Here is a 57,671-nt window from a genome sequence, read left to right on the forward strand (position 1 = left end):
TTTTGATACTGAATTTTGCCCCCCTAGCCCCCCAATTATGCGGTGCGCACCGGTGGGGAAGAATCAATTTGCTGCTAAAAGTCCCCCAAGCGAGGGATCCCTCGCTTGGGGGACCAACGGGGGCTTGGATGTAGCAAATGAGACTTCTCAGACAACCTCTTAGGTAGCTAGTCCTTTAATTCTGTGTCAAAAACCGATGAAAGCTAACCAAGTTAAACAACTTAACTTTTCCGGTGCCTACATAGATGGGAAGTACGTTGAAAATGTGGAAAATTATCCCATTAACAGTCGTACTATCACCGTTAATCCTGAAGAGACAGATGCTTACCTGAGCGAAACGAACACCAGCATTATTCCGGCTTTTTCATCTACCATCCTAAAAGATACTACTGTCCAAAAAGCCAAATCCTTACTTTTGCTGGAGGTAGTAGAGAGCAAAAACATCGGCAAGATTGTCTTTGAGCCAGGGTGGGATCTCTTAGGGAATTTGATCGACTTCCCCAAAGATGTACCCCTGTGGAAATCTCCTCAAGATGAGGCTGGAATTATAGACGTCGATCCCTATTTTATGGCAAGGCAATCGAGTACACCCCATCAACAAGAAAAGTTCTCTGTTAAAGTTAACCTCTGGTATGCCCCTTCTCGTACCGATTGTGCCATCCATAACCAACATGACTTTCTTGAGCTTCACACCCAAGTCTTGGGACAGGGACGAATGCAGAAGTTCAAAGAAAAGGATTTTGGGACTCTCTATGAAGATCTCTTGATGACTGAGGGATACACCCAGATCGTTCCTTTTTGTGAAGTACACCAAAACCAGCAATATACCTATCCGTGGCATCAGTATTATTCAGATACGGATTGTATCTGGATGGCGATCGAATATCACCCGATTAAAAGTTCTAACTGAATCCTGAGATATTAATGTCTTACCTTCTTGACGGATATATATCCCAACCTTAAACCTACCCTAAACTGAACACCAAAGGCGAACAACAAAATAACCTTCAACCTTCAACCAACCTTCAACCTTCAACCTTCAACCTTCAACAAAATAACCTTCAACCTTCAACAAAATAACCTTCAACCTTCAACCAACCAACCTTAAACCTTAATTTTACTCCTTAACTTATTTAAAATGGCTGCAAAAATTCCTGTTACTGTTGTTACCGGATTCCTCGGTAGTGGCAAAACTACTCTCGTGCGTCACCTGCTCCAAAATAATCAGGGCAGGCGCATTGCTGTAATTGTTAATGAATTTGGTGAAGTAGGAATTGATGGGGAACTATTGCGTTCCTGTCAGATTTGTGATGAAGACGATGATGCGAATAATAATATTTTAGAACTAGCGAATGGTTGTCTGTGTTGCACGGTTCAGGAAGAATTTTTACCGACAATCCAAGAATTGCTGAAGCGTCGTGACAAGATTGATAATATCCTGATTGAAACCTCGGGATTAGCGTTGCCTAAACCTCTAGTTCAAGCCTTTCGTTGGCCAGAAATTCGCACGGGCGCTACCGTGGATGGGGTGGTTACTGTCGTAGATTGCGATGCCTTAGCCGCTGGTACTTTAGTGAGCGATATCAATGCTTTAGAAGCCCAACGTCAGGCTGACCCAACCTTGGAACATGAAACTCCCATCGAGGAATTGTTTGAAGACCAGCTAGCTTGTGCTGATATGGTGCTGTTGACTAAAGTGGATTTAGTGGATAGTCCTACTCAAACCAAAGTAAACAATTGGTTGCAACACCAGTTACCAACTAGTGTGAAGGTAGTTCCTTGTCACGAGGGAGAAATTAGTCCTGATTTACTGCTAGGATTTAATGCCGGAGTGGAAGATAATTTAGAATCACGTCCTAGCCATCATGATCATGAAGAAGACCATGACCATGATGATGATATTAATTCAGTTAACTTGATTTTAGATCAGGCATTTGAGCCACAGGTAATCAAGACAAAATTACGACAATTGGTGCAACAGCAAGAGATTTATCGCATTAAGGGATTTGTGAATGTTGCTAATAAACCCATGCGGATGGTGATCCAAGGAGTAGGCGATCGCATTGAGAGTTTCTTTGACCGTCCTTGGCAAGCTGATGAAAAGCGTCAGACTCGCTTGGTGTTGATTGGGCAAGGCTTGGAGCAGTTAGGAATTCAGGAGGTATTTGGGTAATCAAGGGAATAGGGAATCGGGAATCGGGAATCGGGAATCGGGAATCGGGAATCGGGAATCGGGCAAAAATCCGGCATTGCTGAGGGGCGGGATGAACATCAGTGGGGTGGGCATCCTGCCTGCCGGGGAATTGTAACAGGCAAGATGCCTGTTCCACCGATCAGATTACGGTGCAGTTTCCATGTGAGGTATGTACAATATTATTGTACAAGTCAGCTTCAGTGAAACGATGTTAAGTCGGGAAACTACCTATTCTCAAGCAAGAGCTAACCTAGCTAGCATACTAGATCAGGTTTACGATGAACGCCAAATTATGGTAATCAAGCGTCGTAACCAGAAAAATGTCGCGTTAATTGCTGAAGATGAATTGTCCAGCATCTTAGAAACCATTTATTTGTTGCGATCGCCAGAAAATGCCAAGCGCCTGTTTAGGGCTTTGGAATGGGCAGAGTCACAAGAAGCTACTCCTCAAAGTTTGGAAGAATTAAAAGAGGAATTGGGTATTGAGTCGTGACAAAGGTAAGAAAGACCGTGGTGTTTCCAATCCTGCTAACCAGAACCAATTAGCTGGGTATGTTCCGGTTTTCAGTCCTGATTTCAAAGCAGATCTTCGTTGGTGGTATCGCAACGATTTCAAAAAAGGAGATAAGATCCTGGATTTAGTAGCGGATAGTCTAGATGGTAATCCGTTCACAGGACTAGGAAAACCTGAACCGCTTAAGTATATGGGTTCAGATATTTGGTCACGTCGTATTGACTTGGAACATCGGTTGGTTTATAAAGTTAGTGGAAATCGAGTTTACTTTTTGCAGGCTCGGTATCATTATCAATCAGGGTAAAAGCATCTAATTTTCTGAATCCTATATATAGTGTTTTTTGAATTTAACAAACACTATATGTAGATAATGCATGGTCAACAAGCACGCGGATCGATGCAGCGCGGTCTTGGAGAGCTAGTGCTGTCTTGCTGTTTTGGGGTTTCCCTTATGAGCAACTGCATCAAGACAATCCATTGTCAACAAGTGCATTAAGGCAGGGTTTATTGAGAACTATTCCCGGTCACTCAACAACATGGGTTTACCCTGCATTATCAACCTGATTAGTGTCCGTTTTTAACTGAATATCGACTGATCTAAACAATGCTAAGTGACATCAGAGAAGTTGCTAGGATACTGTACGAACTAAGCGATCGCATCCAGCAAGCTCAAGAGGAAAAAAGTCAAAATATTGCCAATTACTTTCAACAAATTGAGCAATGTCTTCGAGACAGTATAGATGCCCTGGAAAATCAACAAGAACCTGTTGCTGAATGGGGTGAGCTTGCAGTCTATGCTAATAATTTCTCTAAAATTCTAGGTGATGAGATAGGTGACGATGAAGCCAATAGGCTATCTGGCAGTAGCCTTCTTCTGGCTGGATCACAGAGTTTACATTCAGTCAATCTATTACGAATCTAGCTACAATACAGCCAATACTCCCATTTTTAGTGCATTGAGGGTACTCATGGCTGAAAAGGGATAGAGGATTGGCTTTACCGTGAGGGGCTAAGGAGAAATTAGTTATGAGTGGCGATCGCAATATTCAAGCAGGTAGAAACTACTATGAAACAGGTAGAGATTACCGAGAAACCAACTTCAGGGACCAAGGTAATTACAAAGAGAAGCATGACAACAATAACCCAGAGCAAAAACAAAACCTCGCGGAAGCTGCAGCAGAGATTCAACAATTACTAGAGACCTTAGACAAAACTTACCCTACCGATACTACCACTGGAAAGATGAATGTGGCAGCAGCAGCAGTTGAGCAGATTGAAACTAACCCTGTTTTGAGAAATAGAGTAATCAGTGCCTTGAAAGCTGGTGGTGTCAGTGCTTTTGAGCAACTGCTGAACCATCCGGCTGCTAGTTTTATTATCGGTGCGCTGGAAGATTGGCAGGAAACTCAGCAGTCTTAACACCAGACTAAACTTCGATCACCCTAGCTTAATCAACAGTCGTGACTGAAGAACGAAAGCGGCCAGAGCGTCAAATTAAGACAGGACGTAATTACCGGGAGACTGATTTTGGTGACCACGGTTCGTATTCCGAAACTAATTACTACTATAATTCGGAGCAGCCAAGACATTTGCCAGCTCCCCTTTGGAAAGAATTACAACGCAAGCTAATTGGATGGCTCGACCGTGATCAGTATGCTGCTAGTCGCATTCGCAAAAAGTTACTAGAAGCAGTCAAGCGGGAGGTAACAACTCGACTCCAGGATTCTCTGCACCAAGACCAGTTAGAGATGAATCTCTATCTGGAATTACCCATGGAGGAGAGCAAGGGGGCGGTAGAACGTGCCGAGCGACAGAAAGTAATTCCCCTACCGCCTCAAACCTCAGCAATGGAGGTATTTGAACGGCCAGATGTGAAAGGTCGGTTACTAATTTTAGGGGAACCGGGGTCTGGAAAAACTACCACTTTACTAAGACTAGCCGAGGCTTTAGTTAGGCAAGCAGAACAGAATCATGTTGCACCTATCCCGATCATCTTCGAGCTTTCTGCCTGGAAAAATGATCAGCAACCCCTTGATCAATGGTTAGTAGCTCAACTCAAGGACAAATACAGCATTGACGAAAAAATCAGTCAACAATGGTTTAAAAACCATCAACTACTGCCCCTTCTCGATGGTTTAGACGAGTTAGGCATACCCCGTCAACGGCTGTGCGTCACCAAAATTAATCAGTTTTTCAAGCAAAACATCGAACGCCGTGGGGTGGTTTGCTGTCGCCTGGAAGAATATCAGCAGGGAAGAGTCAAACTACGTAAACTTAATGGGGCTTATTGCTTGCAGTCCCCTAATAAAGTCCAAATTCAAGATTATCTCCAGCGCCTGGGTAAACCGGAGTTTTGGCAAGTGCTATCCAGTGATACCCAGATGAGAGAACTGGCAGATAAACCCCTGTTTTTAAACGTAATGGTGACGGCATATCAGAGGCAGCCGATTACCAATAAAGCACAACTGTGGTCAGCCTATGTGGAGCAGCGCTTAAAGTTACCCCTTGATGAGCAAAAATATCCCAAGGGAGTTCCTTATGGAGATGAGGAGACTAGACATTGGTTGACTTATCTAGCTCGGCAATTAGTAGCCGATTCAACCACTGAATTTTTAATTGAAAATATGCAGTCATATTGGTTAAAAAAAGGTTTTCAAAGAAGTCTTTTTCGATTAATTTCTGGACTGATTATTGGTCTGCTTTATGGTTTGATATTTGGTCTGCTTTCTGATTTGATATTTGGTCTGCTTTATGGGCTGATATTTGGGCTAATTTTAGGGCTAAATTTCACGGATTTTAAAGACTACGAAAGACAAGCTAAAGCTTTTTCTGTAAGTTGGTATGGGCTGACTTCTTGTCTGATTTTTGGGCTGACTTCTTGTCTGATTTTTGGGCTGACTTCTTGTCTGATTTTTGGGCTGAATTTTTTGCTTATTTTTGGGCTGAATTTTTTGCTTATTTTATTTTTGGGATGGATAATTTTTGGGCGTTTTTTTTGCTTAAAAACAGAACTTGCTAAGGAAAACCCTAATCAAAGTATAAAAGAATCTTTTAAAAAAACGTTTATTATTCCCCTGTTTGCTTTTCCGGCTGGGGCATTAATTTTTCCCTTTGTCTCCATCTTTACCCCAACTAACTTTGATTTGACTAGCTCTTTAAGAATGGGTTTACTTGTAGGATTGGTTTCGGCAATAGCAAGTGGGGGTCAAGACTGGATACCGCACTTGACCCTGAGGCTAATTTTGTGGCAAAGGGGAGCAATTCCTTGGAACTATGCCAGGTTCCTCAGTTATGCCGCAGAACGGCGGTTGATTCAGCAAGTGGGAGGCCGTTACCGTTTTATTCATGATTCCCTGCGTCAGTATTTTGTGGGCAATGAACCTGTTCCAGCCCCCCTGATTGAAGGTTATAAAAACCCTGGGCTGGGCTATATTCTGTTGGGATTTTCTCTGTTTGTTTTTCTAATTCTTAGTAGCAGCATCTATAGGGTTGACAGTGGGCTAGAATCAACGGTAGTACCAGTAGTCCAGAGCGGTGATGTGGTTCTCAGGGATATTGTGACCCGTCATTGGCGCAAATTCCACCACGGAGATGTGATTGACTTTTGGGTTAAAAAAAATTTGGCGCAGCAAGGCTTTAATGGTAAGAAGTACATTATGCGGATTGTGGCGTTACCTGGGGAAACGTTTGCGATTAAGCAAGGAGAAGTTTATATCAATGGTCAACGGCTGCAAACTGACTACATTCAAGCAATTCTCATCCAAGATGATGACGAAGTAGACAGAGAAATCCCCTCTTGTTGCTATTTAGTTTTGGGTAAAAATCCAGATGATCAGGATAAGTTGTTGATGCGCTTGGTGCATAGGAAGCAAATTTATGGTAAAGTCTTATTCCGTCTTTTTCCCTTTGGGCGATTTGGTAGGGTGGATTAATATCATGTCCGGTTGAATACTTATACTAAGGGCAAAAGCAAGGCAGAAGGCAGAAGGCAGAAGGCAGAAGTAAACAAGTAAGCTTTGTCCTCACTCGTGATGAGAATTGCTATATCTGTTTTCAAGAGCACTTTGGCAAGCAGACTCTAATTCTTCTATCTCAGGATGTGTAGCTAAGTAATCATCAAGCCAGTTGCAACCTAGCTGCATCAAATTATCAAGATCTAGCTCCAAATTCCACAACTTTACCGTGTTATCAGACCCAGCGGAAGCGAGAAATTTACCATCAGGGCTGAAACTCACACTGTTAACCCAATGACGGTGACCAATTAAGGTTTGCAGTTCTTTTCCTGTGGTGGCATCCCATAGCTTTATCCTACTGTCAAGACTAGCAGAAGCTAAGAGCTTGCCATCAGAGCTAAATTTGATACTGGTAAGCTGGTTGTTGTGACCACGTAGAGTTTGCAGCATAGTGCCATCCTCTACACGCCACAGTTTGACCGTATGATCTGTACTAGCAGAGGCGATCATCTTACTATCAGGACTGAAATTGATACTCTTGACATATTTGCGATGACCAGCAAGAGTTTCCTCTAAGGTGCCATTCTCTAAATTCCATAGCTTTACTGTGCGATCATGACCCGTAGAAGCAAGAAGTTTGCCGTTGGGACTGAAACTCACAGTTGTTTCCACACCACTTCTAATTTGATTGGGATGAGCGGCAATAGTTTGCACCAGTATGCCTTGCTTAAGATTCCATAGCTTTACTAAGCCGTCCTTACTCGCAGAAGCAAGCATCTTGTCATCAGGACTAAAATCCACACTGGTTACCATGTGGTTATGACCGACAAAAACATGCACAAGTTGACTATTCTCTAGATTCCATACCCTGACTCTACGGTCGTCACTACCAGAGGCCATAAATTTGCCATCATGACTGAAACTCACACTGTTGACAGACTCAGCATGATCTCCCAGAGTCTGTAATAGATTGCCATCTTTGACACCCCATAGTTTCACGGTGCGGTCTGCACTGCCAGAAGCTATAGTGCTACCATCAGGACTAAAAGCAACACTCCGGACCTGATCATGATGACCAAAAAGGGTTTGTGGTTCAATCCCTTGTATTTCCCAAAGCCTCACGCTTTGGTCAGTACTAGCAGAGGCGAGCATTTTGCCATCGGGACTGAAACTGACATCCCGAACTTGACGGCGATGACCCCTGAAAGTTTCCGGCTCAAGTTCCTTGGTCTCTAAATTCCACAGTTTGATCGTGCCATCTTCACTAGCAGAAGCCAAGAGCTGAGCCTGAGCATAGGTGGGAGTAAAACTAACGCTCCGCACAGGAGTTCGATGACCCTCAAAGGTATGCACTAGACTACCATCCTCAATACTCCACAACTTCACTGTGTGGTCAAAACTACCAGAAGCGAGGAGTTTGCCATCTGGACTAAAGCTGACACTACTGAGCTTATTGCGATGACCTTTAAAGGTATGAATAAGGGTACCATCCTCAACATTCCAGAGTTTGAGTGTGTCGTCAAAGCTAGCAGAAGCAAGCAGCTTACCATTGGGACTGAACTGGACACTTAAAACTGGTTCAGTACCGTGATTGAGGATTCTAATCCGGGTGCCATTTTCCACCTTCAGCAGTGCTACCGTGCCATTAAAAGCTGCCGCCGCCAGGATTTTGCTATCTGGGCTAAAACTAATGCTAGCAATCTTAGGATTATGAGCAATAAACGTTTTGAGCAGGGTACCCTTCAAAGCATCCCACAGTTTTATCGTTCCATCCCAACCAGCAGAGGCAAGGAGTTTGCCGTCTGGACTAAAGGTGATGCTCAAAACATTATCACTATGCCCTTCGAGGGTTTTTAGTAACTTGCCCTTGAGATCCCACAGCTTGACGGTCTGATCTGCACTAGCAGAGGCAATCCTTTGACCATCAGGACTGAAGCTCACACTTATCACCGCAGCTTGATGTCCCTCAAGGCGATTGCGTTCTGTAGTAAGGTAAATTGCCTGACGGAGGGTATCAATTACCTGCTTACCTGTCTCTGGTTCCACTGGCTGCCACTTTTCCATGCCTCGTAGTTTTTGTCCTGCTTGCAGGGCTTTCGACAGAGACTCAAAGGGACTGGAGTCCAACGCTTTTTGGGAGTTGACACTAAGCAGTGATAGCTTTAATTCTGCAAGCTCTCGTTTAGCTTGTCTAACTTGCAATCCGACGACGGTGGCAACTAACAACAAAATTGCCAGAATGCCAGAACCAATACCAACGATCATCTTGGCTGTTTGTTTCGCTTTGGTTAATTCGGCTTTAGCTTGCTGTTGCGCTTTGGTTAAAGTTTGATTGGCCTTGGCTAAGAGCCGACTTTCTCCTTGTTGAATAACTAGATTAATTTCAACTTTTCGCTTCTCAAAATCCTGACTCGCCCCTAAAAAACGATAATCAATGGGACTTAAACTTTTATCACTCGCCCATTGCAAGGCATCTTGCAATGCTTGACCGTGCAATAGACGGGATTCATCTTGATAATCGGAAGCAACCCAAGCCGTGAAATTTTCAGAGTAAGGACGCAGCTTTTCTAATTGCTTCTCTACCCATTCTTGATTGAAAACTTGCTGGTAAATTCGGTTATAAACCCTTAATTTACCCTGCTGTTGTACCACTAATCCTGCTAAACGCAACTCTGTTTGTTCCACAGAAGAGTCAGCAATGATTTCTCCTTCCAGTAGAATCTGTTGATAGATACCGAGGAGCCTACTTACACCTTGAGGATTACGGAAGATGCGATCGCGGATTGTCCGCAAGTGTTCGGGTTCGTCTTGTGCTTCCCAATTCTCGATGATCTGCTTGCGTACTATCTCCTCAAGGGATTGGGAACTCACAATTCTATCTTTGTCTGCTTCTCGAACTACAAGCTGACATAGTTTTTGGGTCAGAAATGGCTGTCCTCCCGTCCAAGCGAGGATGTCTGCTAAAATCCCTTGCGGCTTGTCTACTTTTCCTGCTAAACCTTTAGCTAAAGGTTGGGATTCCTGTAGTTTAAATCCTTGTAGTTCTATGGCCTGACCAATATTAAAAGTAGTTTGGGTTTTATCTTTAATCAAATCGCTTGGGGTTGCCACTCCCAAAAGGGCAAAAGTCAGACGACGATAGGCAGGATTATCTACTCGCCGATTGTAAAAGAAGCGGATTAAGGCAAAAAAGTCATCTAACGAAAAATTTAGACTTAAAACGCGGTCGATTTCATCAACAAAAACGACAATAGTTTCTTGTGTTGCTGTTAAAAAAATATCCTCGATAAAGGAATGCAAGCGCTGTATGGGCGAAAGTAAATCTCTGCGTTCCCGCCACCAATAACGCCAATTAAAGTTTTCTTTGAGCGGGTGGCTACTAACAAGAGAATAGATAATTCCAGCATACCATTTTTCAGGAGTAATACCCTCTTTGCCAATCCCGGTCAAATCAACAAAAGCACAAACGATACCGTCTGCTTGTAGCTTTTGCATCACCCGCACGCGCAGGCTAGATTTACCCATTTGTCGGGAATTGAGAACATAGCAAAGTTGTCCGGCTTTTAAGTTGTGATAAAGTTCCCAGTCGGCTTGTCGCGTCACATAACTCGGTGCATCAGCCGGAAGACTACCACCAATATGATATTCGTAATCAGAGTTTGAATTGTCAGTCATGGCAGCACAGCACATCTACTGCGGGATATAGCTATGATGGCATAAATTTGCCAGCCCAGATCAATCTACCTGACTTTTTCCTATTTTAATTTTATTTGACCTGATTTAATCCTATTTTTATCGCTCAACTATCCTTGGAATTACCTGATTTTATTCCCATGGTTGTTTTTTATATATATCAAGATAATGATTGATATCAAGCTTATTTCAGGTTTGGGCTTGAGCAATGTACTAATTAATCACAGGTAAAAATCATGGCTAGAATTTCAGACTATAGCATTATACGAGACAGCAAGTTCACTTTGCAAGTTGGCGCAGATATCGATCAAGATTTTTCATTTTCTCTTCCCGGTGATGCCCATTTAGGTTCGAGATCTATTCTTGCCTTCATGGTTTATCCCACTAGCGAGCGAGTTAGCTTCAATATTTCTGTCAATAATTCTAATCAGGTCAGTTTTACTTTAGGGAATTCTGGCTTAAACACCATCCACGAAGTGATTAGTGCCAATTTACTCAAACATGGCAACAATCGGATCAAATTTGTGGTTACCCAGGGTCGTATGACCTTTGCTGATGTGGTTCTGTGGTGGCAGCGTGATGTGTAGCAGGTAGTGTAGACATTGCCTACACTGAGTCACCAAAAACTCATTACTACATTTATCGCAGTACGCACTAAGGTTAGGACAACTCTTATTTCTAAAACCTTGTTAGAGTCAACTTCTGCCTTCTGCCCTCAGCATAGCTGCCTTGCGCGTAGCGCTATACAACCTAAATCAAGAATAAATCCAAATGGTTTATCAATCCACTGAATGTATGAAAGAACAGTCATCTCCTGAAATATCCTGGATGCAGGAAACAGTGCAGATGCTCTGTAAGGAATGGAAAAGAAACATTTTTCGCTCTCGTCGTCCTCAAAGAGTTCTAGCAAACTTTACCAATCGAGGTAACAGCAATCTTGAGGTAAAAATTACCACGAAAAAGCAAACTGAACCTCTTACCCGGAAAATCAACGCTGGAGCGCCTTTTGTTGAAGAATTAGATCAGGTAACAAGCATTGAATTAATCCCTTCTCGTATAGATAATCAACCAGAAACTGCTGTTTTAATTCTTGATTCTATTCTTTTTTACGCAGAAGAACAAACTCAACCTTTTCCAACCCTTGTCGGGTTTTTACCAACCGCTTGCGTAGAAAATGAAGTATCTCGCCAACCGGATAGCTCTACTGATTGCCTTTGGGTACCCGACTTAATTTGGCAATCAGGAATTCGTCGCAATATTAGCCTAGAAATAGAAGCTACTGGCAACCACGATCTCAGGGTCGAACTTGAAGGCCCAGTGGGGATATTTCAAGTCTTTAATGTATCGGCTGCACCAGCTCTTCCTCAATTCCGAAAGTTAACAGGAGACTTTGAAGGCATTGTTTCTGTGCGCGTGCAATGTGAGAAATCACCTGTTAATTCTTGTTCGGCTTGTACATACAAATACAAGATTTGCTACCCCAGACAGTTTGGTTTTGTTTCTCCTAACTAAGGATTGTTGTAGGAACTTAATGACTGGATTTTCGTCAACTCGAATCTAGAGTGCATCTACCATTAGCCGCAACTAGCACGCAGAAGAGAGCAAATTGGCTAGTTGGACATTCACTCAACATTACATCTATGCATTCAGGTGAACAAAGATTATGAAACGAAATGCGATCGCATTCTTCCTAACACTCGGATTCACTTTACCACTATTGAGTTTAAATGCTACTGCATCGAGTCCAGTTTTCCCCGAATCTACTCCTCAATTGCAGCCTCTTTCCTCAGAAGCTAATCAACTAGAAACCACTACCAATACACAGATTGCTCTGACGGAAACCTCAGACACTACGCCTACCCAGTTTTGGTGGTTGCAAGGTGTGTCTGTTAACCAAATCAAAGCCAAGCTTAAGGAAGGTTATCGAATTATTGACCTGGAAGTAGAATCTACCTCTCCCTATCGCTTTAGCGCCGCAATGGTGAAAAACCAAGGTGCATATGCCAAGAAATGGTGGTGGTACTACGGTATAACGTCTGAGACCCTCAAAGAAAAACTCTCGCAAAATCGGGCTCGGATTATCGACTTGCAAGTTTATCGGGTCAATGGTAAAAAACGCTATGCAGTCGTTCTCGTTTCCAATACAGCTTCTGAAGCTAAGGCTTGGTGGTACTATACTGACCTTTCCTTTAATGACATCATGGCAAAAGCCAAGGATAATCAAGCACGCATTGTTGACCTCGATACCTATGTTGTCGGTGGTAAGCGCCTGTTTAGTGCTGTAATGATTAAAAATACAGGTGCAGACCGCAAGGCGTGGTGGGTTTATTCCAACAAATCACCCAGCTTTATTAGCTCGAAACTCAAAGAAAACAAAGCCAGATTAATCGATATCGAAAGGCGCGGCAACAATACTTTTACTGTCGTCATGGAACGCTCTCAAGGTCAACGCTGGTGGTGGTACTACGGTAAAACCGCAGCGCAAGTTAATCAACTGTGGCAACAAAATGGGGCGAGAATTTTTGATGTTGAGCCTTACACCGTCAATGGCAACAAACGCTTTGCAGTGCTGATGCTAGACAACTAAAGGGCGCTCACAGGTCGGATGCCGAGACTACTGGCAACTATAGCGCTAGCCGCAAGGCAAGAGGCAAGAGGCAAGAGGCAAAAGTTAACTACATGCATCGCAGGTGCGCTTTCCGTTGGCGAATTTAATTCGCCACGGGTCGCACTTTTTCAGCTTTTATCAATGTCCTAAGCTTAATCCGTACTGCTATAACCGGAAGGGTGGGACATAAGGTCTTTATCTCAAGGGAGTGAACGGTAACATTCTGGCATCGTCACAACGTGATTGTACTCATTATCCATCCACAGGATAAGTGACTGTGAAAAGGATGCATCTACCTCCACCACAGTAATAATCACAAGGAATTCAGACATGAAATCTCAAAATCCTCAATTTGAGCTAGGAACGAATGTAACGAATTTGGGATACTGACGAATATGACATTACCCTTAATAAAAATTTCCCCCATCTCCCTATCTCCCTATCTCCCTATCTCCCTATCTCCCCACCCTACCCACCCTCCCCACACTTCCCACGCTCCCCCTTCTTTTTTACAAATATGAGATACACCCGGTTAACTCTCTAACTGTGATGTCTCCCAGATTACCCTGTTGTGGCTCCTTGATTCACCCTTAACTTGCCAAGTCGTGTAATATAGAAAATAGAATCCAGACTGGTATCTGTGTCAGGGGAAACGCGAGAATCAATAAGGCGGCATTCTTATCAACAATATTGATATAAATATGCAATAGTGCTGAGAATCAAGGCTTAATATGGTCATAATTCTTGCCCTATATCGCATTTTGGCTCAATTTGTCTTGCGCTTACCCTGGTATCTGTGTCTTCATCCGAAACGACTCAGAATGAGTAACTTAGAATCAGGACTGACTTGGCAGCAGGCAAAAGAAATAGCAGAACAACTGCTTTTCCAAAAGACCCAAAAGCACCTTAATGATATAGAAATACTTGTACTTGAAGGTTCTTGGGCAGGACTAACCTATGAAGAAATTGGCAAACGAGCTGGCTATAGTACAGAGTACCTTAACAAAGATATTGGCAATCAGTTATGGAAAAAGCTGTCTGAAGCTTTAGGGGAAAAGTTAACTAAAAAGAATTTTAAAGTCGCTTTAGAGAGAGCTAAAACACAACTACAAACTAGTATCAACTTGCCCTCATATCTCCGTGTTTCAGCAACAGAATTCCCTTTTCCTGAAGGTGCAGTGGCACCGTCTTCTCCCTTTTACATTGAACGAGATGGGATTGAATCTCTTGGCTATAAAACAGTAGTTAAACCGGCGGCGTTAATTCGGATTAAAGCCCCAAAGTTAATGGGTAAGACCTCTTTGATCATGAAGCTGTTAGACCATGCTGCTTCGGAAAATGCTCAAACAGTGTATCTGAGTTTGAATAGCGTCAATAAGTCGATTTTGACTAATTTGGAGCTGTTTCTACGCTCGCTTTGCCTACAGGTTAGTCGGGAGTTAAAGTTAGCTAATCAGCTAGATAATTATTGGGATACGGAAATTTTCGGTAGCAACGATAACTGTACACTGTACTTTGAAGAGTATTTATTGCCCCAAATTAATTGTCCTTTGGTATTAGGATTAGATGATATAGATCGTCTATTTTCCTATAGGGAGGTCATTGAAGATTTTTTGGGTATGCTACGCAGCTGGCATGAAAAAGGAAAAATTGCTGATATCTGGAGACAACTGCGATTAGTCGTCGCCCATTCAACGGAAGTTTATATCCCCTTAGATATCAATCAATCTCCTTTCAATGCGGGAGTACCATTAGAACTAACAGAATTTGACCCAATTCAAGTAAAAAGTTTAGCTTGTTTCCATGGGCTTAATTGGAACAATAGTGAGGTTGAAAAGCTCATGAAAATGGTATGCGGACATCCTTATCTAGTACGTTTAGGAATATATGAAATTGCATGTGGAAAGATAACATTAGAGGAGTTGTTACAAGCAGCAGCCACAGAAGCAGGTATTTACAGCAACCATTTACGACGACATTTGCAAGCACTACGACAAGCACCAGAATTAGCTAAAGCATTGCAGCAAGTTGTCACTTCATGGGAGCCAGTCGAATTAGATTCACTCCAGATTTACAAGCTACATAGTATGGGATTAGTAGAGCAGCAGGGTAATCGAGTCGTACCTCGATGCCATTTGTATCGTGAGTATTTTAGTCGAGTTTTGGTTTGAAACCATGAACCTAGACATTATCGAGTATCCTAGTTTTTCACTTAGGCAAGTTGCTGTAGAGTGGTTAGCCCAACATTTTCCCTATTCCCTACGGGAGCAGGTCTTGCAATGCTTAAACATTAGTACTATTTTCCAGTAGAGCAAGCAATTACCCATGAGGGGGCTATAGATAATGTACAAATATTCATCCAGGACTAGCTCCCCTTCAGACCTATTACCTATTACCTATTACCCATTACCTATTACCTTAGTACAAATGTTCGGCAAAAGTGACATGCTCCCATTCCCTACTCCCTACTCCCGTCTTGATGCAGTCGCTCATGGGGGAAACCACGGCAGTTGCTCATGGGGGGAACCCCCAAGACCGCACTGCCTCCCCAAGACCGCGCTGCATCGCTACTCCCTACTCCCTACTTTCTCCGAGTTTGCGGATCCAAAGCATCCCTCAATCCATCCCCAATATAATTAATACTAAGCACTGTTAAAAAAATCGCTAATCCCGGAAAAAGTGCCATATGAGGGGCTATTTCAATATAATTTTGGGCATCAAATAGCATCCGTCCCCAGGTAGGAACATCAGGGGGAAAGCCTAAGCCTAAAAAACTCAAGGTAGACTCAGTAATAATCGCATTTCCCACCGCCAAGGTAGCCGCAACAATTACCGGACTAAACACATTAGGAAGAATATGAGCCAAAATCAATCGACTAGGTTTAGCACCAATAGAGCGAGCTGCGGTCACAAAATCCATCTCCCGCACTGTCAAGAAACTAGCTCGTACTAATCGCGCCACCGACATCCAATTCAAGCAACCAATTACTAGCACTATTAAAATAAAAATACCCAACTCTGGCCCAGCCACCTGCCGCATGACATCGCGGAATAAATAAATCACTAACAGTAACAACGGTAGCTGAGGTAATGCTAAAAATAAATCCGTCAGACGCATCAGGAAGGTATCAATTACTCCTCCATAGAAACCGGATACCGCTCCAATTAACGTTCCCAAAGAAATCGCCACTACCATAGCCGCAATCCCCACCGTTAAAGAGATGCGTCCCCCCCACAATACCCGAGCCAGTTGATCCTGACCTAAATCATTAGTACCAAAAGGATGTGCCCAACTCGGTGGCGCACTGGATAGACTAAAGTCAATTTTGTCAATAGGTGTTTTATCAATGAATGGCCCTAAAACAATGGTAATCACCATAATTAGAAGTACAATAGACCCGATTACAGCCATTCGGTCTTGGCGAAACCGACGCCATCCATCTCCACCAAAAAACTTCCACAGAACATTCATTTCGATACATCAGTTTTCAATTGGATAAGGTAAAAATTATTGGGTTTTAGGGAGCAGGCAAGGGTGCATCTCATTTTTGCCGTTTGGGTGGTGCGTTACGGGACGGATTGTCCTAACACTTGCTACCGAGAAAATAAGGGATCGCCCGTCCCTAACGCACCCTACGAACTTGGGTTTTATAAAAACACTATAATGAATTGTGATAATTTTTGTTCCCTACTCCCTACTCCCTACTCCCTATTCCCTATTCCCTGTTCCCTGTTCCCTATTCCCTGTTCCCTACTATATTATCTTAACTCTCGGATCTAGAATGCCATAAAGGATATCAGCGACTAGATTGAAGACTACAATTAAAATAGCGTAGATAAAAGTAATCGCCATCACTACTGGTGTATCGTTTCGATAGATAGAATCAATCAGCAAGGCACCAATTCCAGGAACCCGAAACACTTGTTCAGTGATTAAAGCACCAGTGAATACAGTAGGAATATCTAGGGCGACTAAGGTAACAACAGGAATCAGAGCATTCCGTAAGATATGGCGATTGACCACTACAAATTGATGTAATCCCTTAGCATAAGCAGTACGAACGTAGTCTTGATTTAGCTGTTCGAGTATGGATGAACGAATAAAACGCATCAATACTGCTGCTTGAAATAATCCCAATACCACGATGGGCATGATAGACTGCTTGACTTGGATAATAAAACTATTCCAATCTGTTACTTTGAGTGTGCTGTCGTAGATAAAAGGTAACCAATTTAGCTGGACACTAAACAAAATAATGAACAACAAACCAGTGAAAAAGGTTGGTAGAGAAAATCCTAGAAAGGCCAGGGTAGTGACAATTTGATCAAAGATTGAGTAACGTTTTAGTGCCGAAATTATTCCTAAGGGAAACGCCAGCAATACAGCAAAGATATAAGCAGAACCTACAACCCATAAGGTAGTAGGTAAACGCTGGAGCATTAGGGCACTAACGGGACTACGGCTAGTGAAGGAGTATCCCATATCCCCTTGGATAAATGACCACGCCCATTTAATATACCGAATTGGGATGGGTTGGTCTAAACCAAGGGAGCGACGAATATTCTCCCGCACTTCTGGGGTAATCGAGGGATTAGTGGCAAATTCCCCCATCGGGTCTCCAGGTGCTAAAGCCAAGATACCAAATACTACGATACTGATCGCAATCAAGGTGGGAATAGAGACTAAAAGACGATTAATTAGGTATCGCGTCATTGAAATTGATGATAGCGGTTTTCAATTTGGTAGGGAACAGGGAATAGGGAATAGGGAATAGGGAATAGGGGATAGGGAATAGGCAATAGGCAATAGGCAATAGGCAATAGGCAATAGGGAATAGGCAATAGGCAATAAGGAAAAAATCTTGTCTACCTCATAAGTCTGGAAAACGCTATAGTTAATTGAATCTTGAATCTTGAATCTTGAATCTTTTTAATTAACTAATTACCAATGATTACTAATATTATGTCAGGATAATTACCCTTCATAAAAATCTCCCCATCTCCCCATCTCCCCATCTCCCCATCTCCCCATCTCCCCATCTCCACATCTCCCCATCTCCCCATCTCCCCATCTCCCCATCTCCCCCTCTCCCCATCTCCCCATCTCCCCATCTCCCTATCTCCCCATCTCCCCATCTCCCCATCTCCCCACACTCCCGTTAATTATGGGTATTCAACCAGAGTTGATATAACTATCACTTTCCCTTCCAATCCATAATATTCCAAGTATTGCGATCCCATGGTGTTAAGTCATAACCCTCGAGCTGATTGCTAAACCCAGCTGGGTCAGCCCGATGGAGAATGGGCAAAACTACGACTTCATCTTTAACCAGTAAGTCATTCATCTGGATAAAGATTTTCCGACGTTTTTCTGGGTCTAACTCTTTTGTAGACTGCTGCCAAAGCTGATCGTATTTCGGATTACAGTAGCGAGAGACATTTTGCCCAGACCATTGATTCGCTTTCTGGGGAATTTCATCACAAGTATAGGTTTTCAGATACGCACCAGGGTCGGGGCTATCATTGCCTGTGGTGTACATTTGTAGGTCAGCATAGAAGTGCTGGGTAGTATCGGTGTTGGCTGGATCACCGGAGAAATAAATACTGGCATCAATACTCTTGAGTTCTACCCCAACCCCAATGGAGGCTAGGGTCTGTTTGACAATTTCCTGGGTCTTCTGGCGCACGGGATTGACTGATGTCTGAAACAACACGGTCATCTCCACCCCATCTTTATCCCGAATCCCATTACCATTGGTATCTTTCCAGCCTGCTTGATCCAACAAGGCTACCGCTTTTTTAGGGTTAAATTCATAGGTAGTATTAGGAGAGTTATATTGCTCTGGTAACACTAAGAAATTCCCTGTGGCTTTGCCCGTTGCTCCATAAAGCTGTTGGGCAATGGTTTCCCGGTCTAGGGCTAGGTTAAACGCCTGACGCACTCGCTTGTCTTTGAAGAACGGATGGGGAAATTTGACACTAGAACGTTCTCCAGAAGGGGCTTGTTGATTGGGGTCGGTTTGATTGATTAAAATCCGTTCTACCAACGCCCCAAAGATAGCCACGACTTTACCTTTACCCCCTGCTTCCAGTCGCTTCAACACAGGTGCTTCCACTTGCAGATTGTAAGCATAATCGCCATCGCCCGTTTGTAAGACTGCTCTAGCAGCAGAGGTAGCATCACCACCACCTTTTAGTTCTACTCGCTCGAAATAGGGTTTATCCCCTTCTCGGAAGTTAGGGTTTGGCTGATAAACTACCGTATCCCCTGGCTTAAATTCTACGACCTGATAGGGACCGGTTCCTACTGCCATCAAGTTGGCTGGCGCTTGTCGTGCATTAGCACCATTGAAATCTTGATATAAATGGCGTGGCAAAATCATGCCATCACTACCGGAAAAGACTAAAAACCAAGCTGGATTAACATCCTTGAAGTTGACTTTGACTGTGTAGTCGTCGATTGCTTCAACGCTTTTAATAGTTTTATAAGTATTAGCAGTGGTCGAACCTACGGCTGGATTGGTGATAAATTCGTAAGTGAACACCACATCATCAGCCGTGAAAGGGGTGCCATCGGACCACTTTACATTGCGCTTTAGTTTCCAAGTCACCGACTTACCATCAGCAGCAATTCCACCATTCTCTACCGTAGGGACTTCTGCGGCCAAGAACAGCACCATCTCCCCATTTTTGTCATAACTCGTCAGGGGTTCCAGGGTAATCCGACTGGCTTCGGAATCCTTGTAACCATTGGAAAGATGGGGATTGAGGATAGTGGGTGCTTGCCAGTACAGGAGCTTCAAAGTACTGTCTTGATTGGACTGTAAAAGGCCACTATCAGGAGAATTACAGCCAGTTAAACACAAAAGACTCAATAGAATCAGGATATAGTATCTAGTCAAAAATCGTCCCACCAACTTTTCTCGCTCACATACATTTGCCGCAATTGTTGCAATTCTGCCTCAAAACGTACACCTTTGACTAGACCAAGCAATTTTTAACACTCGGGATTTATAGTTGATTTAAGATACGGTGGTTACCGGTAAGTTTTGGCTAAGTATTGTTAATATAAGTAGTATTGCCTTGATGTTTCGTTACATCAGGTTTTTTGATGCGATCGCCCTGAGATAATTCTATGGTTTAAGGGCGATCGCTTCTCATAGTTTACGCGATTGAACTATTAAACTATAAACGTGATTAATTGTCAAGTATGGGTTTAGTCAGACTAAAAGTACGAGAACTAGCACAGGAGAAGGGCTGGACACTCAAGGAAGTTTCTGACCGTTCCGGAGTGATTTACAGCACTGTAAGGCACTATGCCCGCTGTCCTGGTCTAAAAACAATTGACTATACTTCTATGGATAAATTAGCGAGGACGTTTGATGTGATGGTTCAGGACTTAGTCGAGATTTTAGAAGAGTGAAGCAAACCAGCGCTAAAGTCTTAAATCTTTCTAAACGTAAGCTATCAGCTATCAGCTATCAGCTATCAGCTCATGCGCAATCCTTTTGAATAAAATAAGCTGTTCCCGTAGCGTGGCCAACGGCCAACGGCTGACCACTGACCGCTGACCACTGACCGCTGACCACTGACCACTGACCGCTGACCGCTGACCGCTGACCGCTGACCACTGACCGCTGACCACTAACTGCTGTTGGCGTAGCCTGCGCGTAGCGCATATGCGTAGCCATCTTAAGGAGCGGAATTGACGGGATTCTGTTCAAAGGCTCGAATTGTGCCAGCACGACAATCCCGCAGCCAAGTCTTAACCGCTTGACCAATAACACCATTAGTGCTTTCCCGTGGCGGTGTGGGAAGTTTGCCTTCTGAAACAGAACCAATACGGGAAAAAATCATCACTAAGCGCCAGCCATCAGAGCTTTTGGTCAAAAATAGCCAGTGATAATTCTGAAGCTCTACAGCTTTATCCTTGAAATACTTGCGCTCTAGGGTAGTTAGAAAGATTTGTTGAAGTGCTTCGCTATCCGTTGGGTTAGGTACGGTGGTCGATTGAAACGACTTAAGGGGCAGAGGTTCAAACTCTGGCTGTCCTGCCACGATTACATAACTGAAGTTGTCCACAGTGGAGTCTGAGCGCCGCGCCCTCTGAATCACTCGATTGGCATAGCTAGGTAAATCTTTAAGCAATAGGGAGGTTAACGTTTCCACCTCTACCGAACAGGTTTGATCGGGTGAAGGTTCAAGGTTGGCAGGTCGGAAGAACTTTGAAGGGTTAAGGTTGGGAGGTTGGAGGTTAGTAGATTGTTCGCGTAGCGTGGCCGCAAGGCCAAGGTTGGCAGGTTGAAAGTTGACAGGTTGTTCGCGTAGCGTGGCCAATAGGCCAAGGTTGACAGGTTGTTCGCGTAGCGTGGCCAATAGGCCAAGGTTGACAGGTTGAAAGTTAGTAAATTGAAGGTTGGCAGGTTGTTGGGCTTTGGTGTTCGAGTAGGGTAGGTTGAACAGTAGACCTCTTTCAAAAGTAGTTTTCTGATACTGTTCTTGATGCAATAGCGAGTGGGGGTTTCCCCCAAGACCGCGCTGCATTGCTTTTCGTGAATTCTTGTCCACTGTTCCCTGTTCCCTGTTCCCTGTTCCCAACTTCTGAAAGAACGCTAGTTGAAACTTTTCTGGGAAACCTTCCAGGTTCAACTTGCTAAGGTTCAACCCATGAATCTGTAATCCCAAGTAAGCCATTAGAAGTAATCCCGTCAGCTGAAAGCTATACACCAGTAGCAGCTAATTCCTTACAAATCCTATTCCAGGCAGCGACTGGGTCGTCAGCAGCGGTAATGGGTCGCCCTATGACTAGGTAATCTGCACCGGCTTGTAGAGCAGCTAGTGGGGTCATTGCCCGTCGTTGATCACCTTGTTCGGACCATTGGGGGCGTACTCCTGGACAAACCAGGAGAAAATCATCACCACACACTTGTCGTAGCTGTGACACTTCCATGGGGGAGCACACTGCCCCATTCAAACCTGACTCTTGAGCGAGTAGTGCCATTTGTAAGACAAATTCGGGCAACTCGACCGGAATTTTAAGGTCAAAGGCCAAATCCCGGGAATTGAGACTGGTGAGTAGAGTAATACCAATTAACTTCGGGGGGGGACATCCCCCTGCCAAGGCTCCCTCAACCGCCGCTTCAGCCGCTCGTTTAAGAGCATTGCGACCAGCAACAGCATGAATGGTGATTAAGTCCACACCATAGGCGGCTGCAACCCTTGTTGCTCCAGCTACCGTATTGGGGATATCGTGAAATTTAAGATCCAGAAATATCCGCTTTTGCCGATGTTTGAGAGCATGAATAATCTCAGGACCAGTGCTCACAAACAGTTCCAGACCTACTTTCCAAAAGCTAACCTCAGGCAACAGCTCCACTAATGCGATCGCATCTTCTTTGCTCGGCACATCCAAAGGAACAATAATCCGATCTTCAACCTTCAACCTCCTAACCTTCAAGCTTCAACCTCCTAACCTTGGCCTATTGGCCACGCTACGCGAACAACCTTCAACCTCCTAACCTCCTAACCTTGGCCTATTGGCCACGCTACGCGAACAACCTCCTAACCTTGGCCTATTGGCCACGCTACGCGAACAACCTCCTAACCTTGGCCTATTGGCCACGCTACGCGAACAACCTCCTAACCTTGGCCTATTGGCCACGCTACGCGAACAACCTCCTAACCTCCAGTGATACCTTCAACTAACTAAACGGGCAAACTTCTTTTTCCCCACCTGCAAAACCTTTCCCACCAATTGATCAGGGGAATCAAAGGTCTGGTCAACCGCTGAAATGCGATCGCCATCCAACTTAACACCTCCCCCTTGAATCTGTCGCCTGCCTTCGCCACTACTTTGGCACAAACCTGATTCTTTAAGGATATAGAACAACTTAGCGGGAAACTCCACAGAAGACAATGAAAATTCTGGGACAGAATCCCCCGTACCAGTAGTGCTACCCTTTACTAAGTTTAGTGCTGCCTGCTGAGCTTCTTTTGCTGCTGCTTCACCATGATATTGGGTCACAATAGTCAGAGCCAATTGCTTTTGCTGCTCCCGTGGCTTTGCTGGAAGCTCGTCCAATGGCACATTAGTCAACAGCTCAAAATATTGCTCTAACAGATCATCTGGTGTGCCCTCCAGCTTCGAGTACATGGTCAAGGGATCATCTGACAAGCCAACATAATTCCCCAAAGACTTAGACATTTTTTGTATCCCATCCGTCCCAATCAAAATTGGCAACAGTAAGCCGAACTGGGGAGATTGCCCAAAATGCCGTTGTAAATCCCGTCCCAAGGCAATATTAAACTTTTGGTCAGTTCCCCCTAACTCCACATCAGCCTTAACTGCCACAGAATCATAGCCCTGCATCAATGGGTAGAGAAACTCATGGAGGAAAATAGGATTTTGTTGTTGATAGCGTTCAGCAAACCCTTCCTTCGCCAGCATTTGCCCTACGGTCATAGTGGCTAACAAGTCAATAATCTCAGACAAATCCAACTGGTTAAGCCACTCAGAGTTATAGCGAATTTCTAGCCGTCCTGGGGTGTCAAAATCTAGAATAGGGCGCACCTGTGAAAGATAAGTTTCAGCATTTTCCTTGACCTGAGCTGGTGTCAACTGGCGACGCACCTCAGATTTCCCAGTAGGGTCACCGATTCTAGCAGTAAAGTCACCAATAATTAAGACAGCGGTATGACCAGCATCTTGGAATGCCCGTAGCTTTCTGACTGGGATACTATGACCTACGTGGAGATCGGCACCGGTTGGGTCTATACCTAACTTGACCCGTAAGGGACGCTCAGCTTGCTTGAGCCGAATAGCTAGATTTTCACTCGGGTCCTGAGAATCCGCTTGTAGGGGAAAAATTTCACTGGTACCTCTGTCTAGCCAAGCTAGCTCGTTAGAAAGGGGAATTTCAAAATTTGACATCGGTTGGGACTATGGTTGGGAATTCACTATCTTAGTACAGATGGTTTAAATTTATTCTAAGGATCCGTAGCCAGAGCGACACTTGCCATGAGCCATGTCAAAATGCCGCTAACTATTATACAAAACGCCGTTGAGAACCGTTACGAGATGCCGGTTAAGCCCACTCTTCTTGATGCAGTCGCTGGTAACATAGCGATTAAATGCCCCATTTAGCATCTAGAGGGTTCAATCAGTGGATGAATCTACCACAGGGACTGCATCAAGACGGGAAATGACCGTCTTAAAATACCAAATGGTATGAATTGGGTAGAATTAGCTTTAATTCAAAAATTATTATCGCTACAGTAGTTGAAGCTTAAGTAGAAGCTTACCTATAGGGCTTGACACTTATCCATAACGTCCTGGCATTATTAAGAAATTCGATGCTCAAGACTTGTAAGTAATCCTGCTCTGCCCACCAATCCTTGGAATTGTCTTATAGAAAGATACTTAGAGAAAGTAAAAAAAACACACCTTGCACAGCCCCTAGCTTACATGTCTGTTCTTTAGTAAGGAAATGAAATCACCGTGTCATCTAGCACTATTCCACAACCACAAGATCGGAAAAATCGGAAAAAAAAGCCTTCACAAGTATTGCAGTTTGTGCAAGGGGTGGCTCAGGTAACTGGGGGGACTATCCTCGGGGTTACCATGTTAGCTAGCTCGATTGTAGCTGGTGGACTTGTGGGCTTAGCGACTAGCTTCCGTAACCTGCCAGATGTGCGCATGCTCCGGAACTACACACCGACAGAAACAACTTACATTTACGATGTCAAGGGTAGACCCCTAGTTAGCCTTCATGGGGAAGCGAATCGAGAAGTGGTTGAATTTGGCCAAATCAACCCTGAACTCAAGCGTGCTGTACTAGCTATAGAAGACAGTCGCTTCTTTATGCACTATGGGGTTAACCCCAATAGCGTCGGTCGTGCTTTCTTAGCTAACTGGAGGCAGGGGACAGTAGTAGAGGGGGGTTCTACGATCACCATGCAGTTGGTGAAAAACCTGTTTCTGACTCGGCAACGCACCTTTAGCCGCAAAATTACTGAAGCTGTACTCGCTATCCGAGTTGAGCAAATCTTCTCTAAAGACGAGATTATGGAATTGTACCTCAATCAAATTTATTGGGGTCACAATAACTATGGCATTGAAACAGCTGCCCGCAGCTACTTTGTTAAGCCAGCCTCTGAGCTATCCTTAGCCGAGTCAGCGATGTTGGCAGGGCTAATCCAGTCCCCAGAAGAATACAGTCCCTTCAGCAACTACTCTAAAGCTAAAGAGCGACAAGCCGTGGTCTTAAGGCGGATGCGGGATTTGGGATGGATTACAGCAGCCCAAGAAAAACAAGCTAAGGAACAGCCCCTGTTAATTGGCAAAAGTACTTCCTGGACAACCAGTAAATTGCCTTTCGTCACAGAAGCTGCTGTGGTGGAGTTAAAAGAGCGATTTGGTCAGGAGGCGGTCACCAAGGGCGGAATGCGAGTTCAGACCACGGTTGACTACGACTTCCAAAAGATGGCAGAAAAGACCGTTAATCGTGCTCATTACACCCTGCGTCGCCGTGGACTTTACGATAATCAGGTGGCATTAGCCGCCGTTGACCCCCGTACCCATTTTGTGAAAGCGATAGTTGGGGGGTACAGCTATGAAAAGAGCAAGTTCAACCGTGCTACTCAAGCTCGACGTCAGCCAGGGTCATCCTTTAAGCCATTTGTTTACTATACTGCCTTTTCCACAGGTAAATATTCTCCCCATTCCACTGTTTACGATACCCCCGTCCGCTATCGAGATGGTAGAGGCTATTACAGACCCAAAAACTATGGTGGTGGCTACTCTGGTGCCATGAGCATTCGCACCGCAATTGTTCAATCGAGCAATGTGCCAGCGGTGAAGATTGGCAGGAGAGTGGGACTGGATAAAGTCGTTGATGTGGTTAAGACCCTTGGGATTAAGAGTCCCATGCAACCAGTGCTATCGTTACCCCTAGGGTCAGTTGGGGTAACACCATTGGAAATGGCAGGAGCCTATGCTACCTTTGCCAATAATGGCTGGCACTCTGACACTACATTAATTGTCCGAGTGACCGATAGTAAAGGCAATGTGCTGCTAGATAATACCCCTAAGCCTAAGCTGGTGCTAGATCAATGGGCGGTTGCTTCCCTTAACCATACCCTAACCGGTGTCATTAACGGAGGTACCGGAAAATCTGCCCACATCGGGCGTCAGGCGGCAGGTAAAACGGGAACAACCTCTTCAGAGCGAGATGTATGGTTTGTGGGATATGTACCCCAGATGGCTACCGCAGTTTGGATTGGTCGAGACAACAACCGACCCCTTGGACGAGGGGTAACAGGTGGTGGCTATGCCGCACCGATCTGGCGGAGTTTTATGATTCAGGCTTTGCGGAGGGAGCCAGCGAGATACTTCCCTCGACCCTCAAAATTTAAGCGTCCTCGATCTAAATAAATTCTAGATAAATTACGGATATCAGCCGTCATGATTGGCGGCTCCCTACTGACGCACTATAGGCATTCAGCCGAAGACCCTCAGTTATCAGCTGTCTTGGGGGATGTCGATGTATCCCCACCTCCACCAAAGGCTAACCTACTACGATTGCTTCTCTACGTCTGACTTCATCCGCTCCAATGTCATGTTCATCTGGTCAAACATCTGCTGAGGGGTGATCCCAAACTGACCTAACTGAGTATTGAGCTGCTCTATGGTCATCTGAGCCATGAAGTCATCAGATAATTCGAAGCGCTTCATAAAAATGCGATAGCGCTCCATCATCTGTTCCATCTGATCGATGAAAATCTTTTTGCCTTCACGGTCAAACTTGCCATAGTCGTTGCCCAATTTAATCAGGTCTTGGTAATCTTCAAACAGCTGTTTTGCCTCTTTTTGGACAATTTCCGAATCAAAAAAACCCATTGCTCTTACCTGTCAACCGGTTTGGTTGTAATCAATCGCCGCTTCTAGTCACATTTTAATGTAGCGTTAAACCTGGACAAAATTCGGTTTTCCGTATTAGTCCGTTGTTCGCGTAGCGTGGCCAATAGGCCAAGGTTTAAGGTTAGACCGTTGAAGGTTAGTCCGTTGAAGGTTAGACCGTTGAAGGTTAAAGCCTTAACAACTCAAAGCCAGATGTATAACTGGCAAGCTGTAACCTGTAACCGGCAACTGGCAAGCTGTAACCTATAACCTGTAACCTGTGAACCTTGGCCAAAAGGCCACGCGATCGCTGAAAGCGGGACTTCGTCCATCGCGTTCAACCTTCAACCTGCCAACTTTCAACCTGCCAACTTTCAACTTTCAACCTGCCAACTTTCAACTTTCAACCTGCCAACCTTCAACCTGCCAACCTTCAACCTGCCAACCTTCAACCTTCAACCTTCAACCTATAACCTATAATCTGTAACCTCTAACTTCCCAGTCCGAGATAAGTAATTATTATAGGAACATAGGATTGACAGTTTTTGGATCTCCACCAAGCTATTCAACGCGGGTCAAAGCAAGTATGTTGAGCAAGCCAAAAAGCCGCAAAGTCGCTTCCCTACTGGCATTGAGTGGGGTAGTGATCCCCGTTTGTGGATTACACAAATTTTATCTCGGACAACCCTTTTGGGGAGTAATGTACTTACTCCTGTGTTGGACACCTATTCCTCGAATTGCCAGTGCTATAGAGGGGGTGTGGTATTTACTACAAAGTCAAGATCAGTTTGACCTCAATTTTAACCTCGGTATTGAGTCTACAGTATCTTCCTCAGAGAATTCCGAAGCTGGTATTGACCCAGCCAAGGTAGGGGAAATTGCCGATGCCCTAAGACAGCTAGACAGCCTACGTCAGGAGGGACTAGTGTCTGAGTATGAATTTGAACAAAAACGTCGTCAATTACTTGACCTAATTGCTTGAGTTTCATGGCAATTTTTGATTGGCTATCACCCAAGACTCGACAAACCCCGAATCAGCAATCAATTCAGCAGAGGCTAAAGCGTGACCCCTACTATCGGCTACAATCTACAGAAGAAATTGCTGTAGCTGCTAAATTGGGGCTCACCATTGATGTCAATCAAGCTGGTGTGGATGATTGGCTGAGATTGCCAGGGATATCTATCCATCAGGCGCGGACGCTTTTTGAACTGACCAGCAGTGGTGTGCAATTTTGCTGCTTAGAAGATTTGGCAGCTGCCCTAGGTTGGTCCGTACAACGTCTGACACCGTTGCAACCAATTTTGAGGTTTTGTTACTACGATCCTGAGAGTTTAGTTACCCCTGAGCTAGTCAACCCTAACACCGCATCTCTAGAACAGTTGACGAAAATTCCAGCAGTGGACTTGTTTTTAGCTAGAGCGATCCTGCAAAATCGCTTTGATGGTGGCCCATACCGTAATTTAGCTGACCTTCAACGACGCCTTGAGCTTAATCCTCAGCTGACATCTGAGTTAATGTACTATTTAATCTTTTGAAATTAATAGTTTGGTAAGCATTCAGCCGTCAGCTATCAGCTATCAGCTAATGCGCTACTGTTCGCGCAGCACCTCAAGTAGCGCAATCGGTGCTAAAGGTCTGTGGCCACGCTATGGGAACAGTTTATGCCCATAGCGTACGTTACTAATGGTGCTTTTGAATAAAAAAGCTGACGGCTGACGGCTGATAGCTGAATGCTTACATAGTTTGAGCTTACTAGTTTGAGTCCTATCCAGTTGATTACTTATCATTCTTGGTTGAGAGTCAATTAAAACTAGAAACTAGAAACTAGAAACTAGAAACTGGAAACTTGTCAGTGGCGAAGTCAGAACTGACAACTGATAGCTGATAGCTGATAGCTGATAGCTGATAGCTGATAGCTGATAGCTGATAACTGATAGCTGATAGCTGATAGCTGATAGCTGATAACTGATAGCTGATAGCTGATAGCTGATAGCTGATAACTGATAGCTGATAGCTGATAGCTGATAGCTGATAGCTGATAGCTGATAGCTGATAGCTGATAGCTGATAGCTGATAGCTGATAGCTTACCACAAAACATAAAAAAGGAACAGACTATGAGATAATAGTCTAGTTCCTACACAGAAGTGGTTGAATCAGTTATGCCGACGAAAAAATCAGGTAAGCTTTAAAATTACTAGGTCATAGCAATTCCTTAGACTTGCGCTTTAATGATGTCACACTTAATCCCAGTAAGCCTAGGCTGAACAAGCCCATGGTCATGGGTTCAGGAACAGGTGTAGAATTAGAAGGATGGTTAGGATCAAGAGTTAGATCAACATTAATATCAGCCTTATCAAAAGTATAAGAACCCGTAGCACCTAACCAGCCAGACATACCAAAGTTAGTGTTTTTACCATTAGCTCCAAACCCAACCTGGAAGGCGTGTTTACCATCTCTAGGCATTTGGTAAAGATTCAGTTCTTTACCATCGTAGAAATCTACGCCAGTTAAGGTAGCGCGATCTTCATCCATGTTATAGTAGTACCAATCACTAGTATCGATGGAACCACCATTTTCTACATAATTAAACTTCGGTAGTTCCTTTTTGGGTTTTACCGTAGGTTCTGTTGTGCGATCGAACCAAATATCAACCTCCCATTTTTTAGTATCATCTAACTCAGAAACGATGGTGCCCAACAAATTAGCACTCCCATCATCGTATTCATTAAAGGTACCTTTAGGGTCAAATAGAAATCTCCCTGATTCCAACTCAGGTAACCAGAAAGAGTGTCCTGACCAATAGGTGTCTGGGTTGCTATGAGCTTCAGTGGCTATCCAGGACTTCTTGACGAGATCAGCTGCCTGGGCTTGTCCTACTGCTCCCAAAACTATAGACCCTAAAACTAATCCACTGGTTACAAATTTAGTTATGTTCATGTTATAGACGCCCTAGTTATTTTAATAAATTAATGAATTGACTGTAGTCTGTAATTAATTTTGACTAAATGTTTGACTAACTTGATCATAGCTTGAGCTGTCAGTAAAATTACTTTCAGTAAATTAACTGATATTTATAGTATGCCAATCTGATGGTTGCGATCGCGTTAGCGCTAACCTATAAAAGGTATAAATTTTGTATTTTTTTGTATAAATTCATAGCAAAAAAAAAATACCGTCACCCTTAAACTCGCACCCAACTTGATTTCATGACCCGGAGCTAATCTACAGAAAATAGCCCGTGCATTTTTTCCGTCCTCTTCAGGACTATCAAGGGGCCACTTCTAAGCAAGTCAGCTCAAGTGCCCACTCGCGCTTTGCCTCAATACGAATTGCTAAAACCTTGATGTTACAAGGTTTTTCATTCCCTGTTCCCTATTCCCTATTCCCTATTGCCTGGGGGCAGCGCTATAGCTTGACAAATTGCCCTTAATTAAGGGAAACTCTAGGTTGTCCTATGGGAGGGCGAAGCAAAAGCACATAAAACCTAGGGTTTCAGTAATTAATTACTTGCCCCAATCGGTCGCCCCTACCCAAAAATCACCGATGCCAGACTTTCCATCGGAGGCGTTCTATGCCGGAAAACACGATCTCAGCAGAAATTGAGTCATCCCCGAACCACTCTAGACAAGCTGCTTTAGCTCTACAACAGCTTGGGTTTCGGATCCTGCACATTGGACCGACTATAAGTGTACAAGCTCCGCAATCCCTGTGGGAATCAACGTTCAATGTTTCCTTCCAACCACAGCAGAAAACTCTGATCCAGGAGATAGATGGCAGTGACGTTACCTATCCCAAAGCTGCGGTTGACCATATACAAATTCCTGAGCAACTACAAACCTTGGTAACTGGGGTGATGTTTGTAGAGCCCCCAGAATTTTTCTGATCGCTCTTAGCGGAAGCTGAGGCCGTTGGCCACGCTACGCGAACGCTTCATCCCGTAGCGTGGCCAACGGCCAATCCAGTTAACGATAATCCGAACATTCTCCAGGCTAGAGGCACGACCCGATGCTGCCTTTACTGTTGAATAGTGAGTGAAAAATTTCGTGAATTATTATAAACTAAAACCGAAAAAAACAAAAGTACCCACGAGGGTGAGGTCAATATGTGATCACAGATACCAAACTAAAGAAGTAAACCAAAGACGTAAAGCATCTTGCTTTGTTGATTAACAACGACAGGGATAGTCATAAACCCCTGTCTAACTAGGATTTAACTAAAAAGCTAATTATGATACAACAACTACAGACTGGAGAACAGCGAGTTTCCTTTGAAGCCATTATCGCATCAGAAAGTGGCCAATCTATGTTCGCAAGTGACACCTACCTCCAACCGGAGAATCTTCAACAATTCGCTCCACCCCCTGGACGGGGCATTCAAGCTGCAAATGTTTTACAATCCCTTGGCTTTCGAGTGCAGCAAATCGGAACTTTTTCCATTAGTGCTGATGGACCACGGGAACTGTGGGAACGGGTCTTTAGCACCCGAGTTGAACGGGACAGCCAACTGATTAGCGAGGCTCATCCTGAACTGGGAGAAGTGACCTTCTTGCGCCATGTTGCTGGTGCTCCCTTTAGCATTCCCGAAGAGCTATTTGGGTTGATAGAGCGCGCTTATCCCCAACGTCCACCCATTTTATTTGAGTCGCCACTGCCTCCACGGGTTCGTTATCATCACCTCAATGTTCCCTCTGATGTAGCTATGGTATGTCGCTCGACCCCTGTCCACAAAGTCGGGGTAACCGGTAAGGGGGTTTTAGTAGCAATGGTAGACACTGGATTCTACAAGCATCCCTTTTACGACTGGCATGGCTACAACTACCAGGCAACCCTGGCACCAGATGCTCAAAACGTGGAGCGGGATGAGAATGGTCATGGCACCGCTGAAGCAGCAAATATTTTTTCCAATGCACCGGATATTGACTTTATTGGTGTCAAAATGGGGAGTAACCCCACCCTGGCCTTTAAGATGGCATCGGATTTACATCCAGCAGTGATGACCAACAGCTGGGGCTTCACTATTCCAGAAGGCCCTCTACCGAATTTCCTCAAGCCCCTAGAGGCAGCAGTTATTGAAGCAGTCAAAGAGCGTGGTATTACCGTTTGTTTCTCTGCTGGTAACGGACACTATGGATTTCCAGGTCAAATGCCAGAAGTGATTTCTGTGGGTGGAGTCTATGCCCACGATACTGTTGAGGGCAATGACTTTCGCTTAGAAGCTTCCGACTACGCCAGTAGCTTTGATAGCCAGATTTATCCAGGACGCCATGTACCTGATCTGTGTGGACTGGTGGGAATGCGACCCCGGGCTGCTTATATCATGTTGCCCGTTGAACCAGGGGACGAAATTGACCAAGGCTTGGGCGGTGGTGAGTATCCGAATCAGGACGAAACGGCTACTGATGATGGCTGGGCGGTGATCAGCGGTACTAGTGCGGCTTCTCCCCAAGTAGCCGGTGTTTGTGCCTTGCTTAAACAGGCGCAACCTGGGCTGTCTCCATCTCTGATTAAGCAGATTCTGCGGGCATCAGCGCGAGATGTTAAGCTCGGCAAGAGCGCCCATGGTCAACCGGCAGGAGAGGGACACGATGGAGCAACTGGAGCCGGTTTGGTGGATTCCTATGCCGCCTATAAGTTAGCTCGCTCCGTGACCATCCGCAATGTTCATGACTTGCCAGCACCTCGATGAGATAGCGCTTCTCAAATAGGTGAGCTATATTTAGGATTTTAGGGAGTCGGGAGTCGGGAGTCGGGAGTCGGGAGTCGGGAGTCGGGAGTCGGGAGTCGGGAATCGGGAAGACAAAAGAGGGAACTTCGGAATCTCACCACACTACCATATCTCCCTCTGTGTCCCTTCACTCCCCATCTCACCACACTTCCCACACCTCCCTATCTTCCCCTGCTCCCTGTTCCCGTCTTGATGCAAAGCGCGAGTGGGGGAAACCCCCTTTGGCCGACTGCATCGCTATTCCCTGTTCCCTTTCCTTCATATGCTGACCAATAAGATAATCGCTCATCGTGGAGCTTCTAATTGTGCCAAAGAGAATACTATTGAAGCCTATGAAAAAGCTATTGAAATTGGGGCTGACTTTATCGAATTTGATGTAAGAATCACAAAAGATGGGGTATTGATTTCCCATCATGATCCAATGATAGCTAATCAAGCTATCAGTCAGTTAAGCTTTGCTCAAATCAATCGTATTGCTGGTCAGCAAGGGTTTAGAGTGCCTACGGTTGCGGTGCGACCCAAGGGCGATTTACTCGCCCATTGGAAAGCGCACCGAAGAAGTTTTAAGACTGAGTCGTAACAGGATTAAACTAGCGGTTGAACTAAAAGAAGAAGGCTATGAAGAAAAAGTTCTGGCCTTAGTAATGGAATATATCAAGATAGATGACTTTGTTATTTTATCATTTAATGTTTCATCGTTAAGATGGATAAACTTAAATTATCCTAAGGTTAAAACGGGATTGCTATTAAGCAAAAAAAAGAATAATTTTCTGATTATATTACTCAGGTTTTTCGGAATTTTGGTGTTTCAGAAACTGATCAGACTTACCCCCGATATACTAGCACTACAGTGGGAAACGTTAAAATTTGGTTTATTGAAAATTGCTGCTAAACAGGGCAAACCGGTTTTTGTTTGGACTGTAAATGATCAAAAAATGATTGGAGAGCTTCTAAATGATAATCGGGTACATGGTATAATTACCGACAAACCTGACTTAGGTCGTAAGCTATCAGCTATCAGTTATCAGTGGTAAGCGGTCAGTGGTCAGCCGTCAGCCGTCAGCAGACTTAACTCAGATTAAACGAAGGCTTACCTGTGTTATTCAAAAGGTAAGCATTCAGCGGTCAGCGGTCAGCGGTCAGCCGTAGGCCACGCTACTTGAGATGCTTATTTTATTCAAAAGCACTTCAAGTAGCACCATCTGTACCCCATAAGCTGATACGCGACACGCTGATACGCGACACGCTGATAGCACCTCAAGTAGCGCATTAGCTGATACGCGACACGCTGATAGCTTACGAACCTATTCACTAATCTTGAATGTACTCTTCGCCATTGACCATCGCTATCTCGGCTCTGACAAATTCTCGTCCTAGGTAAAGGGCGTGATCGAAGCGACTTAAAGGACAGGGTTTAGTTTCTTCGGTAATTTTCATGCCTAGTTCCTTGGCTGTCCTACCTTTGAAAATAGCGGTGGGAGTACGGTTTAATTTAACATCGCAGGGAAATGGTTCTCCGGTTTCTGGATCAACTGCTAACCCTTTGTCATTAATTTTGTTACTGTAGTGTTCTGCACAGATCAGACTTGCATCTCGGTCTATGTAAATAATAAAGTAGCCCTCTGGATCGAGTTCAATAAAGCGTTTGGAGAGCTTATCATCAATAGCAGTAATGTCTTGGGCAGTGATCATCATGGGAACGGTCAAGGGCTAAAGCTGATGGCAAATTCCACTATTATAACTTTAACAAAACAATTAGACAAGGTCAGGGATGAGGATAACAGGTAAACCTCAGGGGGACGCGGCAGGTGTGGGAGGTGTGAGAAGTTACTTGGTCAGTTACTTAAAAAAGTTGATAAATTTAACAGCCATACTTACTCTAGATTTAGTATAGTAGAGCTTGGGAATTAAATAGTTAACCCTAGTGGTAGTGTTGTACCTTGGAGTTACCCAGCCATGGTGTAATATATCTAAGATTCTGAGCAACGAGTGAAAAGGCCACAAACCCTCTCGGCAAAAACTATAAGCCAAATCAATCCAGATTTAGTATAGTAGAGCTTGTGAATTCCATAGTTAACCCTAGTGGTAGTGTTGTACCTTGGGGTTAGCAAGTCATGGTGTGTTAAATCTAATATTCTGCCTAACCAGTGAAAATGCAACAAACCCTATCGGCAACATCCATAACTCAAAATCAAGGGAATATTAAGGTGATCAGACGGGATGGTTCTCTGACTTCCCTTGATATTTCCAAAATTCGTGCTGTTGTTGAGTGGGCTTGTGCTGGCAAGGATGTCAATCCGATCACTCTAGAAGCCGGACTCACTACCCGCTTGCGTGATGGTGTTACTACCAGAGAGATTCAGGATAACTTGATCAACTGTGCCCTGGAAATGTGTAGTCCTGATCAGCCTGACTGGCGCTATGTAGCAGGACGACTGCAGATCTGGAGTCTCTGGAAAGATACCCTGGTAAACCGTGGTTATGAGTACGGTGACTACTATAGAACTGTTCGCTCTAAAGTAGAGTCTGGTCAATATGACCCCAGTATCTTAACCTATACCACTGAGGAGCTAAACGAAGCAGGTTCTTGGATTAATCGGGATTGGGACACGGATTATGATTATGCAGGGGCTGTACTGCTAACTCGTCGGTATCTCCTGGTGGATGAGTTGCCCCAAGAGGCATTTTTAACTTGTGCTCTGCTGCTAGGGTCCGTGGAAGCCCCGGAAGATAGACTAGGTTGGGCAAGGCGATTTTATGAAGCGATCGCACAACGGAAAATATCTCTAGCTACCCCGATCCTGGCTAATCTCAGAATTCCTAAGGGGTCTCTGTCTTCTTGTTTTATCACTAGCATTGATGACAACCTGGAAAGCATCTTTGAAGGAATTACTGATACCGCCAGAATCTCCAAAAACGGTGGTGGTGTTGGGGTCAATGTCAGCCGGATTCGCTCAACGGGTAGCTGGGTGATGGGCAAAGCCAATGCTTCGGGCGGGGTGATTCCTTGGATTAAACTGCTAAACGATACTGCGATCGCAGTTAATCAAGGAGGGCGTCGGGCAGGGGCAGTCACCGTTAGTGTCGATGTGTGGCATCTCGATGTGCCAGAGTTTCTGGAGATGCAAGCGGAAAATGGCGATCCCCGGCGCAAGGCTTATGATATCTTTCCCCAACTGGTGATTCCCGATGAGTTTATGCGTCGGGTGGTTAATAAAGAAGACTGGACATTAATCGATCCCTATGAAGTACGGATCAAGCTAGGGATTGAGCTATCCGAACTTTGGGCAGAAGAGTTTGAAAGCGCCTATCAAACTATTGAAGCAGCTATCGGCGAAACCCTAACTCTCTACAAGACCGTGAATGCTCGGGAACTCTTCAAGACGATTATGCGATCGCAAGTAGAGACCGGAATGCCTTACTTGGCGTTCAAGGATACCATTAACCGCGCTAATCCTAATCAACACGAGGGCTACATCCCAGCGGTAAATCTTTGTACCGAAAGTTTCTCTAATGTCGAAATTGGCAATGCTGCTCACTGTTGCAATTTGGACTCAATCAATCTCGCCAATATTGAAGAAACTGAATTGCCCAATATATGTCGTCTAGCAGTGCGGATTCTAGATAACACCATTGATTTAACCACTCCTCCTTTTACAGCAGCCCATACCCACAATCACAAATACCGCACCATCGGAGTAGGTTGTATGGGATTAGCGGATTGGTTAGCTAAACGGTGGCTAACCTATAACAACCTCAAGGAAATTAGTAACTTATTTGAGGATATTGGCTACTACTGCACCCATGCATCTATGGAACTGGCCATGGAACGTGGTGCTTATGCTGCTTTCGATGGTAGTGAGTGGAGTAAAGGTAAGCTAATTGGCGCTAAACCAGTGGAATGGTTTGTAGAAAATTCCCAGCATCAAGAGCGTTGGATAGCCCTATCTCAGGATATTCAAAAATTTGGGATTCGCAATTCTCATATTACTGCGATCGCACCCAATACATCCTCATCCCTAGTACAAGGATGTACCGCTAGTGTCTTACCAGTTCACAGCAAATTCTTCTATGACAAATGGGCAAAAGGCACTGTACCCATTGCCCCACCCTTTATTAAAGACAATTTTTGGTTCTACCACGAAAACAAAAACTTTGATCAGAAAAAAGTTGTTAAAGCAGTCGCCACGATCCAGCAATGGATTGATACTGGGATTTCCATGGAATTGTTATTTAACTTAAACCAAGGAGTCTATTTCCCAGACGAACCTGAACGCACCCTTAAAGCCAAAGACATCTATGAAACCCTAGTCATGGCCTGGGAATTAGGATGTAAAGCCGTCTATTATATCCGAACCGTCCAGCGTGACAACTTCAAAGAATTAGACAACACTTGTATCGCTTGCGCTAATTAGTGATTCTGTGGAACAGGCTTCCAGCCTGTGAAGCATCGCTCAGCGGTCAGCATTCAGCGGTCAGTGGTCAGCGGTCAGCTTTGTAGAACAGGCTTCCAGCCTGTGAAGCATCGGTCAGTGGTCAGCTTTGTAGAACAGGCTTCCAGCCTGTGACTTCACTGAGATTATAGCAATTCTCTTTCCCATGAGGTACAAAGAGATCCCCCTAAATCCCCCTTGAAAAGGGGGACTTTGAGGTTGATAAGTGTGAAGCATCGGTCAGTGGTCAGTGGTCAGCTTTGTGGAACAGGCTTCCAGCCTGCGCGCGCATCAGCTGTTCGCGTAGCGTGCGCGTAGCGCTTAGGCTGAATGCTGATAGCTGATAGCTGATAGCTCTTGCTCCCCACACTCCCTGTTCCCGATTCCCGATTCCCGATTCCCGATTCCCGATTCCCTACTCCCTACTCCCTACTCCCTACTACCTATAAAAATGCTAACTACAATGCCAATTAACCCTATCTTTAATCCAGATGGGGATGATAAAACTGAACACCGTTCAATTTGGTTTGGTAATACCACTAACTTGATGCAACTCAATGATGTCCGTTATGCTTGGGCAATTGGGTTGTATCAACAGATGCGGGAGAATTTCTGGATTCCCCAGAAACTAGACCTAACTCAAGATGTAACAGACTACTCCAATTTAACGCCAGCAGAACGTTATGCTTATGATGGAATTCTCTCCTATTTAACCTTTTTAGATTCCGTTCAAACCTGCAACATTCCTCACATCAAAAGTAGCATTACTGCCCCAGAAGTTAGTCTGTGTATGGCGGAACAAATTTCTCAGGAAGGGATGCACAATCAAAGTTATCAATATATCATAGAAACCGTTATCCCTACTGAACATAGAAGTAGAGTCTATGAATTCTGGCGCACTGATACAGTGCTGAGGGATAGATGCGAATTTGTGGCCAGTTTCTATCAACGGTATGTTGATAATCCCACCCCAGAAAACTATTTTGTTTCCTTATTGGCTGACTTTTTATTAGAAGGAATGTACTTCTATAATGGGTTTATTTACTTCTACAATCTCGCCTCTAGGATGCTGATGCCAGGCTCAGCTGACATTTTTAAAATGATTAATCGAGATGAACTGAGTCATGTCCGGCTTTATCAAAAGTTAATCCCTATGGCCATGGACGTATTTCCCTATTCCAGGGACCAAATTTATGAAATGTTTGCCACAGCCGTGGACCATGAATGTCGCTGGACTAATCATATTGTTGGTAACGATATTTTAGGGATTACCGAACAGAGTACTGAACACTACACCAAGTATCTCGCCAATATCAGGTTACGTTCTATTGGATTAGAACCCCTTTACAAGGGCGAAAACTATCAAAAGAGTCCCTACAGCCACTTAGAGCGTTTTTCTGATACTAAAAAAGATGCTCATACTAAAGCCAATTTCTTTGAAGCTAGCGTAACCAGTTATGTGATGTCTTCTGGGGTCAGTGGTTGGGATGAAATTTAGGGAATCGGGAATCGGGAGTCGGGAGTCGGGAGTCGGGAATCGGGAATCGGGAGTCGGGAGTCGGGAGTAAGGTACACAGGATTTTTTCCCTATTCCCTGTTCCCTGTTACCTGTTCCCTTCCCCCAAAGCAGTAAACTAGAAACCAAACCATCCAAATCCACCAATCGATTCTCTGTGACTAGAAGCCGCGAACCATTTCCCAGTCTGCTGCTGTATCACGCCTTGAAGTGGTCAGTGGTTAGCCCCTTAATCCATACCTATTTCCGGGGTCGTATTTATGGTGCTAAACATGTACCAACCTCGGGACCCCTGGTGGTGGTGAGTAACCATGCTAGTGACTTTGACCCACCGATTTTATCCAATTGTGTGGGACGTCCAGTAGCCTTCATGGCCAAGCAAGAATTGTTTCGTGTCCCAGTCCTGAAACAGGCGATTGAATTGTATGGTGCTTACCCGGTTAAGCGAGGCTCAGCAGACCGGAGTGCCCTGCGTTCTGCTCTCGATTGCCTCGACAATGGCTGGGCGGTTGGTCTGTATTTGGATGGCACCCGGAGAGCCGATGCTCGTATTCATAACCCCAAGCTTGGTGCGGCCTGGATTGCTGCCCAAGCCCAAGCCCCACTGCTACCGGTTACCTTGTGGGGAAGTCAAGCAATTGTAAAAAAAGGTTCCTTGATGCCACGGTCTGTGCCCTTAACCGTGCGCATTGGTAAGCTGATTGATCCTCCTAGCTCTAGTAACAGAGACGAATTGCAAGCTGTGACCCAACAGTGTGCTGCTGCGATTAATGCTCTCCATGATTTGGGACGTTGATTATGTGGGAGTAGGGAGTAGGGAGTAGGGAGTCGGGAGTCGGGAGTAGGGAATCGGGAATCGGGAATCGGGAATCGGGAACAGTTGCGTAGGGTGTGTTAGGGACGGGCTCCCTCTCATTTTCCGCCTCGTAGTCAGCCTTGGAACAGCCCGGCCCGTAACGCACCACCGGGTCCAACAGCTTTAATGAGATGCACCCCAAACCCCACACCCCACACCCCACACCCCACACCCCACACCCTCAATTCTCTACCTAGCTTCACCAATAACCGTAAAAGCCGCCCAAGCTTTCGGGTCTGGATTACCATCTTCATCATTGAGCATCGATAACATGGCCTCTCGCATGGCTTTGGCTTTATCCATTTTGTGGGTGTAAATATTCGTATAAAACTCCCTCATCAACTTGGCCGTATCATCATCAGGCACTTGCCATAAGGACACCACCAAACTGGGTACACCGGCGGCAATCAAAGAACGGGATAAACCAACTACCCCTTCCCCTTTTATCTCACCCCTACCAGTATCACAAGCACTCAGGACTACTAACTTTGCGTTCAATAAGGATTTTCCCGGTAGTCCGTAACCAATCAGAATTTCACGACTGGTGAGAAAGCCATCATGGTCTGGTTCCTCAGGTGCTAATGCGATCGCACCTCGATAATAAATACCATCGACTAAACCATGGGTGGCTAAATGGATAACCGAAGCATTGGCCATTTTTTCTACAATGGTTGATTCTGTTGCTTCTGCTCCAATCAGAGCGGTGGTATTCAGCAATTTAGCAATGGTTAAGGCTTCTGTTTCTGCACCCGATAGAGCGGGTAACGGTTTTTGTTCCCGTCCTACATTAATTTTGGGCATGGTGGGATTACCCACAATCAATGGTGTTCCGTTGCTGTCTTGGACTCGATGCCAATGTTGACGGGTAAACGACAGAGATTGGATAGAAGGAGCAGTGAGAATGGTATGGTTTTCGATTAGATAATTTCCGTTATCATCTAGCAGAGCAGCAAAGGGAACCAGAAATAGTGCTTGATGGGGAATGAAAATAATACGGTCTGATGGGTTTTTTGGTAATACGTCAACAATGGGAGTAATCAGGAGTTGGTAGAGTTGGTTTAGTGGATGACTATCCTTAGGGTTTGGTGGTGAAGTAGGATTCTGATTACCTCTACCTCTGACAGCGACATAATCACGAGTGACTTTGACTAGTTCAGCTAGAGTGGTATCTTCGGGTAAGGTATGACTACGGAAGGTAATCTCACCTGTGGGAGCAATTACCCAAATATAAATTTGGCCACCAAAAATGGAATATTCCACCAAAGTGGCTTGTTGTTGTTGAGCAATCTCTTGAATGTCTTTAAGAGTAGGAGCTTTAGTTTTTTGAGTAGTTTCAGATAACTGTGCCCCTAATAAATCAATCAGAGCGCGGTTGCGACCCCGTTCGGAAATCTCTAAGGCTTGTTTTGGTTTACCTTGAGCAATCAAGACCTGTTGTAAGTTACGATAGCTGGCAGCTTGTGTTTCAAAAATAGAAATTTTCAAATCATCTTCATTATCGAGGTCTTGGCGGATATTTTCCAAAATTTTGATGGCATCAAACAGGTTAGTTTGGGCTGGTTTTAGTTGATTGTTTTTTAAGAAGGTAGCACCGAGATTATTTAGGGAGCCAGCTTCACCTTTGCGGTCTCCGATTTCCCTAGCAATAGCTAAAGATTGTTGGTAGTAATCAATCGCTTTTTTGTAGTCTCGCAGATTATCGTATGCAATACCCAGACTACCCAGGGAGGCAGCTTCACCTTTGCGGTCTCCGATTTCCTTAAAAATGTCTAAGGATTGTTGGTGGTAATCAATCGCTTTTTTGTACTCTCCCAAAATAAAGTATGCAATACCCAAATTATTAAGGGAGCTAGCTTCACCATAGCGGTCTCCGATTTTCCTAGCAATAGCTAAAGATTGTTGGTAGTAATCAATGGCTTTTTTCTAGTCTGCCAAATTCTTGTATGCAATACCCAGATTAGTCAGGGAGCGAGCTTCACCCTCGCGGTGTTCGATTTTCCTAAAAATGTCTAAGGATTGTTGGTAGTAATCAATGGCTTTTTTATAGTCTCCCAGATTATCGTATGCAATACCCAGATTAGTCAGGGAGGCAGCTTCACCCTGGTGGTCTCGGATTTCCGTAGCAATAGCTAAAGATTTTTGGTGGTAATCAATTGCTTTTTTATAGTCTGCCAGATTCTTGTATGTAATACCCAGATTAGTCAGGGATTTAGCTTCACCTTCGCGGTCTCGGATTTCCGTAGCAATAGCTAAAGATTGTTGGTAGTAATCAATCGCTTTTTTGTACTCTCCCAGATTCTTGTATACAAGACCCAGATTATTCAGGGACATAGCCTCACCCTGGCGGTCTCGGATTTTCCTAAAAATGTCTAAGGATTGTTGGTGGTAATCAATGGCTTTTTTGTAGTCTCCCAAATTCTTGTATGCATCACTCAGATTATGCAGGGAGTTAGCTTCACGTTTGCGGTCTCCGATTTCCCTAGCAAGAGCTAAAGATTTTTGATAGTAATCAATTGCTTTTTTGTACTCTCCCAGAGTACCGTATTCAACACCCAGATTATGCAGGGAGTTAGCTTCACCCTGGTGGTCTCGGATTTCCCTTTTAATAGCTATCGATTGTTGGTGGTAATCAATCGCTTTTTTGTACTCTCCCAGATGAGAGTATGCAATACCGAGATTACCCAGGGAGTTAGCTTCACCCTGGCGGTTTCCGATTTCCCTAGCAATAGCTAAAGATTTTTGGTAGTAATCAATCGCTTTTTTGTACTCTCCCAGATCATCGTATGCACTACCCAGATTACCCAGGGAGTTAGCTTCACCTTTGCGGTTTCCAATTTCCCTAGCAATAGCTAAGGAGTTTTGGAGGGAATCAATCGCTTTTTTGTACTCTCTCAGATGATAGTATGCATTCCCCAGATTACCCAGGGAGTTAGCTTCACCCAGGCGGTAACCGATTTCCCTAGCAATAGCTATCGATTGTTGGTAGTAATCAATCGCTTTTTTGTACTCTCCCAGAGTACGGTATGCATTCCCCAGATTATACAGGGAGTTAGCTTCACCTTTGCGGTTTCCAATTTCTCTTTGAAAAGCGATTGATTGTTGGTAGTAATCAATCGCTTTTTTGTACTCTCCCAGATGATGGTATGTAGTAGCCAGACCAATCAGGGAGGCACCTTCAACCTTGCGGTGTCCGATTTCCCTAGCAATAGCTATCGATTGTTGGTGGTAATCAATCGCTTTTTTATAGTTTCCCAGATGATAGTATGTAACACCCAGATTATACAGGGAGTTAGCTTCACCCTTACGGTATCCAATTTGTTTATAAATCACCAATGCTTGCTGCCAAGATTGTAATGCTTCTGGGAACTCACTGCGACGAACGTGACTCATTCCCTGCTGAAATAGTTTGTCCGCCTCGGCTTGCTTACTGTCTACTTCAACTATGGCATCACTAGGGGTTATAGTTCCTTCTTGCTCTGGGCTAACCGTGTTTTGTTCTTGAGCCAGTGCTAGTACAGTGAGGAAACTAGCCACAACAGGGAGTACCCCAGGGGTGAGGTAGACAGTGAGAAGTCCCAACCATAAGACTTGCTTAAGTTTCATATCGGATATTGAATTATTCCCTACTTCCCTATATCTGAGAGATTCCTGAGCCTATGCAATGATTCAGGGAACAGGGAGTAGGGTGTGGGGTGTGGGGTGTGGGGTGTCGGGAGTCGGGAGTCGGGAATCGGGAATCGGGAACTTTGACCCGGTGAGTGGAATGGGCATCAGGCTTAGAATGGGCATCAGGCGTGGAACGGGCATCTTGCCCGTTTCATTCCCCGGCGGGGGTTCCAACCGATGCCAACAGCGGAAAACCATGGCAAGCCCGGAAGGGTGAGAGCAAGAGTACCCTCGCGGGTACTGTGAAATTCCAGAGAGCTTTGGAAAAATGGTAGTTAACAGTTCAATCTGTCTGAAGTCCTTTTCTAAATTCATAGAAATTCACGATGACAACTAACAAGGAAGATTTAATGCAGTCAACCTGGGAGACAATTTTTTTGGCCTGGTTTAGTCCTGTAATTCCCTTGAATGAGCCTCCTTGTATGATCAAGTCATGTGTATGAAACAAAAATCCCAGGGATAGAATCCCGGGGAGTTTAAAAAGAGATTAAAAAGGATAATGCCTAAAGTAGACTTAGCAAAATTTGGTATTTTTGCCGTTTTACTGGTATTTCTGTTAGGTAGTTCATGGGTGCTAGCTGATATATTGCAAAATCAGGCTATTGCGGCTCCCTACGTGCAATTTTCTACAGGTAATTTCCAGTGGCGGAGTTATCGGAAGGCTACTCACCCCAAGTTTGGGAGTAGTCCTGACAGAGAAATCTTGTCGCCTGTGTCTGTCCCTAACTGCACTGCCGTAATTCCTGACCAAATTTATCGTTTTGTTGAGGGTATAGATAGCTGCCTTCAACCAATGACAGATGATGAAATTGAGCAGATGCTCAAGGATCCATTTGCTACTGGAATTCTCAGCAAAGGAACATTTCCAGAGAATGTAGATGCTCTAGCTGCTGCTATTGCAGACTCCCAACTGAACTTGGAATCAGCGAACTACTTCCTTGGAGAAGGCAGTCAAATCCCGACGACGATTGCATCCCGTGAAGAACCCCGTAACCTTCGTTATGTTCTTACTTGGGGAACGAGTCGCACCAGTAATGCCGATATTCTTGTGAGTACAGCTGCCGGTGGCAACTCTAGCTTTTTGCAAGTAATTGCCTGGGATGCACAAGCCAAAAAATACAACTTCTATGAATTGCGGGAACAGGTAGGTGAACAACCAGGTACATCTACCAAAGTTTGGACTTGGGCTGGGGATTCTGGGATGGCGCGGGCACAACCGACTATGGGAGTGGGCTGTTTTGATTGTCACCATAATGGTGTGGTGATTATGAAAGAACTTGCTCCACCCTGGAACAATTGGCATTCTCAGCGGGGGCCAATCTCACCCCTAGTAGTGCCGTTAAGGGTGACCCAAGAAACATTCTTTAATAACTTGCAAGGAGCCGAGGTGCTTGAGCAGGTAATTCGCAGTGGTTTCATTAACTACCATAAAAATTGGTTGCGCGATCGCTACAAAAGACAAGCAGGAGTTATTAACTTAACGGACGTCAACCAGATGCTACGTCATCTGACCACCAACACTACCATCAATTTGGCCTCAACGAATATTGAAAGCAACGGAGCCAATACTAGCCCAGCCAACCGTCCTGTTAATGGTATTCCCAATGACTTTTTTGTTTGGGATTCAGCCCTCAAGACCAGCTTAGGTCTTAACTACAATATCCCGCTGATTACCTTCGAGCGACAAGAGTATGACAATTACCTAAATACCCATCATTTCCAACTGGTTCAATCTGACTTCACCAAACCGGATGATTCTCCACTGTACGAAGAGGATGGCTCTAGCTACTTTTCTTTCTTTGTGCCAGTTCCTGCTGCAGAAGACCTCTACATGCTCACACGGATGCGAAGTGCCAAGATTTTGACAGATAAATTCATTGCTGCTGTCTTGATGGTGGACTTCAAAAACCCTGTCTTTTCCGAAAAGCGGTCTAGCTTGCAGCAGTACGCTGAGCAAGTCACAACAGGCACAATCATCAATGGGATTAGTAGTGTACCCAATGATTTTGCCGAGAAAGTTAGAGTTGCTGCTGCTAACCAGCCTCCCTGCGATCCTACTAACCTTGACCAATGCACTGCGGAACAAGAGTTTTTGCAAACATGGGAACTACCTGATAATCAGTGGAAATCTTTTGTCCAAGAGCAAATTCAGGCTTATTTGGATGAATTAAACACACTTTCTCCTAGGGAGCAGTTAGCTCAACTGATGGAATCAAGTGTCAAGCACCGGGAGCAGTTTCAATCCTGGCCAACAATTAGTAACCTGAATGAATTTAGCTTGTTACTTCCCCAGAGTGATTTAAGGTAAGCATTCAGCTATCAGCTATCAGCTATCAGCTATCAGCTATCAGCTATCAGCTATCAGCTATCAGTTATCAGCTATCAGCTATCAGCTATCAGCTATCAGCTATCAGCTATCAGCTATCAGCCTATGCGCTATGCGCACCCTACGCGAACAGCTTTTGAAGAAAATAGATGACGGCTGACCGCTGACCGCTGACTGCTGAATGCTTACCTATTAAATTCTCTCGTTCTAGGTTTATTTTAAGCACCTAGCGTGAGCTTTTATAGCACTACGCATTAAGGTTAGGAAATTGATAAAAGTTGAAAAGCTAATGCACGTCAACTTTTGCCTTTTGCCTCTTGCCTCTTGCCTTGCGCGTAGCGCTCTGACCGCTGACCGCTGACCGCTGAATGCTTACAAATTAACTGAAACAACAACAACTTAATTGCGATATCAATAACACTAAAAAACTAAGGAGTCAATCAATGGCTAAACTACCTCAATTTGATCCACCAGCCAATCAAAATGATTTTTGTGGAGAAGAAGAAAAGGAAAAAGCATTGCGCACTCGCTGGAGTAATAACATTAATCGCTATACAGAAAAAACCTTGCAAAACGATCCGTGGAGTTCAGTTAACCAACCACCCCTAAGCCAATATTTCAATCCTCTCAAAACTGATATTCCAGAAGGAACGAAGGGTGTACCGATTAAATGGACGGCGTTCCCGAACCGGATTTTAATGACATATCCCAATGTTGGGGAACGTACCCAGTGGCAATATGCTGACGAAGGACCACCCCCGGAGGATAACTATGGTCCGAGTGGTCCCCGTGGCTGGCAGGATGAATATTGTGAGTGGAGCGTCACCCGCAATGCACAGGGTAAGATTACCAAAATAATGTTCACATGTGAGAACCGAGAATACTGGTATACCTTGTGGGAAGTCGATCCCAATGTTGTCTTGGGCCTTTACCAGAAATTAGTCAGTCCCGAGGTCAAAATTGAGGATCTGTATCTGCGTAACCAACAAGGTAATTTAGTTATCGATCCCGCCACCGGGCGACCAGCTTATAACGATCGCAATGCCTGGAATAGCACCACGACGGCTGGAGCGGTTCACCTGATTAGCAATCCTAATTCCCTAAGTGCGGAAGTATTTCTAGCTGGACAAGCCACAGTCCTCCGTAGAGATGCAGCCGGTAATCCAATTACAGACAAAAACCAGCTGATCAATTGCAGTCGGTATGGTACCCCAAACCGTAACAGTGATCCCACCATTGGAGCGTCTGTTAACGGATTAGTGCGGGGAACAGGAGCACCAGGTTCTGGACTTCGGATATCCCTGGCAAATCCCGTCGGTCTGTACATCCAAGAACCTAGTTTTAACACCTACGAATTACCCTTTGATGCGCCTGTTGATGCTAAACCCTCAGACTACTGGAAGGTGATTCGCGGGCGTAAACGGGACTCTGGCGAGGAAATGGACTATATTCTCCATGCAGTTTATGAAGTGCCTGAGGAGTTAGGCTTTACGGTTAGCGATATTACCATCAATGGATTCAATATTGAATACGGGGCACAAATTGCTCAAACTTTCCAAATTGCTCTTGCAGGTCTGGGCTTGCCTCAGGTCAACCAAGATGGGCTTCTTTGTGCAGGGGAACCAAAGTTATTACCTCGTCCGTATGTCTTGAGAGAATTGGAAATGCTTAGTGTAGCGTTTCGTTCTAGCTTAAATATGCGTATTGAGCCAGGGACTACCGTGGAGAATGTTGTACTGTACGCATTTGACAGCGATTCACAATCCACTATTGAATTTACTGGTTCACCAGGTATTACCTTTGAACAAACAGATTTTCAGGATCTAGGTAGTAATCAGCAAGTGTTCATCCTCACCATCACTGCTGCTCCTGATGCTCCCTTGGGGAATCGTTCTATTCTTATGAAAAATCCCGATCCGGATAACCCCGGAAACTATTACGGTGGTCCTGCTGTTTTTGGTTTATTAGAAGTCGTTGCACCAGGTACACTTAACAGAAATCAGGATGCTGCTGTATCTGAGGTGGCAGAAACTGCTCCCACAGCGATAGCAGTGCCAGATAAACTTCTCTTAGCTCCCATTGAGTTATCCAAAAGAAGTAATGCTAGGTAATACTTAGATCTTGCACCAAGTTGAAAATTTACCTGTCAAACTAGGGAACAGGGAATAGGGAACAGGGAATAGGGAATAGGGAACAGGAATAGGCAATAGGCAATAGGCAATAGGCAATAGGGGCAAGAGTTCCGAACTTTCCCCACACCCGACTCCCGACTCCCGACTCCCGACTCCCCACACCCGACTCCCGACTCCCGACTCCCGACTCCCCAAATTCTCTACCTCGCTTCACCAATCACAGTAAAAGCCGCCCAAGCTGAGGGGTCTGGATTACCATCGGGGTCATTGATCATGGATAACATCGCCTCTCGCATGGCTTTGGCTTTATCCATTTTGTGAGTATAAATATTAGTGTAAAACTCCCTCATCAACTTGACCGTATCATGATCAGGTATTTTCCATAAGGACACCACCAAACTGGGTACACCAGCGGCAATCAAAGAACGGGATAAACCAATTACTCCTTCCCCTTTTATCTCACCCCTACCCGTATCACAAGCACTGAGGACCACTAACTTTGCTTTCAATAAAGGTGGTTTCCGGTGTTGGTCACTGATCAGAATTTCACGACTGGTGAGAAAGCCATCATGGTCTGGTTCCTCAGGAGCTAATGCGATCGCACCAGGATAATCAATACTATTGACATCATCCAGTAAACCATGGGTAGCGAAATGGATCACCGAAGCTTTGGCCATTTTGCGCACAATGGTTGGTTCTGTGGCTTCCAAACCAATCATAGCTTTTGTATTCAGCAATTGAGCAATGGTTAATGCTTCTGTTTCTGCACCCTTGAGAGGGGTTAAGGGTTTTTGTTCCAGTCCTATTTTAATCGTGGGCATGGTGGGATTCCCCACAATCAACGGTTTTCCCCGGCTGTGTTGGACTCGATGCCAATGTTTACGGGTGAACCACAGAGATTGAATCGAAGGAGCAGTGAGAATGGTATGGTTTTCGATTAGATACTTTCCCTGATCATCTAGCAGAGCAGCAAAGGAAACCAGAAATAGTTCTTGATGGGGGATAAAAATAATACGGTCTGATGCCGTTATTGGTAATACGTCAACAATCGGAGTAATCAGCAGTTGGTAGAGTTGGTGTAGGGGATGTTGTAGTAGATTACTATTGTTAGTATTTAGTGGTGAAGCAGCATTTTGATTAGGTAGTTGCTGAATTGAAGTATGAATGGGCGTACGTCTAGTTTTGGTCAAGCCCCCTAAATCCCCCAACTTTGGGGGACTTTGAGAGTCTTGTTCCCCCCGTCTAGTTTTGGTCAAGCCCCCTAAATCCCCCAACTTTGGGGGACTTTGAGAGTCTTGTTCCCCCCGTCTAGTTTTGGTCAAGCCCCCTAAATCCCCCAACTTTGGGGGACTTTGAGAGTCTTGTTCCCCCCGTCTAGTTTTGGTCAAGCCCCCTAAATCCCCCAACTTTGGGGGACTTTGAGAGTCTTGTTCCCCCCAAAATTGGGGGGTTAGGGGGGCGGAATCATACCCATAATCAGCAACGCCCTGATTACCTCTAGCTCTGACACCAATCTGCATACGACTGACTTTGACTAGTTCCGCCAGAGTAGTATCTTGGGGTAAGGTATTACTACGGAAAGTAATCTCACCAGTAGGAGCAATCACCCAAATATAAATTTGGTCATCAACAATGGAATATTCCACCAACGTGGCTTGTTGTTGTTGAGCAATTCGTTGAATGTCTTCAAGAGTAGGAGCTTTAGTTTGAGGACGTTCAGATAACCGTGCCGCTAATAAATCAATCAGAGCGCGGTTGCGACCCTGTTCGGAAATTTCTAAGCCTTGTTTTGGTTTACCTAGAGCAACCAAAACCTGTTGTAAGAGACGATAGCTGCGAGCTTGTGCTTCAAAAATAGAAACCTTCCAATCATCTTGATTACCCAGGTCTTGGCGGATATCTTCCCAAATTTCAATGGCATCAAATAGGTGAGTTTGGGCTTGTTCTAGTTGATTTATTTCTAAGAAAGTAGCACCGAGATTATTCAGGGAGATAGCTTCACCCTTGCGGTGTCCGATTTCCCTCGCAATAGCTATGGATTGTTGGTGGTAATCAATGGCTTTGTTGTACTTTCCCAGATTACCGTATCCAATACCGAGATTCTCTAGGGCGTGAGCTTCACCCTTGCGGTGTCCGATTTCCCTAAAAATCCCTAAGGATTGTCGGTGATAATTAATCGCTTTTTTGTAGTCTCCCAGATGACGGTATGCAATACCCAGATTATCCAGGGAATAAGCTTCACCCCGGCGGTTTTGGATTTCCCTTTTAATAGCTAAGGATTGTAGCTGGTAATCAATCGCTTTTTCGTAGTCTCCCAGATGACGGTATGCATTAGCCAGATTACCCAGGGAGCCAGCTTCACCCTCGCGGTTTTCGATTTCCCTAGCAATAGCGATCGCTTCTAGCTGGTAATCAATCGCTTTTTTGTAGTCTCCCAAACTCTCGTATGCATTACCCAGATTACTCAGGGAGCGAGCTTCACCTTGGCGGTTTCCGATTTCCCTAAAAATGTCTAAAGATTGTCGGTGGTAATCAATGGCTTTTTTGTAGTTTCCCAGATTACCGTATGCAAACCCCAGATTAGTCAGGGAGCGAGCTTCACCCTCGCGGTCTGGAATTTTCCTAGCAATAGCTATCGATGGTAGGTAATAATTAATTGCTTGTTTGTACTCTCCCAGATTAGCGTATGCACGACCCATATTACCCAGGGAGTGAGCTTCACCCAGGCGGTGTCCGATTTGTTGATAAATCACCAATGCTTGCTGCCAAGACTGTAATGCTTTTCGGAACTCACTGCGACGAATGTGACGAAGTCCTTGCTTAAATACTTTGTCCGCCTCTGCCTGCTTACTGTCTACTTCAAAAATGGCATCACCAGGGGCTAAACTCCCTTGTTGCTCTAGGCTAACAGTGTTTTGTTCGTGATCCAGTCCTGGCAAACTCAGGAATCTAGCCAGAACAGGGAATTGCCCAGGGGTAAGGCAGAGAGTGAAAAGTGCCAAAAACAAGACCTGCTTAAGTTTAATAGGATGTGGTATCATCGCCTATTTACCTAAATCTGAGACATTCCTGAGCCTAGGCAATTATTAAGGGAGCAGGGAGTAGGGAGTAGGGAGTAGGGAGTAGGGAATAGACCCTTGAGTTATACACTTCAAGCCCAGTTTTTTCCACAAAATGCATAGGCTCAGATATTTATCAGATAGGTAAGAATGACAGTTTGTTCCCTTGTTGGCCAGTCCTGTTGACTGACGTTAGATCATGGCGTAGGTTGGGTTGAGGCAACGAAACCCGACAAAAGTATTAGCAGGGTTCGGTTTCACTTTCACCATAGTATTTCCAACTATATCAGAAACAAACGGCTGATTTCCAATAACACCAAAAAATCCAGGTATTTCTTTCTTAATTTTCCCTATTCCCTACTCCCTACTCCCTATTCCCTACTCCCTACTCCCTACTCCCTGCTCCCTACTCCCTCATGAAAACCAGCTTAGCCAAATACTGGACACTCAATTATATTAATCGTTTGGGTCAACATCAAACTAAACCGATAGAAAAGGCTAAGGAATTTATCAGTGCCCAATCTCTGACCTTGTCTACAGGTGAAGACTCCATAGACCAAGCACTGATTAGCAGACTGTGGCAACTTTATCACAGCCAAGACGACGACCTTGAGCTGGCTGAGGTTTGTCTACGTTGTTTAGTTTCTCACCAAATCAAGGAAGTTTGTTATCAGTTAGTAGAGCAATTTGGTCAGCAGCATAACTTTACCATCAATGACCTACTGCCATTAGTCCTTGACCGTTATCCTGAGGGCGAGCAAGGGCATAAATTAGGGGGAGTTAATTCTATAACTAGCTATACGTTACAAACCTTTGACCCAAATAAAAGTAGCTTATTTTCCTGGACAAAAAGACTGGTTAAAACGAATAAGGATGTGAAACAATTTTTACTATACTATGGAATTGAGCAGGTAACGGATTGGTTATTACTGAAACAAACTACTCCTGGTAAACTACACCGTATTCTATCGGAGTTTCATCAGCTAACTGCACAGGAAATTAACCACTATCGTGAGTTATTAGAAAGTTATCAAACGGTTTATGTACGTCAACTGCAAGCAGAGCGTAATCAAATTAACCAACAACGACAACAACAAGGCTTAGGTAAACTCACCACTCCTTACCCAATTCCTAGGAAAGAACAATTACAGCTGATCACAACCTTGGGTTCATCCATAGGGAAACTATCTCCAGAAGCAGTACTTACTGATTTACAACGGTTAGCTCAGCTAATTCGAGACTATAAAAAGAATCGTGGCAGGAATGTTACCACTCAAGCTTTAGGAAAATTTGAGCATCAATTAGCAGCTGATGATACCAGTAACAATCAGGAGGAAGACGAGGTATTAGCTGCCTATGACCAATTACTACAGGATTGTTTAACTACTGCTATTCAAGACGTTATACAAAACCGCGTTGCTTATCTAAGTCGTCAACAAAAGCAGAGACATCAGCAATTTTTACAAGCACTAGATTTATTTCACTGTCAGCATGTTACTATGACCAAAATTGCTGCCACAATCGGCTTCACTGCTCAATATCAAGTCAGTCGCTTGCTAGACCTGAAAGCCTTTCGAGCTGATATTGCTAGACGCACTTCCGTAAGATTACATCACCAACTCGTGGAGTTAGGCCAAGCCTACGCTTCTGCACAAGAGGTTAAAGAATTAGAGCAACGAATTAGTCAGTTTGTGGAAGAAGAAATTAACCGGATTATGACTGCAGCTAGGAAGGAAACCTTTGTTAAAAACAAATACAAACTGTCTAGTAATTTTTCTAGGACTTTATGTGAAATATTAAAAAAGGGAGTGGGGAATCGGGAATCGGGAATCGGGAGTGGGGAATCGGGAATCGGGAATCGGGAGTAGGGAGTGTGGGGAGTGTGGGAATTTTATTGGAATTTTGGCGTTGCTTATTCCCTGTTCATAGATCCCCCCTAACCCCCCTTAAAAAAGGGGGGAATTAGATTCAAAACGCCCCTTAAAAAAGGAAGGTAAAAATTAGATTCAAAAGTCCCCTTAAAAAACGAAGGGAGTAATTAGATTCAAAAGTCCCCCTTATTAAGGGGGATTTAGGGGGATCTCAATCATGGTCTACTCCCGACTCCCGACTCCCGACTCCCGATTCCCGACTCCCGACTCCCGACTCCCGATTCCCGATTCCCGATTCCCGATTCCCTGTTCCCTCAATATATTCTCAACTGAAAATGCTAAATACATCTACAGAAATGATTTCCTTTCCAGCATTAACGGAAACCCTAACGCTGGAATTAGAACAACAACAACAAGCCCTGGATATAGCCAACCAGATGGCAGATAAACCAGGAACATTAGCTATCTATCTCCAAGAGTTAGCCTTACTAGTCTTTGAAGATTGGCTGGAAAAACGAGAGCCAAGTTTACGGCTAGAACGGGCAGCTAATGGGTTAGGATACTCGGGATTATATCAAGCTATTTCCCAAGCTATTAATCCTGTGTGTAATCTACAGGTAGGAGATTTCAAGATTTGCCTTATTCCTACCTTTGGATTTAGTGACCCCTTCGTAACGCTGCCTGAAGCAATTGTTACTATTCCCCAATTCACTGCTCATTTTTATGTCGTTATTGCCATTGATGATGACTTAGGTATTGCTGGGATTAAAGGGGTAAATCAATACGACCAGTTAGTCAGAGATATTAGTAATCTAGTTGTTTGCTCTGATCATAATTACGAGCTCCCTTTATCTAGGTTTACTATGAGTGGAGACGACTTACTACTGGATTTACAATGTCTCTCTCCTGAGGAAATTCCTTTACCAGAAATACCACAGCCCGAGCCTAATTATGTTAGAGACGTAATCGAAATCCTGAATCAACGGGCGATTGATGTGGGACAATGGTTATATAATCAAATTGATGACCTAGCTCAAGAATTATCTTGGCAGCTATTACCAGCACCTTCCCCAGCATTGCGGTTTCGTCGTAACCCAGCCCAAGAATTAGCTGAGATTATAACTATTATTGATATCGAAATTCCTGCTGCCGCTGTCCGTAGTTATCGAGATTTTCAACTAGCTGGAATTCCACTGCGCCTTTATGCTGTAACTTGGCAATTACCCCAGTCTGAACCAGAAGGGGATTGGAGTATATTGCTAATCCTGGGAGCTAGCCCAGGTAATACTCCACCTTGGGGGATAAAATTGCGTATTACTGATTATACCATGGTCTTGGATCAACAGGAATTGAGCACTAATGAGGACTATTTATTTACTCAGTTTGTGGGGGCTAATCATGAAAAGTTTCTAGCTACAATTACCACTGCTGACGAAACAGCACAAACGTCGATGTTGTTTGAATTTAAGGGGAGTAGGGAGTAGGGAGTAGGGAATCGGGAATCGGGAATCGGGAATCGGGATTTCATGTAGGGTGGGCAGTGCATCAGTTAGATTGATGTTTTTCTAAAGGGCATTGTTAGGCACTGCCCACCAGCAGATTAATCACTAGTGAGAGGTAAGTAAGATGAAAAGTGCATGTCGGTGGGCAGTGCATCAGACAGATTTTGAAGCTTGCAAAGGGCGTTGCTAGGCACTGCCCACCCTACGATTATAACTGACCGCTGACTACTATAAGTAACATGAAAAGTAAAATTTTTCACCTTAAAGTCATCAAAATAAAGTCAGGGTGTAACTTTGAGTTATCTTGGGAAAATGGTAAGACTATTTCTGCCATAGTAGATTATCCTCAAGAGCTTGAACAAAGTTACCAAGACTGGAAACAGGCTTACATTAATTGTTACCGATATTTGCGAGTTATTAAACTAAAAACAAGTGGTAGTATTTCATCCTATAAGAAGGATCATGCTGGATTTTTGCGGGAAGCAGAAGCTAGGTTTTTATCACTCTTTGATCGGTGGTTACGGGATGGAGAGTTATATGAAATTCGTGAGCAAATTGCTAATGCGGCTACAGATTCCTCTATTAATCGTCGCTATTGGGTTGATATTCTCCTGACCTGTAACTGTCATGAATTAACTCGCTTACCTTGGGAAGCTTGGGAAATTAGTACTACTACTACGACTAATTTATCCAGATTCGGAACTATCCGGATTGCTCGGGTTTCTAATATTATCCATGGTGGAATTAGTCATAATAAAATTATTCCTTCAATCCGTCGCCGAGCCAGAGTGTTGGCTATCTTAGGTGATGAAAAAGGATTAGACTTTGAAGAAGACCGCAAGGCGTTAGCTAACCTGTCTAAGCTGGCTGAAATAAAATTTATTGGTTGGCAACCAGGAAAAGACTCTACTAGTCTTAAGCAGGAAATTGTTAAGGAAATTGCTAATCCTAGGGGTTGGGATATTTTATTCTTTGCTGGACATAGTAATGAAACTGCCTTGACTGGTGGGGAATTACATATTGCTCCTGATGCTTCTCTAGGGCTTAAGGATATTCAACAATCCCTCCAACAAGGGATAGCTAATGGACTGAAGTTTGCTATTTTTAATTCTTGTGATGGTATCTCGATTGCGGAATTCCTAATTGCTTTAGGGTTACCTCAAGTGGCGGTAATGGCAGAACCTATTCACAATCAGGTGGCTCAAGTTTTTATTGTCCAGTTTCTTAACAGTTTGGCTGAGTATAAGGATGTTCATGAAGCCCTAAGGGATGCTTGTGCTTATCTCAAAGACCAACAAAATCTGACCTATCCGTCTGCTTACCTAATCCCTACCTTATTTCGCCATCCCCAATCAGTACTGTTTCGCTTGGAACCATTTGGTTTAGGGCACAGTCTCAGAAATTGGTTGCCCACTAAAAAAGAAGCCCTTTGGTTATCGGCATGGTTAACCGTTAGTTTAATCCCGGATTGTCAGGATTTACTGTTAGAATCTCGTCTGTTGTTACAAGCTGGTTACCGTCAGGTTACTCAGCAAGTGCAGTGGCAAGCTAATCCTTCTCCAGTTAAGTCTCCAGTTCGGTTAGTTCAAATTGATAATAAGTCCCTTAAACAGGACAACGTTAAATTGGTTGATGATAAGTATATGGACTATGGTTACTTGGCAAGTATATTAGATAAGTTAGTTACGAGTAAGGCTCAGATAATTGGGTTTGATTATATTTTAGATCAAGACAAACAACAGCCCGATAATAGTAAACGGTTACGGCAATCAGTTACTGAAGCGATTAAAAATAATACCTGGGTAGTTTGGGGAGCAATTGAAGCTGAGCATCCTGCTGATTATTATGGAGTTAGTGATAAAATTGCTAACCTCAATCAAACCATGGAGGGAGATATTACAACCTATGATTGGTATGTGGAGTTACCTAGCAATAAGTGTGATCAAAGTTGTCCGTTTAGCTATTTACTAGTCCTTTCCTATTGTTTACGTAATCAAGATTCCGGCACTACTCAATTAGCGATGGGATTACCTGAGCTTCAAGACAGTAATCAGAAATTTAGGACTTCAGTGATTGATTTGCTTAATGGTGCCGATACACAAGCCAATACACAAGCCCATACACAAACTAATACACAAGCTGATACACAACTGGCTTGGTTGGGGAGGGTAAAACGTCCTGCGATCGCATATTTCTTACAATGGTTTCAACCGATTATTGACTATTCCCTCCCTCCAGAGCAGGTTTATCAAAAAATTTCTGCTTGTGAGTTATTAGGCTCCTGTTCTGGAGATGCTCTAGCTGATGGTCTCAGCCTTAACCAGACCATTGTGATTGTTGCTTCAGGAGGATATAAAGAAGCAGGAATTGATCAAGAAGGGCAAGATAATAATCTGCTTCCCCTTCCGGTAGCCTTCTGGCGTCGTTCAGAGGGTTGGCAAGACTGGTTCGATAGCAAATCATCATTTACTGGTGGTGAAGCCCATAGTTACATCGCCCACCATCTTTTTTCCCAGCATCTGGTGATACCAATTCCTAATGCCTTGATGATTTTACTAACCGCTGTTTTAGGTAAGGGATTTAGGTTAATTAAACAGGATTATCCTAAACAAGGGAATAGGGAGCAGGGAGCAGGGAGCAGGAAGCAGCGATGCAGCGAGGTCTTGGGGGTTTCCCCCATGAGCGACTGCATCAAGAAGGTAAGAAAAATTATCACAATTGATTTAGGATCATTCTTGATCAATCTAGGTAATGCTTGGTTGATCTATTGGTTAGTTTATTGCTTGGTTTCACTACAAGTTTATATCTCCTTGAAGGTGCTGCTACCTACTGTTATGCCTTTAGTAGTGTTTATTACTTATACTGCTACGGGCAGGAAATAGGGAATCGGGAATCGGGAATCGGGAATCGGGAATCGGGAATCGAGAATCGAGAATCGGGAACATTATAGCAATTATTATACTCATGATTACAAAGCTTATTCTGTTAAGGCAAAAGGCAATAGAAAAGAATGGTTTACTGGAATCAAGTTACCCCCCTGATTAAGGGAATGTTTGAATCGAATCAGCTCCCCCCCTGATTAAGGGAATGTTTGAATGGAATCAAGTTCCCCCCTTATTAAGGGGGGTTAGGGGGGATCCCTAGTCAAATATAGCAATTATCATAACTGCGATAAATGCTTTATTTAATCATTAACTTATCAGTCAGGAAGCATATTATGCCTAAAATAATTCAGAACAAATCCACACTATTACTAACAATGGTCGTGCTAGTCTGTTCTTCTGCACTGCCTATTAATGCAATAGTAAAAAGACCTCAGTCTGATCAGCAGTTATCCCAGTCTCAAGGCCAGCTAATTACGTTAAAATGGGGTGATATCTGGGAGAGATTGCGACGTAAAAAAGGTAAAGGGGGCTCAAGAGGGAGGTCAAGATCTGAGCATCCTATTGAGCAAACTCTCTGCATGCTCACTCCTGGTCAGCTATCAGATCGTGACGGGAATTCTAATCATAAAGGAAGCTTAGAAATTTGGAGTGAGCAACCCCTATTCCTATGGCAAGGAGAAATGAAAGGTATTGAGGTGCGTGAAATGCGTACTAATCAACAATTGTGGGAGCAATCCTTAGAGCCTACTACTACTAGTATCGTTTATCAAGGGAAGCCCTTACAACCAGGTAAAGCTTACTTTTGGCGGAATACAATTCCTTTAAACGAACTTCCTACTA

The 57,671-nt window shown here is 44.2% G+C and carries 54 protein-coding genes (1 of these 54 running past the window's edge); 32 read left to right on the forward strand and 22 right to left on the reverse strand.

The window, feature by feature from the left end:
• Positions 1-196: 196 nt before the first annotated feature.
• The 7 genes from BJP37_RS25150 (at position 197) to lepB (ending at position 6,640) form a co-directional block, all read left to right on the forward strand.
• Positions 197-910: a hypothetical protein gene (locus BJP37_RS25150; RefSeq protein ID WP_075902905.1), complete on the forward strand. Its 714-nt coding sequence runs from the start codon at positions 197-199 to the stop codon at positions 908-910.
• A gap of 228 nt (positions 911-1,138) precedes the next feature.
• A complete protein-coding gene (gene cobW / locus BJP37_RS25155) occupies positions 1,139-2,173 on the forward strand; it encodes a cobalamin biosynthesis protein CobW (protein ID WP_075902907.1) in 1,035 nt (344 codons plus the stop codon).
• A gap of 229 nt (positions 2,174-2,402) precedes the next feature.
• Entirely contained in the window at positions 2,403-2,687 is a 285-nt protein-coding gene (locus BJP37_RS25160) for a type II toxin-antitoxin system Phd/YefM family antitoxin (RefSeq protein WP_075906449.1), read from the forward strand.
• Positions 2,677-3,012, forward strand: a complete 336-nt coding sequence (locus tag BJP37_RS25165; RefSeq protein WP_075902909.1) for a Txe/YoeB family addiction module toxin — start codon at positions 2,677-2,679, stop codon at positions 3,010-3,012. The genes BJP37_RS25160 and BJP37_RS25165 overlap by 11 nt, the downstream gene beginning before the upstream one ends.
• Before the next feature lie 300 nt (positions 3,013-3,312).
• Positions 3,313-3,630, forward strand: a complete 318-nt coding sequence (locus tag BJP37_RS25170) for a hypothetical protein (protein WP_075902911.1) — start codon at positions 3,313-3,315, stop codon at positions 3,628-3,630.
• Positions 3,631-3,734: 104 nt separating this feature from the next.
• Positions 3,735-4,127, forward strand: a complete 393-nt coding sequence (locus BJP37_RS25175; RefSeq protein ID WP_075902913.1) for a hypothetical protein — start codon at positions 3,735-3,737, stop codon at positions 4,125-4,127.
• Between the two features lie 41 nt (positions 4,128-4,168).
• Positions 4,169-6,640: a signal peptidase I gene (gene lepB / locus BJP37_RS25180; protein ID WP_075902915.1), complete on the forward strand. Its 2,472-nt coding sequence runs from the start codon at positions 4,169-4,171 to the stop codon at positions 6,638-6,640.
• Between the two features lie 90 nt (positions 6,641-6,730).
• Here the strand turns inward: lepB and BJP37_RS25185 are convergent, their stop codons facing one another.
• Positions 6,731-10,336 carry a WD40 domain-containing protein gene (locus tag BJP37_RS25185; RefSeq protein WP_075902917.1) on the reverse strand — a complete coding sequence of 1,202 codons (3,606 nt, stop codon included), beginning with the start codon at positions 10,334-10,336 and terminating at the stop codon, positions 6,731-6,733.
• Between the two features lie 254 nt (positions 10,337-10,590).
• On the opposite strand from BJP37_RS25185, the gene BJP37_RS25190 reads away from it, so the two are divergent.
• From BJP37_RS25190 to BJP37_RS25200, 3 genes are all read left to right on the forward strand, one after another.
• Entirely contained in the window at positions 10,591-10,941 is a 351-nt protein-coding gene (locus BJP37_RS25190; protein WP_070394578.1) for a hypothetical protein, read from the forward strand.
• Between the two features lie 184 nt (positions 10,942-11,125).
• Complete coding sequence (locus tag BJP37_RS25195; protein ID WP_075902919.1) at positions 11,126-11,866, forward strand: hypothetical protein; 741 nt, start codon at positions 11,126-11,128, stop codon at positions 11,864-11,866.
• Positions 11,867-12,017: 151 nt separating this feature from the next.
• The gene (locus BJP37_RS25200) at positions 12,018-12,941 is read left to right on the forward strand and encodes a hypothetical protein (protein WP_075902921.1); all 924 of its coding nucleotides are present in this window, start codon (positions 12,018-12,020) and stop codon (positions 12,939-12,941) included.
• A gap of 221 nt (positions 12,942-13,162) precedes the next feature.
• Here BJP37_RS25200 and BJP37_RS43915 read toward each other — a convergent pair whose 3' ends face one another.
• Positions 13,163-13,294 (reverse strand): hypothetical protein, encoded by a 132-nt coding sequence (locus BJP37_RS43915; RefSeq protein WP_269087061.1) that lies wholly within the window; start codon positions 13,292-13,294, stop codon positions 13,163-13,165.
• Positions 13,295-13,693: 399 nt separating this feature from the next.
• Between BJP37_RS43915 and BJP37_RS25205 the strand changes: the two genes are divergently transcribed.
• Together BJP37_RS25205 and BJP37_RS43920 are read left to right on the forward strand one after the other, a co-directional pair.
• Positions 13,694-15,133, forward strand: coding sequence for an AAA-like domain-containing protein (locus BJP37_RS25205; protein WP_081431326.1), 1,440 nt, complete (start codon positions 13,694-13,696; stop codon positions 15,131-15,133).
• Positions 15,134-15,137: 4 nt separating this feature from the next.
• Positions 15,138-15,272 carry a hypothetical protein gene (locus BJP37_RS43920; protein WP_269087062.1) on the forward strand — a complete coding sequence of 45 codons (135 nt, stop codon included), beginning with the start codon at positions 15,138-15,140 and terminating at the stop codon, positions 15,270-15,272.
• 271 nt (positions 15,273-15,543) lie between these two features.
• On the opposite strand, the gene BJP37_RS25210 is transcribed toward BJP37_RS43920, so the two are convergent.
• From BJP37_RS25210 to BJP37_RS25225, 4 genes are all read right to left on the reverse strand, one after another.
• Positions 15,544-16,434 carry an ABC transporter permease gene (locus BJP37_RS25210; protein ID WP_075902925.1) on the reverse strand — a complete coding sequence of 297 codons (891 nt, stop codon included), beginning with the start codon at positions 16,432-16,434 and terminating at the stop codon, positions 15,544-15,546.
• A gap of 282 nt (positions 16,435-16,716) precedes the next feature.
• Positions 16,717-17,676 (reverse strand): ABC transporter permease, encoded by a 960-nt coding sequence (locus tag BJP37_RS25215; RefSeq protein WP_075902927.1) that lies wholly within the window; start codon positions 17,674-17,676, stop codon positions 16,717-16,719.
• A 224-nt stretch (positions 17,677-17,900) separates the two neighbouring features.
• Positions 17,901-18,098 carry a hypothetical protein gene (locus BJP37_RS25220; RefSeq protein WP_075902929.1) on the reverse strand — a complete coding sequence of 66 codons (198 nt, stop codon included), beginning with the start codon at positions 18,096-18,098 and terminating at the stop codon, positions 17,901-17,903.
• Positions 18,099-18,157: 59 nt separating this feature from the next.
• Positions 18,158-19,828, reverse strand: coding sequence for a peptide ABC transporter substrate-binding protein (locus tag BJP37_RS25225; protein WP_438941542.1), 1,671 nt, complete (start codon positions 19,826-19,828; stop codon positions 18,158-18,160).
• A 344-nt stretch (positions 19,829-20,172) separates the two neighbouring features.
• Here BJP37_RS25225 and BJP37_RS25230 point away from each other — a divergent pair, with 344 nt between their 5' ends.
• Positions 20,173-20,385: a helix-turn-helix domain-containing protein gene (locus tag BJP37_RS25230; protein WP_008185208.1), complete on the forward strand. Its 213-nt coding sequence runs from the start codon at positions 20,173-20,175 to the stop codon at positions 20,383-20,385.
• A gap of 70 nt (positions 20,386-20,455) precedes the next feature.
• Here BJP37_RS25230 and BJP37_RS25235 read toward each other — a convergent pair whose 3' ends face one another.
• Genes BJP37_RS25235 through pyrF form a run of 3 tightly spaced genes read right to left on the reverse strand, consistent with a single transcriptional unit; the run spans position 20,456 to position 22,404 of the window.
• A complete protein-coding gene (locus BJP37_RS25235; protein ID WP_075902933.1) occupies positions 20,456-20,653 on the reverse strand; it encodes a hypothetical protein in 198 nt (65 codons plus the stop codon).
• A gap of 1 nt (position 20,654) precedes the next feature.
• Positions 20,655-21,656 (reverse strand): hypothetical protein, encoded by a 1,002-nt coding sequence (locus tag BJP37_RS41505; RefSeq protein ID WP_198954176.1) that lies wholly within the window; start codon positions 21,654-21,656, stop codon positions 20,655-20,657.
• A gap of 25 nt (positions 21,657-21,681) precedes the next feature.
• A complete protein-coding gene (pyrF, locus tag BJP37_RS25245) occupies positions 21,682-22,404 on the reverse strand; it encodes an orotidine-5'-phosphate decarboxylase (protein WP_075902935.1) in 723 nt (240 codons plus the stop codon).
• Between the two features lie 32 nt (positions 22,405-22,436).
• On the opposite strand from pyrF, the gene BJP37_RS37365 reads away from it, so the two are divergent.
• A complete protein-coding gene (locus BJP37_RS37365) occupies positions 22,437-22,667 on the forward strand; it encodes a hypothetical protein (RefSeq protein ID WP_143727782.1) in 231 nt (76 codons plus the stop codon).
• Here the strand turns inward: BJP37_RS37365 and tyrS are convergent.
• Positions 22,660-23,892 carry a tyrosine--tRNA ligase gene (gene tyrS, locus BJP37_RS25250; protein WP_075902937.1) on the reverse strand — a complete coding sequence of 411 codons (1,233 nt, stop codon included), beginning with the start codon at positions 23,890-23,892 and terminating at the stop codon, positions 22,660-22,662. The two genes, BJP37_RS37365 and tyrS, sit on opposite strands and share 8 nt — an antisense overlap.
• A gap of 567 nt (positions 23,893-24,459) precedes the next feature.
• Here tyrS and BJP37_RS25255 point away from each other — a divergent pair.
• Positions 24,460-26,394: a transglycosylase domain-containing protein gene (locus BJP37_RS25255; RefSeq protein WP_075902939.1), complete on the forward strand. Its 1,935-nt coding sequence runs from the start codon at positions 24,460-24,462 to the stop codon at positions 26,392-26,394.
• A 141-nt stretch (positions 26,395-26,535) separates the two neighbouring features.
• Here the strand turns inward: BJP37_RS25255 and BJP37_RS25260 are convergent, their stop codons facing one another.
• On the reverse strand, positions 26,536-26,859 hold the full coding sequence (locus BJP37_RS25260) for a DUF1825 family protein (protein ID WP_070394592.1): 324 nt from the start codon (positions 26,857-26,859) through the stop codon (positions 26,536-26,538).
• Between the two features lie 280 nt (positions 26,860-27,139).
• On the opposite strand from BJP37_RS25260, the gene BJP37_RS37370 reads away from it, so the two are divergent.
• The 3 genes from BJP37_RS37370 to BJP37_RS25270 all read left to right on the forward strand — a co-directional run bounded on the left by BJP37_RS37370 (position 27,140) and on the right by BJP37_RS25270 (position 28,395).
• The gene (locus BJP37_RS37370) at positions 27,140-27,346 is read left to right on the forward strand and encodes a restriction endonuclease (protein ID WP_229415442.1); all 207 of its coding nucleotides are present in this window, start codon (positions 27,140-27,142) and stop codon (positions 27,344-27,346) included.
• Positions 27,347-27,445: 99 nt separating this feature from the next.
• Positions 27,446-27,841 (forward strand): NINE protein, encoded by a 396-nt coding sequence (locus BJP37_RS25265; RefSeq protein WP_075902941.1) that lies wholly within the window; start codon positions 27,446-27,448, stop codon positions 27,839-27,841.
• Positions 27,842-27,846: 5 nt separating this feature from the next.
• Positions 27,847-28,395, forward strand: a complete 549-nt coding sequence (locus BJP37_RS25270; RefSeq protein ID WP_075902943.1) for a ComEA family DNA-binding protein — start codon at positions 27,847-27,849, stop codon at positions 28,393-28,395.
• Positions 28,396-28,677: 282 nt separating this feature from the next.
• Here the strand turns inward: BJP37_RS25270 and BJP37_RS25275 are convergent, their stop codons facing one another.
• Together BJP37_RS25275 and BJP37_RS25280 are read right to left on the reverse strand one after the other, a co-directional pair.
• Positions 28,678-28,959 (reverse strand): hypothetical protein, encoded by a 282-nt coding sequence (locus BJP37_RS25275; RefSeq protein ID WP_075902945.1) that lies wholly within the window; start codon positions 28,957-28,959, stop codon positions 28,678-28,680.
• Between the two features lie 101 nt (positions 28,960-29,060).
• Complete coding sequence (locus BJP37_RS25280) at positions 29,061-29,798, reverse strand: SP85-like N-terminal domain-containing protein (protein WP_075902947.1); 738 nt, start codon at positions 29,796-29,798, stop codon at positions 29,061-29,063.
• Positions 29,799-30,432: 634 nt separating this feature from the next.
• Between BJP37_RS25280 and BJP37_RS25285 the strand changes: the two genes are divergently transcribed.
• The gene (locus BJP37_RS25285; protein WP_070394596.1) at positions 30,433-30,744 is read left to right on the forward strand and encodes a hypothetical protein; all 312 of its coding nucleotides are present in this window, start codon (positions 30,433-30,435) and stop codon (positions 30,742-30,744) included.
• A gap of 344 nt (positions 30,745-31,088) precedes the next feature.
• On the forward strand, positions 31,089-32,546 hold the full coding sequence (locus BJP37_RS25290; RefSeq protein ID WP_075902949.1) for a S8 family serine peptidase: 1,458 nt from the start codon (positions 31,089-31,091) through the stop codon (positions 32,544-32,546).
• Positions 32,547-32,584: 38 nt separating this feature from the next.
• Here the strand turns inward: BJP37_RS25290 and BJP37_RS40030 are convergent, their stop codons facing one another.
• A complete protein-coding gene (locus BJP37_RS40030; RefSeq protein ID WP_158069763.1) occupies positions 32,585-32,731 on the reverse strand; it encodes a hypothetical protein in 147 nt (48 codons plus the stop codon).
• Positions 32,732-32,790: 59 nt separating this feature from the next.
• On the opposite strand from BJP37_RS40030, the gene BJP37_RS25300 reads away from it, so the two are divergent.
• Positions 32,791-33,165: a glycerophosphodiester phosphodiesterase gene (locus BJP37_RS25300; protein WP_075902951.1), complete on the forward strand. Its 375-nt coding sequence runs from the start codon at positions 32,791-32,793 to the stop codon at positions 33,163-33,165.
• Entirely contained in the window at positions 33,092-33,619 is a 528-nt protein-coding gene (locus BJP37_RS25305) for a glycerophosphodiester phosphodiesterase (RefSeq protein WP_269087063.1), read from the forward strand. Before BJP37_RS25300 ends, BJP37_RS25305 begins: the two co-directional genes overlap by 74 nt.
• 277 nt (positions 33,620-33,896) lie before the next feature.
• Here BJP37_RS25305 and BJP37_RS25310 read toward each other — a convergent pair whose 3' ends face one another.
• Entirely contained in the window at positions 33,897-34,280 is a 384-nt protein-coding gene (locus BJP37_RS25310; protein ID WP_075902955.1) for a DUF4346 domain-containing protein, read from the reverse strand.
• Positions 34,281-34,738: 458 nt separating this feature from the next.
• Here BJP37_RS25310 and BJP37_RS25315 point away from each other — a divergent pair, with 458 nt between their 5' ends.
• A complete protein-coding gene (locus BJP37_RS25315) occupies positions 34,739-37,000 on the forward strand; it encodes a ribonucleoside-diphosphate reductase subunit alpha (protein ID WP_075902957.1) in 2,262 nt (753 codons plus the stop codon).
• Positions 37,001-37,481: 481 nt separating this feature from the next.
• Positions 37,482-38,516 carry a ribonucleotide-diphosphate reductase subunit beta gene (locus tag BJP37_RS25320; protein ID WP_075902959.1) on the forward strand — a complete coding sequence of 345 codons (1,035 nt, stop codon included), beginning with the start codon at positions 37,482-37,484 and terminating at the stop codon, positions 38,514-38,516.
• On the opposite strand, the gene BJP37_RS40035 is transcribed toward BJP37_RS25320, so the two are convergent.
• Positions 38,403-38,678, reverse strand: a complete 276-nt coding sequence (locus BJP37_RS40035; RefSeq protein ID WP_438941543.1) for a hypothetical protein — start codon at positions 38,676-38,678, stop codon at positions 38,403-38,405. The genes BJP37_RS25320 and BJP37_RS40035 overlap by 114 nt on opposite strands.
• Positions 38,679-38,691: 13 nt before the next feature.
• On the opposite strand from BJP37_RS40035, the gene BJP37_RS25325 reads away from it, so the two are divergent.
• Positions 38,692-39,330 (forward strand): lysophospholipid acyltransferase family protein, encoded by a 639-nt coding sequence (locus BJP37_RS25325; RefSeq protein ID WP_075902961.1) that lies wholly within the window; start codon positions 38,692-38,694, stop codon positions 39,328-39,330.
• Between the two features lie 249 nt (positions 39,331-39,579).
• On the opposite strand, the gene BJP37_RS41510 is transcribed toward BJP37_RS25325, so the two are convergent.
• From BJP37_RS41510 to BJP37_RS40040, 3 genes are all read right to left on the reverse strand, one after another.
• Positions 39,580-41,304 (reverse strand): CHAT domain-containing protein, encoded by a 1,725-nt coding sequence (locus tag BJP37_RS41510; RefSeq protein ID WP_269087130.1) that lies wholly within the window; start codon positions 41,302-41,304, stop codon positions 39,580-39,582.
• Between the two features lie 9 nt (positions 41,305-41,313).
• A complete protein-coding gene (locus BJP37_RS41515) occupies positions 41,314-42,993 on the reverse strand; it encodes a tetratricopeptide repeat protein (RefSeq protein ID WP_198954178.1) in 1,680 nt (559 codons plus the stop codon).
• A 63-nt stretch (positions 42,994-43,056) separates the two neighbouring features.
• Positions 43,057-43,197 carry a hypothetical protein gene (locus BJP37_RS40040; RefSeq protein ID WP_158069765.1) on the reverse strand — a complete coding sequence of 47 codons (141 nt, stop codon included), beginning with the start codon at positions 43,195-43,197 and terminating at the stop codon, positions 43,057-43,059.
• Positions 43,198-43,555: 358 nt separating this feature from the next.
• On the opposite strand from BJP37_RS40040, the gene BJP37_RS25340 reads away from it, so the two are divergent.
• Positions 43,556-45,364 (forward strand): hypothetical protein, encoded by a 1,809-nt coding sequence (locus BJP37_RS25340; protein WP_075902963.1) that lies wholly within the window; start codon positions 43,556-43,558, stop codon positions 45,362-45,364.
• 461 nt (positions 45,365-45,825) lie between these two features.
• Positions 45,826-47,493, forward strand: coding sequence for a DUF8225 domain-containing protein (locus BJP37_RS25345; protein WP_075902965.1), 1,668 nt, complete (start codon positions 45,826-45,828; stop codon positions 47,491-47,493).
• Between the two features lie 40 nt (positions 47,494-47,533).
• On the opposite strand, the gene BJP37_RS37380 is transcribed toward BJP37_RS25345, so the two are convergent.
• Together BJP37_RS37380 and BJP37_RS42855 are read right to left on the reverse strand one after the other, a co-directional pair.
• Positions 47,534-47,728, reverse strand: coding sequence for a hypothetical protein (locus tag BJP37_RS37380; RefSeq protein WP_158069766.1), 195 nt, complete (start codon positions 47,726-47,728; stop codon positions 47,534-47,536).
• Positions 47,715-50,555, reverse strand: a complete 2,841-nt coding sequence (locus BJP37_RS42855) for a CHAT domain-containing tetratricopeptide repeat protein (RefSeq protein WP_229415443.1) — start codon at positions 50,553-50,555, stop codon at positions 47,715-47,717. Before BJP37_RS42855 ends, BJP37_RS37380 begins: the two co-directional genes overlap by 14 nt.
• A gap of 434 nt (positions 50,556-50,989) precedes the next feature.
• On the opposite strand from BJP37_RS42855, the gene BJP37_RS25365 reads away from it, so the two are divergent.
• The 4 genes from BJP37_RS25365 (at position 50,990) to BJP37_RS25375 (ending at position 56,828) form a co-directional block, all read left to right on the forward strand.
• Positions 50,990-52,441 (forward strand): hypothetical protein, encoded by a 1,452-nt coding sequence (locus BJP37_RS25365; protein ID WP_075902969.1) that lies wholly within the window; start codon positions 50,990-50,992, stop codon positions 52,439-52,441.
• A 220-nt stretch (positions 52,442-52,661) separates the two neighbouring features.
• Complete coding sequence (locus tag BJP37_RS40045; RefSeq protein WP_158069767.1) at positions 52,662-52,892, forward strand: hypothetical protein; 231 nt, start codon at positions 52,662-52,664, stop codon at positions 52,890-52,892.
• Positions 52,801-53,928, forward strand: a complete 1,128-nt coding sequence (locus BJP37_RS25370) for a DUF1822 family protein (RefSeq protein WP_158069768.1) — start codon at positions 52,801-52,803, stop codon at positions 53,926-53,928. The genes BJP37_RS40045 and BJP37_RS25370 overlap by 92 nt, the downstream gene beginning before the upstream one ends.
• Before the next feature lie 257 nt (positions 53,929-54,185).
• The gene (locus BJP37_RS25375) at positions 54,186-56,828 is read left to right on the forward strand and encodes a CHASE2 domain-containing protein (RefSeq protein WP_075902973.1); all 2,643 of its coding nucleotides are present in this window, start codon (positions 54,186-54,188) and stop codon (positions 56,826-56,828) included.
• Here the strand turns inward: BJP37_RS25375 and BJP37_RS43925 are convergent.
• Positions 56,787-56,912 carry a hypothetical protein gene (locus BJP37_RS43925; protein WP_269087064.1) on the reverse strand — a complete coding sequence of 42 codons (126 nt, stop codon included), beginning with the start codon at positions 56,910-56,912 and terminating at the stop codon, positions 56,787-56,789. The two genes, BJP37_RS25375 and BJP37_RS43925, sit on opposite strands and share 42 nt — an antisense overlap.
• 251 nt (positions 56,913-57,163) lie before the next feature.
• Here BJP37_RS43925 and BJP37_RS25380 point away from each other — a divergent pair, with 251 nt between their 5' ends.
• Positions 57,164-57,671, forward strand: partial view of a hypothetical protein gene (locus BJP37_RS25380; RefSeq protein ID WP_075902975.1) — the 5' portion only. Its footprint extends 254 nt past the window's final position; 508 of the gene's 762 nt are visible here — the first part of the coding sequence; its start codon is at positions 57,164-57,166; its stop codon lies off the right edge, out of view.

This window comes from Moorena bouillonii PNG (assembly GCF_001942495.1).
Lineage (GTDB): Bacteria > Cyanobacteriota > Cyanobacteriia > Cyanobacteriales > Coleofasciculaceae > Moorena > Moorena bouillonii.

Coding starts and splice junctions, on each gene's coding strand:
- BJP37_RS25160 (WP_075906449.1), top strand. CDS start 2,403: ATGTTAAGTCGGGAAACTACCTATTCTCAAGCAAGAGCTAACCTAGCT.
- BJP37_RS25375 (WP_075902973.1), top strand. CDS start 54,186: ATGAAAAGTAAAATTTTTCACCTTAAAGTCATCAAAATAAAGTCAGGG.
- BJP37_RS43915 (WP_269087061.1), bottom strand. CDS start 13,294: ATGTCTGAATTCCTTGTGATTATTACTGTGGTGGAGGTAGATGCATCC.
- BJP37_RS25290 (WP_075902949.1), top strand. CDS start 31,089: ATGATACAACAACTACAGACTGGAGAACAGCGAGTTTCCTTTGAAGCC.
- BJP37_RS43925 (WP_269087064.1), bottom strand. CDS start 56,912: ATGAGTATAATAATTGCTATAATGTTCCCGATTCTCGATTCTCGATTC.
- BJP37_RS25195 (WP_075902919.1), top strand. CDS start 11,126: ATGGTTTATCAATCCACTGAATGTATGAAAGAACAGTCATCTCCTGAA.
- BJP37_RS25215 (WP_075902927.1), bottom strand. CDS start 17,676: ATGACGCGATACCTAATTAATCGTCTTTTAGTCTCTATTCCCACCTTG.
- BJP37_RS25270 (WP_075902943.1), top strand. CDS start 27,847: ATGGCAATTTTTGATTGGCTATCACCCAAGACTCGACAAACCCCGAAT.
- BJP37_RS25320 (WP_075902959.1), top strand. CDS start 37,482: ATGCCAATTAACCCTATCTTTAATCCAGATGGGGATGATAAAACTGAA.
- BJP37_RS25235 (WP_075902933.1), bottom strand. CDS start 20,653: ATGGCTACGCATATGCGCTACGCGCAGGCTACGCCAACAGCAGTTAGT.
- BJP37_RS25185 (WP_075902917.1), bottom strand. CDS start 10,336: ATGACTGACAATTCAAACTCTGATTACGAATATCATATTGGTGGTAGT.
- BJP37_RS25275 (WP_075902945.1), bottom strand. CDS start 28,959: ATGTTTTGTGGTAAGCTATCAGCTATCAGCTATCAGCTATCAGCTATC.
- BJP37_RS25315 (WP_075902957.1), top strand. CDS start 34,739: ATGCAACAAACCCTATCGGCAACATCCATAACTCAAAATCAAGGGAAT.
- BJP37_RS25340 (WP_075902963.1), top strand. CDS start 43,556: ATGCCTAAAGTAGACTTAGCAAAATTTGGTATTTTTGCCGTTTTACTG.
- BJP37_RS25345 (WP_075902965.1), top strand. CDS start 45,826: ATGGCTAAACTACCTCAATTTGATCCACCAGCCAATCAAAATGATTTT.
- BJP37_RS25205 (WP_081431326.1), top strand. CDS start 13,694: ATGGTCATAATTCTTGCCCTATATCGCATTTTGGCTCAATTTGTCTTG.
- BJP37_RS25190 (WP_070394578.1), top strand. CDS start 10,591: ATGGCTAGAATTTCAGACTATAGCATTATACGAGACAGCAAGTTCACT.
- BJP37_RS25370 (WP_158069768.1), top strand. CDS start 52,801: ATGATTTCCTTTCCAGCATTAACGGAAACCCTAACGCTGGAATTAGAA.
- BJP37_RS25175 (WP_075902913.1), top strand. CDS start 3,735: ATGAGTGGCGATCGCAATATTCAAGCAGGTAGAAACTACTATGAAACA.
- BJP37_RS40045 (WP_158069767.1), top strand. CDS start 52,662: ATGGTCTACTCCCGACTCCCGACTCCCGACTCCCGATTCCCGACTCCC.
- BJP37_RS42855 (WP_229415443.1), bottom strand. CDS start 50,555: ATGATACCACATCCTATTAAACTTAAGCAGGTCTTGTTTTTGGCACTT.
- BJP37_RS25265 (WP_075902941.1), top strand. CDS start 27,446: ATGTTGAGCAAGCCAAAAAGCCGCAAAGTCGCTTCCCTACTGGCATTG.
- BJP37_RS25200 (WP_075902921.1), top strand. CDS start 12,018: ATGAAACGAAATGCGATCGCATTCTTCCTAACACTCGGATTCACTTTA.
- BJP37_RS25285 (WP_070394596.1), top strand. CDS start 30,433: ATGCCGGAAAACACGATCTCAGCAGAAATTGAGTCATCCCCGAACCAC.
- BJP37_RS25280 (WP_075902947.1), bottom strand. CDS start 29,798: ATGAACATAACTAAATTTGTAACCAGTGGATTAGTTTTAGGGTCTATA.
- BJP37_RS25210 (WP_075902925.1), bottom strand. CDS start 16,434: ATGAATGTTCTGTGGAAGTTTTTTGGTGGAGATGGATGGCGTCGGTTT.
- BJP37_RS25365 (WP_075902969.1), top strand. CDS start 50,990: ATGAAAACCAGCTTAGCCAAATACTGGACACTCAATTATATTAATCGT.
- BJP37_RS25310 (WP_075902955.1), bottom strand. CDS start 34,280: ATGATGATCACTGCCCAAGACATTACTGCTATTGATGATAAGCTCTCC.
- BJP37_RS25230 (WP_008185208.1), top strand. CDS start 20,173: ATGGGTTTAGTCAGACTAAAAGTACGAGAACTAGCACAGGAGAAGGGC.
- BJP37_RS41505 (WP_198954176.1), bottom strand. CDS start 21,656: ATGGCTTACTTGGGATTACAGATTCATGGGTTGAACCTTAGCAAGTTG.
- BJP37_RS41515 (WP_198954178.1), bottom strand. CDS start 42,993: ATGAAACTTAAGCAAGTCTTATGGTTGGGACTTCTCACTGTCTACCTC.
- BJP37_RS25150 (WP_075902905.1), top strand. CDS start 197: ATGAAAGCTAACCAAGTTAAACAACTTAACTTTTCCGGTGCCTACATA.
- BJP37_RS25260 (WP_070394592.1), bottom strand. CDS start 26,859: ATGGGTTTTTTTGATTCGGAAATTGTCCAAAAAGAGGCAAAACAGCTG.
- BJP37_RS25170 (WP_075902911.1), top strand. CDS start 3,313: ATGCTAAGTGACATCAGAGAAGTTGCTAGGATACTGTACGAACTAAGC.
- cobW (WP_075902907.1), top strand. CDS start 1,139: ATGGCTGCAAAAATTCCTGTTACTGTTGTTACCGGATTCCTCGGTAGT.
- tyrS (WP_075902937.1), bottom strand. CDS start 23,892: ATGTCAAATTTTGAAATTCCCCTTTCTAACGAGCTAGCTTGGCTAGAC.
- BJP37_RS43920 (WP_269087062.1), top strand. CDS start 15,138: ATGAACCTAGACATTATCGAGTATCCTAGTTTTTCACTTAGGCAAGTT.
- BJP37_RS40040 (WP_158069765.1), bottom strand. CDS start 43,197: ATGCCCGTTCCACGCCTGATGCCCATTCTAAGCCTGATGCCCATTCCA.
- BJP37_RS25220 (WP_075902929.1), bottom strand. CDS start 18,098: ATGGGGAGATGGGGAGATAGGGAGATGGGGAGATGGGGAGATGGGGAG.